This window comes from Parashewanella spongiae, from assembly GCF_004358345.1.
In the GTDB taxonomy this organism is placed as follows: Bacteria; Pseudomonadota; Gammaproteobacteria; order Enterobacterales; family Shewanellaceae; genus Parashewanella; species Parashewanella spongiae.
Genome location: NZ_CP037952.1, coordinates 5305781 through 5363451 on the forward strand (window position 1 = coordinate 5305781; position 57671 = coordinate 5363451).

Below are 57671 nucleotides of genomic sequence, written 5' to 3' on the forward strand. Positions count from 1 at the left end.
GCGTAGCATGTGCTCAGAGTTACCAACTTCACCTAGGGTTGCGCGGCAATCTACAGGAACTTTACGCATTTCGCCTGAGCGAAGACGTAGAGTCGCATAAGAACCATCACGTGCAACGACTTGAACATAAGCACCAGCAGAACGCGCGATTTGAGCACCTTTACCAGGTTTCATCTCAACTGCATGCACAACAGAACCCACTGGGATGTTGCGAAGCGGCATTGCGTTGCCAGATTTTATTTCAGCATCAACGCCTGACATGATCTTGTCACCAGCTTGCATGCCTTTAGCTGCAAGAATGTAGCGACGTTCACCATCTGCGTACAACACCAAAGCGATGTTTGCAGAACGGTTAGGATCGTATTCAAGACGTTCAATTTTTGCAGGAATACTGTCTTTATTACGTTTAAAGTCAACAATACGGTAATGCTGCTTATGACCACCGCCCACATGGCGAACAGTGATACGACCGGTGTTATTACGACCACCAGACTTTGATTTTTTCGCCAACAGGCCAGCAAAGGGTTTTCCCTTATGCAGATCGCTGCTCACCACTTTAACAACGTGGCGACGACCTGGAGAGGTTGGCTTACACTTAATAACTGCCATTATTCAATCTCCTTTGCTTATTCAGCGCCGCCGACGAAGTCAAGATCTGCACCTTCAGCAAGCGTTACATAAGCTTTTTTCCAATCGCTACGACGACCCATGCGGGCACCGTGACGCTTAGTTTTGCCTTTGCTTACCAAAGTACGAACAGTTTCGACTTCAACTTCGAACAATTGAGCTACAGCCGCTTTAATTTCAGCTTTAGTGGCGTCAATTGCTACGCGGAAAACTACAGTGTTAGTTTTCTCGGCATTTACAGTGCTCTTCTCAGAGATGTGTGGTGCTAGAATAACTTTTAGCAAACGTTCTTCGCGGATCATGCTAGCATCTCCTCGATTTGCTTAACTGCATCAGCAGTTACCAGCACAGTGTTGAACGCGATTAGACTTACTGGATCAATACCAGCAACGTCACGAACGTCAACTTTGTACAGGTTACGAGCTGCCAAGAATAAATTCTCATCAACTTCTGGAGTAACAATCAACACGTCAGTTAGGTTCATTGCAGTCAATTTGTTTTTCAGCTCTTTCGTTTTAGGAGCTTCAATACCAAATGATTCAACAACCATTAGACGGTCTTGACGTACCAATTCAGACAGGATGCTCTTAAGCGCTCCGCGGTACATCTTCTTGTTAACTTTTTGGCTGTGATCTTGCTGCTTAGCAGCAAAAGTTACACCACCACTACGCCAGATTGGGCTTTTTACAGTACCAGCACGAGCTCGACCTGTACCTTTCTGACGCCAAGGTTTCTTTCCAGAACCTTTGACTTCTGCGCGTGTTTTTTGCGCGCGAGTGCCTTGACGGGCGTTTGCCGCGTAAGCCACTACTACCTGATGAACCAGTGCTTCGTTAAAGTCCTGGCCAAAGGTAGTTTCGGAAACTTCAAGAGCGCTTTGCGCGTCTTTCAATACCAATTCCATTACTATCTCCTTAGACCTAAGCTTTAACTGCTGGCTTAATGATCAGGTTACCGTTAGTAGCGCCAGGAACAGCACCTTTAACCAACAGTAGGTTACGCTCTGCGTCTACACGAACTACTTCTAGATTCTGTGTAGTAACACGCTCAGCGCCCATATGGCCTGACATTTTCTTACCTTTGAATACACGACCCGGCGTTTGGTTCTGACCGATAGAACCATTCGAGCGGTGCGACAAAGAGTTACCGTGTGTCATATCTTGAGTACGGAAATTCCAACGCTTAACACCGCCTTGGAAGCCTTTACCCTTAGATTGACCGGTAACGTCAACTTTTGCTACATCAGCAAAGATATCAACATTTAGCTCAGCACCAACTTCAATGCCTACGCCTTCACCATCTGCTAAACGCATTTCCCACAAACCACGACCAGCTTCTACGCCAGCCTTAGCAAAGTGACCTGCATTTGGCTTGGTGATGCGGTTGGCTTTTTTGGTACCAGTAGTAAGTTGAAGTGCACTGTAACCGTCATTTTCAAGTGTTTTCACTTGAGCTACGCGGTTAGCTAGTATTTCAATTACTGATACGGGTATGGATACGCCATCTTCAGTGAAGATGCGAGTCATACCAACTTTACGACCAATAAGACCGATAGCCATCTCTCAAACCTCTTCTAAGGATCTCAATTAACCCAAGCTAATCTGAACGTCGACACCAGCTGCAAGATCTAAACGCATCAACGCGTCAACAGTCTTTTCAGTTGGCTCTACGATGTCAACCAAACGCTTGTGTGTACGAATTTCATACTGGTCACGCGCGTCTTTATTAACGTGTGGAGAGATCAAAACGGTATAACGCTCTTTACGCGTAGGTAGTGGAATTGGACCACGAACCTGAGCGCCTGTGCGCTTAGCAGTTTCAACGATTTCCGCAGTAGACTGATCAATCAGACGATGATCAAATCCTTTTAAGCGGATACGGATTCTTTGGTTCTGCATTGACCAGAGCTCCTAAAAATGAACACAAAAAACCACCCTCATGCAACTTTCATTCTTGAAAGGCAGAGCGAGATGATTTAACCGTTCGATTCCCTATCGGAATCGCTATGTATGTTAAGCGTTAACTCAAGTGGTTAATGCCTAGTTCGCTGAGACAACTCAGCGAAGTGGGGCGATTATACTCGGCTTACACCAAAAATCAACCCGATTGAGCAAATTCTCTGCATTTTTTCGCAATAGATCCACTCAATAAAAAAGAGCGCCTATTATACAGAAATAATGTATCAATACTACCTCTTAGAAGTTGTTTTTCTCGTCAATTCAATTTTAACTTCAACATTAATTAGTTATACCAATTACAGCCATTAACTTCCCACTCAGCAAGAGCTAAAGGGTTTCAGTACAAGGCGCAAGTTTGAGGTACTATTGGGATAATTCAAAAACTTGCAACGCAGTAATGGAATCCTTTAGCCTTGCCCTTCGGGAGCTTGTATGTGTCCAAATTACTACGCAAAATTGTCTCAACGTAGCAATGTAATAACGACAGTTTTGTATGTCGGTAATAACTATGTCTTCATCAATTTCACTTGTACTTTGAAAACATACATAGCTCTGAGTTGGGTATTTAATTACTGTAATTGGTATTATGTTCCAATCTCACGTTGTTATTTATCAAATTGAGCGACTAGATCTTGTTGACGCCGATTCTGCCGCGTAATGGCTTGCGACAGTGCCGCCGATGTGTTGGTATTTCCAACGATAGTTTCTGTGTTTGTTTCAATCTGACTAATATGCCGCCGCACTTCATTCATAACCTGAGCGTGTTCCTCAACGGCTACCGCAGTTTGATGCCCCATATGCTGAACTTGCTCGAGTGAGCCACTCATTTTCATCAAGGTTTGTTTGAGGGTGTTTTCAGATTTAACGCTTTCTTCCGTTAAGCTATGACTATATTGCATTTGTTCGACAGCTTCGGCTGTAGTGTCTTTTAATCCATTGATGATGCATTGAATTTCTTTTGCCGAGGTTTGTGACCGATTCGCTAACACCCTAACTTCATCAGCGACAACGGCAAATCCTCTGCCCGCTTCACCAGCCCGTGCAGCTTCGATGGCCGCGTTTAATGCAAGTAAGTTAGTTTGCTCGGCTAAGTTGTCGATAACATTCAGCACTTCTCCAATCTGTCCACATAATACATCTAAGTGGGCAATTGATGACTGTGAATGCTCTAGCAGTTCAGAAATTTTATTACTTGACTGTTGCGACTGCGCTAATGCTTGTTGCGTCTGACTTACTTGAGTTAATGATTTTTCAATGCTCTCTGATGTTTCTACAGTATTTTCTGCAACTTCATTTACCGCCTCACTCATTTGATAGATTGAGGTGGCCACAGCAGCAAGGTTGTCCCTTTGCTCAGTCAAGTTCTCAAGGTTTTGCTGGTTTTGATCTTGCTGCTCCATGATAGAGTGTTGAAGTTTACCACCACTTTCTTTTATCCGCCCTACTACAGCAAGTGTCTCAGCTTTTCTCATTCTAAGACTTAATTCAATATGAGACAGCTCATCAATGAAACCCGTATAAATAAATTGATTAACAGGATTGTTATGTACTTCTTCACTCAGCCCTAGTGTTTTCTCCCAACGCTGATGCAACTGCACGATTGGCCAAATACCGATAACCAATGCGAAAATAGCGAGTACTAGCTGGTGAAGTATTGAAGTTACTATGCCCACAGCAGCAATAAGACCTATCGATATAAACCAGCTTATAGTGAGTTTTTGAATAATCGATAAAGACAGCTTTGGCAGTAACATCTTGCCTTCATTCATTTTTTTATAACACTTTTCACTTCGTTCAACTAACGCTGGATCTGGTTTGGTGCGCACGGACTGATATTCATCGACATGCCCATTATGAGCAATTGGGCTAATATAAGCATTAACCCAATAATAATCGCCATTTTTACAACGATTTTTAACCAGTCCCATCCAATTTTTCCCTTGTTGAATGGTTTGCCATAAATTTTCGAATGCCGCTTTGGGCATGTCTGGGTGACGGATCTTGTTGTGAGGTTGTCCAATAAGCTCACTTTCATCATAGCCACATACGTCTAAAAAATCATGATTTAAATAGGTGATTTTGCTGTTTAGATCTGTGGTGGAGAGGATTTTATATTCTTCAGGATAGAGAATTTCTTTAGGAATATTTTTACCTGATTCAGTCATGATATAACCTTTGAATAACACTGAGTGATCAAAAGTTATAATGCCAGTATTCAGAACAAAACACGGTCATTTATTATATAAATTAGGCAATAACGACCGCATCTTTGACTAAGGTCAAACATCACAGCCATGTCATTAATATGTGGCACTTGAACCAAGCGCAACCCTTTATTATACCAATTACAGTAATTAATCTCTCACTCAGCAAAAGCTAAAGGGTTTCAGTGCAAGGCACATGCTCGAAGTACTGGGATAATTCAAGTGCTTGTAACACAGTAATGGAACCCTTTAGCCTTGCCCTTCGGGAGCTTTTATGTGCTCATATTACTTCTCAAAATTGTCTTGACGTAGCAATGTAATAACGACAGCTTTGTATGTCGGTAACAACTATGCCTTCATTAGTTTCGATTGCACTTTGAGCACATACATAGCTCTGAGTTGAGCACTTAATTATTGTAATTGGTATTAAATTACATTTGCACAAGTGAAATGCTGGTTAACAGCCTTTATCAATTACTACATGAGTTGCGGTGGCTGGTTTTGCTTCTGTACCTGCTTCGGTATACACCAAATAGCAATTTTCAGGTGCGCCGGGCGCAAACACTTTCACTTGTCCCGGTTGCGTTTCTGTCGCTGAGATAATGTCCATATCCCAATCTGCGACTGCAGAGTGAATGGTATCTTTGGCGTCAAAAGTGACATCAAGACCATTTTCTAGCGCTGAGCGTGTTGCCCTCATAGAACCATTTAACATATTTATTGAAATATCGTTCACTGAAATATCTGCAACACCTACTGCTGCACCATTTTTAAGTGCTTGTTCATGCACAAGCTTATTGGCCTGTTCAATCGCCACTGATAAAGATTGAATCGATGACTTATGATTATTGTTGATTAGTGTTTTTGTCTCAGGCACTCGGCTTACAATAAAAATAAGCAGAATAACTGCAATAATTACGATGATATAAGTAAGTAACTTAGACTGCGCCATACCTTGTTGATTATTCATAACATTCTCTCATTATTGATTAATGTACAACAGACATCTTGTTTTGCTGTTTTCAGGCTAACGATACGATCCTGATATTTGCCATCAAAGTTATGCCCTACTCGTAACACCCAGTAATGACTCCTTTACCTCAATCGCCTTCTGTGGCTGATAATAATTTAGCGAGCTGAGTGTACCACTGCTGTTTAAAAAAAACACAAACCGTTTTTTATTCAACAGCCATGATCAATCACGAGATACTTTACTCCTTGTTTTTTATCTGCAACCCCCGCTTCGCTGTAAATTAAGTGGCAATTATCTGGTGCTTGAAATTGTTGAATTTTAACTTTAACGGGGTGAGAGATATGATGGGGCACATCCAAAACCTGCCAATTTTGAAAGGTTGAATGATGTGTTCTAGAGACAATATAAGCTAAATCCAATCCATTACTCAACGCGGTTCGATTGGCTCTAAGTTGACCATTCATCATGGTAATTGGGATCCCTTCGATACTACGCTCTTGGATACCGCTGGCCAATGCATTTTGCTGGGGAAGTACTCGGTCGTTCACATGCTTTATCGCAACCAACACCCCTTGTAGGGCATCCTTCCTTTCTTGGGATTGTAAATTTTGGATACTGTTTTTTTTAATAGTAACGAGCAGCATCACCACAACAATGGTTGCAATAAAGATACTCAAAACCATGTTTGAGGTCGTCATTCCTTGGTGCTTGTGCATGAATTATCTCAATTAAAAGCGAAATAGATACAACAAGTGTAGGAAAATTTTAATTTTTTGCTGAAAGGACTCTGATGTCATCGCACTAAAAGCCCGCAACACAATACACGGGCCACTTTTAATGCTTATACCAATTTGCTGGCATACAGGGCTTTTCGTTCTGAATCAGATAAAAATGCCATTTCAACACCATTACGCTGTAACTGCGCACATTCAGAAGTTGATAAACCAATTTCAGAGCGGGAGACTTGATATTCATGAGCAATGGTAATGTTACTCACACCTGGATCATCCGTATTCAATCCAATTAATACACCAGCATCGAGAAACAGTTTAATTGGATGTGCTTGATAAGACTCAACGGTAGAAGTATGAAGATTGCTGGTCGGGCAAGATTCTATACCAATTTTATGCTTCGCAAGGTATTCCATCAATTGTGGATCATGAATCGCTTTAACACCATGACCAATTCGGGTCGCCCCTAACTCATTGATGGCTTGCCACATACTCTTGGCATTATCAGCTTCACCGGCATGAACCGTAACATTGAGTCCCGCATCACGAGCTTGTGTAAAATGATCATTAAACAAAGCACCAGGAAAACCCAGTTCATCGCCTGCCAAGTCTAAGCCAACCAACTTATCTTTATGGGTTAACAAGCCATCTAATTCTTGCTGACAAGCAGTTTGACCGAATGACCGTGACAAAATACCAATGAGATTAACCTTAACTTGGTAATCTTTAAGACCAGCGTTAACGCCATCAATCACAGCTTCAACTACGCCAGCAATTGGCAAGTTATGTGTCATTGCCATGTAATATGGGCTAAAGCGCAGCTCCGCATAATCTAGCCCTGAAAGCGCAGCATCGGCCACATTTTCATAAGCGACGCGCTTAACTGCGTCTAAATCAGCAAGTACCTTTACCATCCAATCGAGCTTAGTTAAAAAGCCCACTAAGTCACTTTCTTTTCCTTGGATTTGAACAAAAGGTGCTAATGCTTCCACTGAGTCTGCAGGTAATGCAATACCATGTTGATGCCCCAGCTCCCAAATACTGTTCACTCGAACATTACCATCAAGGTGTCTGTGCAAATCAACCAGCGGAATATTTTTATCAATCATTAACGTTTTACCCCCAAAAAACCTTTGAGTATCAATTACGACAAAACTCGATTAATGCCCAAAGGGTAGCCAAGAATTCTAGCATGGCTGTTTTTTTTGTTACCCTTTTTTAGGAGATTTATGTGAGATGGTTAGAACTAACTGGCATAATTGATAAAATATTTAATACAAAAGCACAGGGATTTCATGAAAAAAGTCATTACACTGACACTGTTAACCGCCGCCATCAGCGGTTGCAGTGTGAACATTCATGCGCCACACCGTGTTTCAACGGAAGATGAACAAACTCCAATAACAAAAGCTCATTCAACTTCGCCACTACAAACCTATATTGATCAAGACTGGGCAATTAAACTGGCAGCCAGTGTTCAATTAGCATCCAGCATGGGCGATAACACTCAAGCTGGCAAACTTGACGATTTGTCACCTGAACATCTCGCCAGCATCCATCAACAACAACTTAATTTATTAAACAAGCTCAAATCAATGAGCACGTCCTCGCTCTCTGAGGACGACAAGATCAATAAACAGATTTTGCAGTATCAATTGCAGAATAGTATCGACATGTATCGTTTTCATGATCATTATTTACCGATCACAGCCGAAAGTGGTTTCCATGCTTACATAGCTTCAATCAGTAAAGGACAATTTAAGACAGAGTCAGATTATCGCCAGTATTTAAATCAACTCGCCCAATTGCCGCGTTATTTTGAGCAACAAATCCATTGGCTAACAAAAGGTTTAGAAGCTGGTAATACGCCGCCGAAAGTAACTTTAACAGGCTTTGAAGACAGCATTAGTGCTTTTATTGTGCCAGTAGAAGACAACGGATATTTTTCACCTTTTACTCGTATGCCAGCACACTTTTCTGCCAGCCTTAAAAGCGAATTAACCGCACAAGGGCAGCAAGTGATTAAAAATGCCGTGTTGCCGAGTTACCAGAAGTTTTATGACTTCATGACCGAGCAATATATCCCCAACGCGAGAGTTAATATTGCCGCTTCAAGTCTACCAAACGGCCATTCTTTTTATGAAAACCGAGTGCGTTATTATACGACATTGCCAATGTCGTCAGATGAGGTACACCAACTTGGATTAAAAGAAGTGGCTCGCATTCGCAATGAAATGCAGCAAGTTATCAAAGACGTTGGCTTTAAAGGCAGTTTTGCCGAGTTTTTGCACTTTTTAAGAACCGATCCGCGCTTTTACCCTAAAACCGCTGAAGAATTATTAAAAGAAGCCAGTTTTATTGCTAAAAAAGCAGATGCGATGCTGCCTAAATACTTTAGGAAACTGCCCCGCACTCCTTATGGTATCGAGCCCGTACCGGTAGAAATCGCACCTAAATACACCACAGGTCGCTACTCGGGCTCTAACCGTGACGATCAAGCAGGCTTTTATTGGGTAAACACTTATGCATTAGATAAACGTCCATTATACGAATTGCCAGCCTTAACACTTCATGAAGCGGTGCCCGGTCACCATTTGCAGATATCATTGAATAAAGAGTTAACCACGCTACCGAACTTTCGTCGTTACAGTTATATCTCTGCCTTCGGCGAAGGTTGGGGGCTGTATTCAGAGTACCTAGGTTTAGAAGCGGGTTTGTATCAAGATCCCTATGACAATTTTGGACGTCTGACTTATGAAATGTGGCGCGCCGCCCGTTTAGTGGTGGATACAGGTATGCACGCAAAAGGTTGGACACGGCAGCAAGCCATCGATTTCATGGCCAGTAATACTGCATTATCATTACACAATGTCACGACAGAAATTGATCGTTATATTTCTTGGCCGGGGCAAGCCTTATCATATAAAATTGGTGAGCTAACCATTAAACGTTTACGTAAAAAAGCGGAAAACGAGCTAGCTGAAAAGTTTGATATTCGTGCGTTTCATGATGCGGTGTTGGCAAATGGTTCGGTACCTATGTCAGTATTAGAACAAGAAATAAACCACTTTATTCAACAACAAAAATAAACAAAGCCGCCGTGAGTGATCAGTCATTCGCGGCATTGTAAAATAGATGCCATTAAAATGACTACCTGTAACGTATGGAACAACAAGATCGAGTTATGTATTCTTCTGAGCATGCACTAAACACCATTGAGCAACTGACGTTTTGGCGTAGCGTTGAACACAGTCAATTACAAGTTTCTAGTGATGTGACTTTAGCTTATTGCCGTGTCTTGCACCCTTATAGTGACAAAGCGATAGTGATCAGTAATGGCCGCATTGAAAGCTACGAAAAATATCAAGAGCTGATTTTTGACTTGTATCAGCAAGGCTATTCGGTATACGCACTCGATCATCGTGGTCAAGGCAAATCAACCCGTTTAGTTGACAACCCTCAATTGGGGCATGTGGACAAGTTTCAAGATTACGTCACAGATTTCAGTTCATTTATCAGCCAAGTTGTTCAAGCGGATAACCATCAGCAATTATTTTTACTCGGCCACTCTATGGGCTGTACAGTAGCTACTTTGTATCTTGAGCACTATCCAAACGTATTCGATGCCGCTATTTTCTCAGCTCCTATGTATGGGATTTGCCTGCCTTTACCTCGATTTTTTATTTTATGGCTTGCTAAACGACTCGACTTTACCAACCAAGGTAAACCCTTTTACGTGATTGGAGGCCGTAACTATTACCCCAAGCCATTTGAAAATAACTCGCTTACCCAAAGCCAACCCCGTTATCAATGGTTTAGAAACCTGTATCAACAATTTCCACAGTTGCAACTTGGCTCCCCCACTCATCGATGGCTTGTTGAAGCGTTAATCGCCGCTAAACAGTGCCAGTCAATACTGGCAAGTACAACTACCCCAGTGTTAATATTACAAGCAAAAGCCGATACCATAGTCGATAATCGCGCTCAAGATAAATGCTTTGCCGCCATGCAGCAAAATAGCAACCAACACCAAAAAGTTGTATTTTCTGACGCTCGCCATGAGTTGTTTGTCGAAAACGATACCATTCGCAATCAAGTGCTCGACAGCACCTTCGATTTTATCAATCGTCACAGCCATCAGGATTAAGTAGTATGTTTCACATTGCGCTTTATGAACCAGAAATCGCTCCAAATACCGGAAATATTATTCGACTTTGTGCTAATAACGGTTGCCATTTACATTTAATTGAACCACTAGGTTTTGATTTCGAAGAAAAAAAACTTCGCCGTGCTGGGCTTGATTATAAAGATCTGACCAACGTCACTCGCCACACTGATTTTGATACATTTATGAAGGCCGTTGAGGGTAAACGCATTATGGCGTGTACCACCAAAGGCAGTCGACCTCATTCTGACTTAACCTTTGCCAAAGATGACGTTTTATTATTTGGGCCTGAAACTCGCGGCTTACCCATTAAAATTATTGAGTCGCTGCCACTAGAGCAGCGCTTACGCATACCTATGGTGCCAAATAGTCGCAGCCTCAACTTGTCAAACTCTGTGGCGGTAATTGCCTATGAAGCATGGCGTCAACTCAGTTATGAAGGGGCGATTTAATGACTGAATACGTTTGCATAACCTAAATGCTCATTTAGCCTACTGATTAAATCTTGTAGGCTTAATCAAAAAATAAGCAATCATAAATTATGTGCCGTATTCTACTGTTTTTATTCGTCAGTTTTAGTTTCACACTCAACGCCCAGTCTATCGAACGTATTGAACCCAGTAATTGGTGGGTTAATATGGTAAACTCGCAGCTACAGCTCATGGTTCACGGAGAAGACATCAGTCAACTCACGCCAACAATCATTGATCCTAGAGTTCAACTTACTGAAATTCACCGCACTGATAATCCCAATTATTTATTCATCGATTTAACCTTATCACCAGAACTTACAGCAGGCTCTATTGAGATTGCATTTAAACGTGATCATAAAACGGTGTTGACTCATCAATACCCTATACTTTCTCGACAAGCCCATTCAAAACAGCGTCAAGGATTCAGCAGTAAAGATGTCATTTACTTAATTACCCCTGATCGGTTCGCAAATGGTGATGCCCGTAACGACAACGTGGCTGAAATGGCTGAAGGGCTAAACCGATCCAATAAAGGCGGGCGTCACGGTGGCGATATCCAAGGCATTATCGATCACCTTGACTACATTAAAGAGATGGGATTCACCCAGATCTGGCTAAATCCTGTGCTCGAAAACAACATGACCGAGTATTCCTATCACGGTTATTCCACCACCGATTACTATGCTGTAGATCCACGCTTGGGCAGCAATGCCTTATATCAAACGCTCAGTACTAAAGCCAAATCCCAAGGACTTGGCATTATTATGGACGTCATACTCAATCACATTGGCAGCGAACATTGGTGGATGACCGACATGCCAAGCAAAGATTGGCTAAATCAACACCCACAATATACTGGCACCAATCACTTTCGTGAATCACTGCACGATCCTTACGCCGCAAAAGCCGATAAAGATTTATTCCATAAAGGTTGGTTTGTCACAACTATGCCAGATTTAAACCAACAAAACCCCTTGGTCACCCAATACCTTATTCAAAATGTGATTTGGTGGATTGAAACCGCAGATTTATCTGGTGTTCGTGTCGACACCTATTCTTATTCTGATAAAGCCTTTTTAGCCGCTTGGACAGCCGCAATCATGCAGGAATATCCAAACTTTAATATCGTCGGTGAGGAGTGGAGTATTAACCCAGCCATTGTCGCCTATTGGCAAAAAGATTCACCACGCCATGACAATTACCCCACTCAGTTACCAAGTTTAATGGACTTCCCATTGCAAGAAGCATTAATCCATGGACTAAAAGAAAAAGAAAGTTGGAGTTCAGGCTTAATTCGAATCAACCAAACATTGGCGAATGATTTTTTATACGGTGATCCATACAATCTGGTTACCTTCCCTGACAATCACGACATGTCGCGAATATATACCCGTCTAGATCAAGACGTTGATTTGGTTAAAATGGCCCTTGCTTTTTTTGCCACAACACGAGGGATCCCACAGATTTTTTATGGCACCGAAATATTGATGCCCGGCAGTGACGACCATGGTGAACTCAGAGCCGATTTCCCCGGTGGTTGGTCTGGCGATAAAACAAATGCCCTAACAGGTAAAGGCTTAACGGATAAACAGATCGAGGTTCAGCAGTACACCAAAACATTACTCAACTGGCGTAAACAGTCTGATATTGTTCAGCAGGGTAAGTTAACACACTATAACCGTGATGACGGTATGTACGTTTATTTCCGACATTTACCGAATACAGCGAAAAAAGTCATGGTCGTTATGAACAAAAACGCTGAAGTTAAATCGCTAAATATGGCTCGCTTCTCTGAGGTGTTAGGAAATGCACAACGATTTAACGCACGCAATGTCATGACAGATGAATCTATTGTGATTAATGGTGAGCTAACAGTGCCAAAGAAACAAACATTGATTTTGGAAATTGAATAACCAATGTTTGATTACTCTTCAGCATTCGTGAATGTGAAAAGTCTACGGCCTTGAAAAACTCGTGGACTTACTGTCCAAATCCAACTTATTAATGAAAAGTAAGCGATAATTTTTCTTTTGACGCGAGTTTTAAGCTTGTACTTCTTTCGTAACAAATCAAATAAAAATTAAAAATCAACGTGTATTTGGACAGAAGCATTTCAAAAGATGCTGACACTTAAATAGACATAACTTGCAGGGGATGTGTTGAATCTTTAGTCAGAGATTCTGCAAATGTATAGCTTTAAGGTTTTTGGAAAACATTTAAAATCCCTTTGACGGTTATCTAGTCCACTTCTTATCAGTGCGTTAGCCATATCTAAAAGTATTTGACCTTGATTCTGAAGTTCTTCAGACATTTCTGAGTTGGTTGACGTTTCACGCAAAAATGATTTTAAACCATCGCGGAAACTTAATGCGTCAACACATTGTTTGTTACTAGGTATTTTTAATAATTCCTTACACCATACTTTAAGGATTCTCCTTAGTACTTTGGTACGAACAGAGTCATCCATCGCAAACCTTAGATATTTAGGTGAACTTACTGCTTGAGCGTTTTTCAACCTCTTAAGGTGATTAACAGAATGAGAAAATTTACGACTCCTTGAGACTTTCCTTAACATTTCATCAGGGCAAGCTAACTTTCTCCAGTTAAAAGAGTCTTCTGGTATATCCACTGAATGTTTTGCACAGTAATAAGATCTACTCCAATCAAGACTGACACCTCGATACTGCATTGCTGAGTCTGCGTTATCTCGTAATTCTTGCTGTGATACTTTATATAGCCATAGGTACAATTCTGGATCATGAAGGTATAGTTTTCTACATGTAGTTGAGTGCTTTTGTTTGTCAATTGATTTAATGTTTTTACCAATAAAGTCATCAAACTTACATAGCTGCGTCCAATCATTTTCGTCAGGTAGTATTAACTTTATATCTCGGCCATATGTATTCACATTTAAAAATTGCTCCATTTCAAATTGTTTACTACGAGCAATCACTGCATCATATGATGGTGATGTTGTTGGTATTTCATAAACTAGCTGTCGTCGGACAGGCAGACAAAAATCATTACAAATTTCTTCTTGTGGATAATCACTAATGCTTAATAAATTGTTTACCTGATGAGGAAAAACTGACATAGACACTCAATTAATAATCAAAAACAAAAAGTTAATAGGTTTAGTGTGGCTAGCTTACTGTTCAATAAAATATAAATAAATAAACCTTTGCTGAACGAATAGTAAAAAAATTTCTATTCGTTTAAATATAGCGAATATTGATACTCGCTTTCGTGAGTATGACAACGAAACGCCAAACCTCTTTTGATTAGATGTGAGCGGAAAAGCATGACTTTCGAAACTTCGAAGAAATTAATCCAACATGACCAAATTATAAACTAATTGTATATCTATGTTGAATTCATGACTCTGTAATACCTATGAAGTTACCGATTAATATCAATCAAATGAAAAGACGCAGATATATCGAGCTGATGAGTAGATATTGATAATAAACACTCGCGCTAGTTCACTTAACCTCACTACATTCGATTAAACATCTTTCATTAAAGATTGTCTAAAAAAAAGTAAAAAACTAACCTCTCTAAATAAGGAAAGTTGCGGAAAAAAGTATACCGATTATTTCTCGTCACTCCAGCGCTGGAAACGAAGTAACGACAGTTTTGTATGTCGGTAGTCTAGTGCCTTTGCTTTTTTCTATAAAAGTCACTGGATACCAGCCTTCGCTGGTATGACAAAGATTTGTATTTTCTAAATCGCTCGAACCCTAACAAAAGAGAACTCAGATTTTCATTCAGTTCTATCAACTTTCGATTCTATCAACAAGGTGTGATTTCATGGCTGGAAATATTGTCTGTTACTCAGTCCCTAGTAATTCTGACTGGTCCCCAAGTCTTGACGACATGCACATGATGTCTCAACTTGTCACGCATGAGAAGAAAAGTAAGCCAATAATTCTCTCTTTTTCAGACTCAGATCCCAGTCTTAATACTCCTAGCATTCAATATTCTTTACGGGTGGCTAAAACGAAAAAAGAATTCGAAATTTTTCAAAGTGAACAGCAAGGAGCAGTTAAGAAACCCAAAACCACACGGGTAGTCAGTTATTCAAACCTGCCTCCAAACTTACAGCAAGTGCAATCTGCTTTCACCTTCTTACTCAGCAGTAAACCTACAAAAAAACAGGTCGCAGAATCTTGGCTAACAGCACTAAACCAACGTCCAATACCGGATGTATTCACTCATATTGTTTCAGCAAGTGAGTCCGAGACACCAACACAGTCTGAAGCAAAACCCTTATTAATAGCGACGTTACTTGGTAATCATACTATCGTTACTGAGCTGCTCAGCTCAGAAGCATTTAATCTATCTACGGATGATAAACAATTAGCTCTTTATTTAGCCATTAAAAATCAACAACTAAACATTATAAAAACACTGGTAAACCATCAAATAGATATAAACTTAAAAGATATTCACGGATTAACACCACTCATGCACGCCGCCAAACTTGGCTTTAGTGAAATAGTGGATTACCTGCTGAAGCAAGAGATCAATGTTAATGATTTATCCTCTGATCAATACGAACACAGCGCGCTTTCATTAGCCCTTAAGCATCAACAATTTTCCATCGCAGCTACGCTCATTCCTCACTCAGCCGAATCACTCAATCAAGCATCAAGCCAAGAAAATGGTTGGACGCCACTATGCTTCGCCGCATTCCATAATAAGCTGGATCTCGTTAAGTTGCTCGTTGAGCATGGAGCTGATGTGAGTTATGTTACCCAGAATAACTTTAACTTGCTCACAATCGCCTGCCTGAATGGTGAAAATGACGTTGCGTATTACCTGCTGGAGATGACGAACAGTGGCATCGACTTATGTTTATTTAGTACTGCACAAAACAATTACAGTCCACTTAAATTAGCCATCAAATTTAATCATGTTGCGCTCGCTGAAAAGATCATTGATGTGTCACTTTCCTTAGAAAGTAAATCAAAAGAGGCCGTGATACTTCACGCTAAAGACGCTAATGGCAACACGCCAATCTTGTATGCGACTCGTCTATTTCAGCTAGATTTGATCAAATTACTCATCCAAAAGGGTGCCAACCCTAATGATCTTGACAAGCTTTTTCGTAGCCCATTGATGCTGGCGATTCAAAATGACAACTTACCTATTGCAAAGCTCTTACTTGAAAAGTCAGCCGAACCTAGCTCTCATAAAAACTGTAAAGAAACAATTCTCAACATAATAATTACTCATGACAATCTAGACATGCTCAAATTACTCCATAAGTACCATCCTTTATACATTACTCAAGATCATTTAGCTGTTGATAATGCCGCACTTCATGGCAGCATAAATGTGTTAACACAGTTCCACCAATGGGAGATGGATCTTTGCCTTACTGAAGCTAAATCAATTACTCCTATAGACTACGCCTTCAGAAAAAAACACATTGATATTATTCAATTTTTATTGCAACATTCTGGCCCTCAATATATCGATTTTCTCAAAACTCGAAAAGACACACTTTTACTGATGGCTTGTTATACTGGATTATCTGAGTTGGTACCTCAGTTATTGTCGAGCAATGCAGAAGATATCGATGTTTGCAATGACATCGGCAGCTCTCCACTTATAATGGCCGCAGGAGAAGGTCATGTTGATATTGTACAAAAACTTATTGAAGCAAAAGCTAAGATTAATACTCGCAATAAAGATGGTGATACTGCATTAATGCATGCCGTTGCGAATTATCATCTGCAATGCGTCGAAATTTTATGCCAACACGATGCAGATCTTGGTTTGGCTGATAACGACGGTTGCACACCTATGTTCATAGCCCTTATGAATTATGGCAAAAAGGATAACTCAACACCTACAACCAAAAAAATCATCGATTTATTACTCGAATATGAAACAAAAAAATCATTGAGTGTTTCACATTTTGAGACAGGGCAAACACCTGGCGTTTTATTGGCTATACAGAACAATGTCTCCGCCATGAGAATACTAAAAAACAAAGGCGTTGATCTCACTACATTAGATGGGAATGGGTGGAGCTATGTGCACGTTGCCGCATTCTTTGGCTCCGTTGAGGTACTCAATTATTTACTCGAGCAAGAACCGTCATTATTAAATACACAAACCACAGATGGCTTTAAAACTACCCCGATTATGTCAGCTGTCAGTCAATGTCAATTAAAAGTCGTAGAATGTTTATTGGATAAAAATCCCGATTTAGAAGCGACCAACCCCAATGGAAAAACAGCATTACAAATTGCAGAATTGAAACAAGCTCAAGTCGCGTCAGATCAGTCTCTATCAAAGCATGCTGAAGCGACTGAGCAAATCATTTTAAAAATCCAAGAAAAACTCTCTTCAACATCAATAGTAGAATCAGACGAAGAAGAATCAGCCGCAGAAGAATCACCCGAAGTAGAATCACCCGAAATAGAAATCAGCAGACACTCTCCATTTATATTCATATAAACTGTATAACGAACATTCGATTTTAGCTCCCTATTTTTGTTAAACCACGCTCACTAGAGGGCGTACCTTAATTATACTTGTATGCACACCATATTCATCTCATGACGAATAACGCTCTATGATAGATAACGCTGCATTATGAAAAAATAGCTAATAAACAACCCCGCCGCAAGCAGCGGGGAATTCACCCTAAGCGATTAAAAAACACTATGTTTATACGATTAACTTATAGTAAATACAGGTCCTTTTGCTTTGTTTTGATCAAATATCCAGCGCGCAATTGAACGCCATTCTGTTTGAGAATACACTCCGAAAATCCACAAATCATACACAAAGCCAATAATTAGATAGCAGCATATTAATGATTAATAGCCTGTTTTAAACAATGCATAACTATGTGGAATTTTGCATTGTTGATCTATGTCGCTCGGTGTTGTAACCACATCGAAAAAAGGATTGGTATACCGACATGTTCAAATTTACTTCTGTAAGGGATGTCGCAGTTCAAATAATACCACTTTAAATTTCAACGCTTAATTTGTCATACCTGCGAACGCAGGTATCCAGCGACTTGTGCCCAAATTAACCAAAGACTCTGGACTCCTGCGTTCGCAGGAGTGACGATAAAATTGGTATACATTCTTCCGCCACGTCCCTAAGCCACCAACTTGTTACTATTTTTATCGCCATTGGTATCGTTTCTGCCGTCTGTGTTGGAATATTCGTCAGCACTGGCCTCAACGAGAAAAAACACCTCGATGCACAAGCTAAAGCGTCTGAGTTGATCTCGAGAACCACACAAATGTTCTTGGTATCGAGTGTCAAATTTAATGATGAATTTACGGCCGAGACAGATCAAGCCAAAAAAGCCATTATTCACGCCGATTGGACTCGTACTATCCGTGCGATTGATACTGCAGTAACTAACGATTTCGGCAATAAACAAAGTCGAGTGAGACTGTTTGCGGATCCAAAGTTTGTACAAAAAGCCAGTCTTGGTGGCGCGGTGACATAAGCCAATACTAATTTTGAGTTTGATGCCGTGTCAGCATTTGTCCGCGGAGACAACCAAGTCGAAGAAACAACGGAAGACTATTACCGCATTGGCATTCCTTTGTTCAGTGATATGCACCCTGGCTGTGCGAACTGCCATAGTATCACCCCCAGTGATCATCAACTATTAGGCGGTCTAAGTGTCAACATACCCTTAGCACAAATGACGGCGGCAACGGATGCTGAAGCCAGTCGATTCATCATCGCCATTATTACTGTCATTTTATTATTGATGTTGATCATTTATTTCTATTTGAAGCGACAAATTGTGCAACCATTAAAAGCTCTTAATGGCGAAACTAAGCAGGCCGCAGACTCTATTCAAACTGGTAATGTAGATTACACCATGAGCAACATAGGCAAACATGAAATCAGCTATATCACTCAAAGTTTTGATAATACCTTATCGGTCGTAAAGTCATTATTAAGCGGTATGATCAACAATTCTCGCTTAGTTCAAACCGCTGCGGCCAACACCAATGAAATGGCCGTAAGGCAAGAAAGTGCAGCCATACGTCAGCAACAAAAAATCTCACTCATTTTAGAATCACTGCAAGAGCTACATCAAGCCGGTAGCATGGTTTCTGGACGTACCTTATTAACATCTGATGCCAGTGGGGAAGCCAAGCAACGTTTGACCGAAGGCAAAAATACTATGGATCAGGCTGTTGTTTCGCTGTGCGCACTGGCTGAAAAGATTAATAGTACCAGTGCTGTAGTGTCGTCATTAGATAAACGCAGTGAGGACATTGGCTCTATAATCAGTACCATTGACGGTATTGCTGAGCAAACCAATTTACTGGCGTTAAATGCCGCGATTGAAGCCGCACGAGCTGGCGAGCAAGGTCGTGGGTTTGCCGTTGTTGCTGACGAAGTTCGCTCTCTCGCACAACGCACTCAAGACGCGACCCGTGAAATCAATCAATTAATTGCTGATCTACAGTCAGATGCAAAACGCGCAAATACTATGATGAACAGTAGTGCTAACGCTGCGCAATGCACAGTTGATTTTGCAGGAGATGCCCAGAGCAAACTAGAAGATGTAGACCAACATGTGCTGAATATTAATGATTTAAACCAAGAAATTGCGTCGGCAACGGAAGAACAAACGGTGACAATAGCGAACATCAATGAAAGCTTAGAGGATTTCTCTCAAGAAACGGCTTTGAGCGTAACAACTTCAAAAGAAATGGCACACGAAAGTGAGTCGTTGAATCAGTTATCAGAAAAAATGACTATATCATAAATCACAGGTTGCCACTTAAATTATGCTGTAGGTGATGATAAGTTGCACCTGTAAAAAACCTAGTGCTGAACACAAGCTGCACTAGGCTATTTTTCTCCGCTCTTTTGATTATTTTATTCGGCTTCAAGTATCGCGTTTGGGCTACCAGGTAGAGGCTTTATTCCTGGGATCTTATCGCTATTGGCTCCCTCACTTACCAACCTTTCGAGAGCTCGTTTTCTAATACGATCATTCGAACTTCCCATTAATTTCACCCCGCTATGACGATAAGCCGCAGCACTTTCTTTCTCTCGCCTTTGACTATCTTTTAAGCACTGCTCTCTTTTTATACTATCTTGCAAAGCTTGTTCAGCCTGTTGTTTTTTGGTTTCAATTCTCATCTTTTGCGTATCAAGTACTTTATTAATCTGTAACGCACTCTTGCTTTGATAACGCCCAAAAGTAATAGCCGTTAAAAATAGTGATACTATATTTCGACTTCGAACGTGAATTTTACCGTCATGTTTTATTTTGACTGTGTATTTTCTAATTTCATTGGTTGTCTCGCAGTGTAGTTCCACGGCGTGATCACCGACTTTTTCAGGGATATTCAATGATGAGAAATCTTTAAACTCCAACTGCTTTGCGCGGCGATTGATGACTCGTAGGCTTCCTATACTCATCGTTCTCCTCCTTTATTACTGTTAAGGGAGAGTAAAATTTGCTTCTTGGTACTATTATAGACCAGCAAAATCACGATAAGTCACGAACATTAATAGATGCTAATCATTTGGAAACTATATAAAAATGGCATTTCTGCCCTTCTACCTTTCATGTGTAAGTGAACTAAATGAATATTGGCAAAGTGTTAATTAATACCAATCCGCATTCAATAGTGATCGCTCAGCAAGAACGAAAGGCTTTCAGTACAAGATGTATGTTCGAAGTACTATATTCCCTACAGCCACCATACAAAGCTAGCGTTCAACACACTTCGTGCTTTTGTCGGGATAATTCAAGAACGTGCAACGCAGTAATGGAAACCTTTAGCCTTGTCCTTCGGTAGCTTGTATGCGCACACTTTGGTTTATAAAGAATACTTCACAAAATTATCTCAACGTAGCAAGGTAATAACGACAGTTTTGTATGTCGCTAATAACTATGTTTTCACCAATTTCGTTTGTACTTTGTGCGCATACATATTTCTGAGCTGAGCATTCAATTACTGTAATTGGTATTAACACAACCTATTTCGGGAAGTGTCACGGTAAAGAGCGTCGATTTATCCAGTCCGATATGATACCCCAAGAGTCGAACGCCACCATCTATGCCGTAAAGCCTGATCCCTTGGTAAAGAAACAACCACTCATCATTACGCCAGCCCTTAGTTTGCGCTATTTCGCAGTCTTGATTGAACAAGGTTAATGCCGATTTAAACGAACCTTCGCTGCTGATGGCTGAGTCGCGTATCCATACACTACTGTCATTAGGAACTCGCCCTAAATTTTTTTCACCTTGTACTTTTGTGTCATAAGTTAATTGTGGAAAACTGGTTAACGATGGGAGTTCAGGTGTCATTCCCATACTATTTTCATCTTCATTTCCCGGTAACCGATTGTGACTTAATAGAATCGACTCGCTTTGATCATTAATGTGCCGAGTTGACGTCATTACCAGCCCTTTTTCAGCATCTTGGCTTATTTGCACCGCGTACACACCAGTTTCATCAAGACTATATGTTTCTTTAGTCGTTTTTTGCACCTCAATCATACTGTTAGTTTGCGCGTCATAGCGCATGAGATAAAATCTGGGTAAATAATCAGTGTCTTCATTCTTTGGTTTTTGATTTACATAATCGGGCATATTCCATTCTTTAAGTAACAATTCTCTTCCCGTTATAGAAACCGACGTCAACTCAAAAAAACTGTTGGGATAATCTTTTTCGGGTTGCGGCATAAAGTGAAATACAAAGTTGTCGTTGATTGAACCACGAGTCCAAGCCACTTGGTAAGACGGGTAACTGGAGGTTTCTCCTGATATATCACTGCCATAAATAGTTCCAAATACCGTCAAGCCATCACTTGTTACAAACTGGGGGGTAGGCGCATCGTTTGGATTAACATCTTCTGGCAAAGGCAATAAAATAGAAATGTATTGCTCATCGATAATCTGGGAGGCACTTGTTCGTTGCCAAAGCACTGCCGCGCTTTGTAGCCTATCACCTTGAGTATATACCGCACTTCCGACAGCATATTTTAACCTTGGCGAAGCCGAATAAACCACACTAGATGTCCTATGGCCTGTAACCGCTGGTGAGTGCAACTTTGCCACAATTGTGCCAGATAGCTCATCAAATACGAGTGCCATATTTGCATCGGGACTGCCAGAATCTTTATGGCAGCTGCTGATATCTCTTGGGGTTGTTGTGACGTTTAACAACACTTCATCTATGTTAGTTTGGTTTTGTCGCACAATCACTTGCAGTCGTTGCGTGTTTGGATTTTCACATTCAGGCTGTATGGTGAAGTAACCTTCTGGTAGCTGGATCTCTGAGTATACGGCCTCTCCTGCCGACACAAATTGCGCACCGCTGATCGTGGCGCTAATTATCAGAAAACCTTTAGCCCAAGCGCTTATTGAATGACATCTATTTTGTTTATGCATGATACATCTCCTCTATCAATATCAAACGAAAATTGCAGAGAGTAAGCTCATGACTCAGCTTTAGCTGTTGAGTTGTAAAAGCTTACGAAGAATGAGAGTGCATCATAGTTAGACTAAGATTTACGACGCTGATCACAAAATAGACAGATTTAACCTTTCCATTTTCCAATCAGTGGATACATCGAGTAGGGTGAGGCGTTAGTGCCTCATCCCTCTCACAGAACCGTACGTACGGGTCTCGTATACGGCTCCTACTTAATTTTATTCAATTACTTTGTACTGAGCACATAGCCCGTTCGCACTTCTTCAAGATTGTATAGCCCCATCTCTGCAAACCATTTATTCGGCATTGCATAATGAAAGAGTGGACTACTTGCGTTCTTCTACTTCATCATTTGAATGAACTTAAATGGTGGCTTATAACCCAATGGCACTAACTTAAGAATTACTTCTGATATACCTTAAGCCTACGTGCTTGTTTTCTTGAATGTTGTAACCTTGGTGTCGGTTTCGGTCGCCTTTTCTTTGCTCTCGGTTCTTTTCTCCCCGGGCGATTGCCAACGATATGCTCGCCGATAATATCTGCTATCACATCCAATAAAGTGTCAATGATCCCTTCGGTGGCTTGCAAAAGTAATATCTGAAAATCTTGTAATGCGTCATGTGCGGCTTTAAAACTTGCCTCTCTAGGCGATATTCCTTTTTTTTTCTGCCGCTCGGCACATAAGTGCCCTTATCATGTTGTAAACTAACAAATGAACATCAATTTCCTTACGCACCATATCTGGACTACCACACCTTAAAATATCCATTTTCATCATGGTCTTGATTGACCTAAAATCCAACTCGATATGCCATCGTGAAACGTATAAATCAATAATATCTTGCTTCGGATAGACTTCTTTATCCGTGAGCGTGGTAACAATGATACGTTTCTTTGTTCCTACCATTCTGACGATAAGCTTTTCTGGCACTTGAGCGTAATCCTCTGGGGTCATCCATTCTGGACAGGATGGACGAATTAGCTTAAATAAACCATCTCGCTTACCCAGCTTTTCTTCACAGGTTCTGAAATCGACATTTCTGGCTCCGTTTTTTTCGAAAACAGCATCAACGCCTAACCCCATTAGTCCTACAAGAACAAAGTAGTTTTCGAAATTAGCATCTCCCAGCACAATGTCACCTTGTTTCAAGTCTGACTGCATACTTCTTAATAGTGCCTGCTCGCCAGTACCTTTCCCTTTACAAGGTGAAACAGCCGAGTCAATGACTGCACCGCTACCCAAAGAAATTAACACTAAAATCCGCAGCTGAGGAAAGCCCAATCCTTCTTTTTGTGACTTAGGTTGAGGGAATTGGGCTTGGTTCTCGTGCGTATCAGGCATAGATAGTGTTGAGCCGTCAGTTAATAGCACTCTACGGCCATGCCATAAGTATTTCCCTTGAATCGCTTCATCTAAGTTTTTTCCTGATTTCTTCAATAGCGATTTAATTGACTCTGGAGATAACCGTTTTCTTGCTTTGCAGTAGGGACCTGTAATTGTGCTGTTTTTCTCTCGACCTATAGCAATTTGATCTCTAGCGTCACTGATTAGTGTGCAACGACAAGACTTGTTTTCACTGGCAACTTGCTTCATGAAAAGCGAAAGTGTGTGGCAAGCGGGATACTTGCGTACTCTTTGAGTATTATCTTTTTGAAAATCTTCTAAATCTTGCAGAGTGAGAATTGAAGAAAGTTCATCTTCTTCCGTTTGAGCAAAGCGACGTAACAATTCTGGGGCATCATTGAAGAATTGGCGAGTTGTAGTATTCATGGCGTGACACTAGAAAAACCTTAATCTGTATGATTTACTCTCTATTGTTCAATTAGTAAACCTTCAGCTAAATCTTAAGTTAGTGCCATTGGCTTATAACCAAGTTGCTTAAGTCTGCGGTGTAGCCTACCTGGCTTTTTCCACAGTCTTAATTGTATGCTTCTCAGTCGTCGCCTTAACCATGTGGCTAGCTTCTTGAACTCGTTGCTCGCATTCGCTATTCGAAAATATTGGCTAAAACCTCTTAGTTTCGGGTTTAACTCTTTTATCACCCGTTGTAATGGCTTACCACCGTTGCGTTTGGTGAGCGCTTTAAGCTGCACTTTGAAGCTTTTCAGTTTCTTAGCTTGGATTGTCGTATAGTTACTGCCAATCTCTACTCCGAGAAACTTTACCCCATCATCACTATGAGTTATGTGAGTTTTACTCCGATTTACTGTCAGCTTTAAGTCTTTTTCAAGTAGCTTTGTCGCTTGCTTCAGTGCATTATCTGCACCTTTGCGACTGTGACATAATATCAGGATATCATCTGCGTATCTGACCAATCGATGATTTCTACGTTTCATCTCTTGGTCAAAGGCATCAAGGTAGATATTCGCTATCAGTGGACTGATAACGCCACCTTGTGGACTTCCTGTTACTGTTGCTTGCCAGTTGCCTCCTACGATAACACCGCTTTCAAGGAACTGTTTTATCAACCTTAAGATACTGCCATCTTTTACCCTTCTGCTTATGCTCGTTAAGATTAGCTCTTGGTCGAGTAAGTCAAAGCATTTGGATAAATCCATATCCACCACATGTTTTAAGTCATATTGACGGATAAACATCGTGGCTTTGTTTATGGCATCATGGCCGCTTCTGTGTGGTCGATATCCATAGCTTGATGGATGGAACTGCTCTTCAAATATCGGACTTAGTATATCGTTTAGGCATTGTTGTACGATTCGGTCTCGAACTGTTGGTGTCCCAAGCTTTCTCACTCCACCATCATCTTTCGGGATTTCTACCCGTTTGACGGCTGAAGGTCGGTATTGCTTGGTCTTGAGTTCGATAAGAAGTTTATCAAGTTCGTTACTCAGATTTGAGGCGAATTGCTCTAAGCTCTGCTCATCAATTCCAGCAGTGCCTTTGGCTCTCCACACTTTCTTAAATCCGTTGTACAGTGATTCTTTGTTAAGTAAGCGACCATACAAGCTGTAATAAACTCTCATTGACCTCTCTGTGTGCGTTATTTGGGTTCAGTGTCTTGTTTTCATCAGTCGGTGTATTTCACTCAGCCTCAAAGCCTTCTAGCCCTTGGCAATTTACTTTGATATGACTGAATTACTCCCGTATACGGCTTCGGTCTCCAGAGTCATTATTCCTAATGCCTCCAGTCGGAAATGCCTCACTCATCTTTTTGTGATTTTCTGTATCTTTGAAAAAAAATCCTGTCCATCACAAACTTAAATTAAGCTTCACCCCTTCGCCAACATCAAGGCTTTTGGCTTTTGGCTTTTGGCTGTTGATGTCGCCAATAAACTACGTCATTGGTCAATCCAGTTTTGCCCTCCACACCATTACTGGCTTTCATCGGCTGGATTTTACTCACTACTACGGGCTCATCGGCCACCTCGCACCAACTTCTACCTTGAGTTTCCTCTTGTATAAAAGCTTCTTGCCACTCGGATTATCTTCCCCCTCAGTCTGGGTAATACAGGCTTCTTTCTGCCTTCGGGTTTGCCAGTTTCGCTGGGCAAACAAAAAAGCCTCGTCATTTCTGACGAGGCTTCGTTGTGTTGGCGGAACGGACGAGACTCGAACTCGCGACCCCCGGCGTGACAGGCCGGTATTCTAACCAACTGAACTACCGCTCCAACTCTTTCACTTTATTTGCTTTGCAAATAAAATTATTCTTTTACTTCACTCTGTCACCAGTGAAATTTATTTTATTAAAAGTGATTTGGCGCCTGGAAATGACCTACTCTCACATGGGGAAGCCCCACACTACCATCGGCGATACTGCGTTTCACTTCTGAGTTCGGAATGGGATCAGGTGGTGCCACAGCTCTATTGTCTCCAGACAAATTCTGTTTGCTTATTCTTTTCTTTATTTACCGCTCTTTTAGCCGTAAATTAATAATTTGGTTGGCTGATACTTGTTTTTACAAGAAATTATCTCAAAGTTCTTACTTTATTAAGCGCTTATATATTCACTAAGGTTGTAAAACCCATCTGGGTTGTATGGTTAAGCCTCACGGGTCATTAGTACAAGTTAGCTCAACGCCTCACAACGCTTACACACCTTGCCTATCAACGTCCTAGTCTCGGACGGCCCTTTAGAGAGCTTAAAGCTCTAGAGATGACTCATCTCGAGGCTCGCTTCCCGCTTAGATGCTTTCAGCGGTTATCGATTCCGAACGTAGCTACCGGGCAATGCTATTGGCATAACAACCCGAACACCAGCGGTTCGTCCACTCCGGTCCTCTCGTACTAGGAGCAGCTCCTCTCAATCATCTAACGCCCACGGCAGATAGGGACCGAACTGTCTCACGACGTTCTGAACCCAGCTCGCGTACCACTTTAAATGGCGAACAGCCATACCCTTGGGACCGACTTCAGCCCCAGGATGTGATGAGCCGACATCGAGGTGCCAAACACCGCCGTCGATATGAACTCTTGGGCGGTATCAGCCTGTTATCCCCGGAGTACCTTTTATCCGTTGAGCGATGGCCCTTCCATTCAGAACCACCGGATCACTATGACCTACTTTCGTACCTGCTCGACGTGTCTGTCTCGCAGTTAAGCTGGCTTATGCCATTGCACTAACCGTACGATGTCCGACCGTACTTAGCCAACCTTCGTGCTCCTCCGTTACTCTTTGGGAGGAGACCGCCCCAGTCAAACTACCCACCAGGCACTGTCCTTACTCTCGATGAGAGAGCCAAGTTAGAACATCAACACTACAAGGGTGGTATTTCAAGGTTGACTCCACATCATCTAGCGACAACGCTTCAAAGTCTCCCACCTATCCTACACATGTAGGGTCAATGTTCAGTGCCAAGCTATAGTAAAGGTTCACGGGGTCTTTCCGTCTAGCCGCGGGTATACGGCATCTTCACCGCAATTTCAACTTCACTGAGTCTCGGCTGGAGACAGCGTGGCCATCATTACGCCATTCGTGCAGGTCGGAACTTACCCGACAAGGAATTTCGCTACCTTAGGACCGTTATAGTTACGGCCGCCGTTTACCGGGGCTTCGATCATGAGCTTCGACCTAAGTCTAACCCAATCAATTAACCTTCCGGCACCGGGCAGGCGTCACACCGTATACGTCATCTTGCGATTTTGCACAGTGCTGTGTTTTTGATAAACAGTTGCAGCCACCTGGTATCTGCGACTCCCAACAGCTTAGAGAGCAAGTCTCATCACCGTCAAGAGCGTACCTTCTCCCGAAGTTACGGTACCATTTTGCCTAGTTCCTTCAGCCGAGTTCTCTCAAGCGCCTTGGTATTCTCTACCCAACCACCTGTGTCGGTTTGGGGTACGATTCCTACTTACCTGAAGCTTAGAAGATTTTCCTGGAAGCAGGGCATCAACGACTTCATCACCTTAGTGACTCGTCATCAGCTCTCAGCCTAATGTAAACCCGGATTTGCCTAAGTCTACAGCCTACAGCCTTAAACGCGGACTACCAACGCCGCGCTCGCCTAGCCTTCTCCGTCTCTCCATCGCAGTAAGCAGAAGTACCGGAATATTAACCGGTTTCCCATCGACTACGCCTTTCGGCCTCGCCTTAGGGGTCGACTCACCCTGCCCTGATTAACATTGGACAGGAACCCTTGGTCTTTCGGCGAGGGAGTTTTTCACTCCCTTTATCGTTACTCATGTCAGCATTCGCACTTCTGATACGTCCAGCGTGGGTTACCCCTTCGCCTTCTACCGCTTACAGAACGCTCCTCTACCGCGTTTGTGCATCCCACATACGACTTATTCTCCACAACCGCCTCAACGTATTGCGTGCTTAAACTGACATTTAAAAAACAAATGTCAGTTAGCTGAAATCGCATCTGGTGATGCACAAACACCCATAGCTTCGGTGTATTGCTTAGCCCCGTTAAATCTTCCGCGCAGGCCGACTCGACTAGTGAGCTATTACGCTTTCTTTAAAAGATGGCTGCTTCTAAGCCAACTTCCTAGCTGTCTAAGCCTTCCCACATCGTTTCCCACTTAGCAATAACTTTGGGACCTTAGCTGATGGTCTGGGTTGTTTCCCTTTCCACGACGGACGTTAGCACCCGCCGTGTGTCTCCCGAGTAGTACTCATTGGTATTCGGAGTTTGCAAAGGGTTGGTAAGTCGGGATGACCCCCTAGCCTTAACAGTGCTCTACCCCCAATGGTATTCGCTCGAGGCGCTACCTAAATAGCTTTCGAGGAGAACCAGATATCTCCCGGTTTGATTGGCCTTTCACCCCCAGCCACAAGTCATCCGCTCATTTTTCAACATAAGTCGGTTCGGTCCTCCAGTTGATGTTACTCAACCTTCAACCTGCCCATGGCTAGATCACCGGGTTTCGGGTCTACACCTTGCAACTCAACGCCCAGTTAAGACTCGGTTTCCCTACGGCTCCGCTATTCGCTTAACCTCGCTACAAAATGTAAGTCGCTGACCCATTATACAAAAGGTACGCAGTCACGGCTTCTTACCCATAAAGAGTTGGGCCGCTCCCACTGCTTGTACGTATACGGTTTCAGGTTCTATTTCACTCCCCTCACAGGGGTTCTTTTCGCCTTTCCCTCACGGTACTGGTTCACTATCGGTCAGTCAGGAGTATTTAGCCTTGGAGGATGGTCCCCCCATGTTCAGACAACATGTCACGTGTGCCGTCCTACTCGTTTTCATCTTCGGTTAGTTTTCGTGTACGGGGCTATCACCCTGTGCCGCTACGCTTTCCAACGTATTCCACTAACACCCCAAAGACTTAAGGGCTAATCCCCGTTCGCTCGCCGCTACTAGGGGAATCTCGGTTGATTTCTTTTCCTATGGGTACTTAGATGTTTCAGTTCCCCACGTTCGCCTCACACAGCTATGTATTCACTGTATGATAATCACTTATGTGATTGGGTTGCCCCATTCGGAAATCTCAGTCTGTAACGCCTTTTATCGACTTAACTGAGCTTATCGCAGATTAACACGTCCTTCATCGCCTCTGACTGCCAAGGCATCCACCGTATACGCTTAGTCGCTTAACCATACAACCCAGATGAGTTTCACTTCTTGCTAAAAAACAAGTCGTTAACATCATTGAGCTGCATTGCAACTAGCTGGTTTTTACTGATAATCATTGCATCAACGGGTAAGTTGATGCTGATATCGCCTTAGTTTTGAATATTCAAGACACTTAATAAAGTGTTTGAGAACTCTTGATGCTTTACCATTTAATGTAATGCATCGTTTTTGAGATTTTTCGTATGATTTACTATTCAAATGAACAATAAATCCTACTATCAGCTTTCCAAATTGTTAAAGAACATCGTTGTCGCTAGGACAAACGAGTATGCCGTTTCATCTTTCGATAAAACGTCAAGCATATCTGTGTGAACACTCTACAAAAACAACAAAATCGTGTCGATAAGGAGGTGATCCAGCCCCAGGTTCCCCTAGGGCTACCTTGTTACGACTTCACCCCAGTCATGAACCACAAAGTGGTGAGCGTTCTCCCGAAGGTTAAACTACCCACTTCTTTTGCAGCCCACTCCCATGGTGTGACGGGCGGTGTGTACAAGGCCCGGGAACGTATTCACCGTAGCATTCTGATCTACGATTACTAGCGATTCCGACTTCATGGAGTCGAGTTGCAGACTCCAATCCGGACTACGAACAACTTTATGAGATTAGCTCCACCTCGCGGCTTCGCAACCCTTTGTATTGCCCATTGTAGCACGTGTGTAGCCCTACTCGTAAGGGCCATGATGACTTGACGTCGTCCCCACCTTCCTCCGGTTTATCACCGGCAGTCTCCCTAAAGTTCCCACCCGAAGTGCTGGCAAATAAGGATAAGGGTTGCGCTCGTTGCGGGACTTAACCCAACATTTCACAACACGAGCTGACGACAGCCATGCAGCACCTGTCTCAGAGTTCCCGAAGGCACCAATCCATCTCTGGAAAGTTCTCTGGATGTCAAGAGTAGGTAAGGTTCTTCGCGTTGCATCGAATTAAACCACATGCTCCACCGCTTGTGCGGGCCCCCGTCAATTCATTTGAGTTTTAACCTTGCGGCCGTACTCCCCAGGCGGTCTACTTAATGCGTTAGCTTGAGAACCCAGTCTTCAAGAGACCAAATTCCGAGTAGACATCGTTTACGGCGTGGACTACCAGGGTATCTAATCCTGTTTGCTCCCCACGCTTTCGTGCATGAGCGTCAGTCTTTGTCCAGGGGGCCGCCTTCGCCACCGGTATTCCTTCAGATCTCTACGCATTTCACCGCTACACCTGAAATTCTACCCCCCTCTACAAGACTCTAGTCTGCCAGTTTCAAATGCTATTCCCAGGTTGAGCCCGGGGCTTTCACATCTGACTTAACAGACCGCCTGCGCACGCTTTACGCCCAGTAATTCCGATTAACGCTCGGACCCTCCGTATTACCGCGGCTGCTGGCACGGAGTTAGCCGGTCCTTCTTCTGTGGGTAACGTCACGGCTGCTGGTTATTAACCAACAACTTTTCCTCCCCACTGAAAGTGCTTTACAACCCGAAGGCCTTCTTCACACACGCGGCATGGCTGCATCAGGCTTTCGCCCATTGTGCAATATTCCCCACTGCTGCCTCCCGTAGGAGTCTGGGCCGTGTCTCAGTCCCAGTGTGGCTGATCATCCTCTCAGAACAGCTAGGGATCGTCGCCTAGGTGAGCTCTTACCTCACCTACTAGCTAATCCCACCTGGGCTTATCCAATTGCGCAAGGCCCTAAGGTCCCCTGCTTTTCCCCGTAGGGTTTATGCGGTATTAGCAGTCGTTTCCAACTGTTATCCCCCACAACTGGGCAAATTCCCAGGCATTACTCACCCGTCCGCCGCTCGTCAGCAGAGTAGCAAGCTACTCTCTGTTACCGCTCGACTTGCATGTGTTAGGCCTGCCGCCAGCGTTCAATCTGAGCCATGATCAAACTCTTCAATTAAAGTTTTTGCTCGAAGCTAATGAAAGCTTCTGCTCAATGAATTCTGTCGATTTGACTTACTTCTCTTTATGAAAAAGGAAAGTAAACCAAATTTGCATGTTCAAAATGCTTATTTACTTAACGTAAGTAATCACTTTGAAAGTTTGCGTGAACACAATTAATTGAGAAAATTTTTGACTGCTTAATCTATTCACCGAAGTGATAAACCAATACAGTTTCGATTTTGTCAATCTCTGTGAGTGCTCACACAGATTTGCTTGATATATTGTTAAAGAGCGTTTTGACCGACTTCGTTATTCTCAGCGGGTCAGGGCTGCGTATTCTACGCACTTCCCTGTGGTCGTCAACATTTTTTTCAAAGTTTTTTCGACCGATTTGAATTTGATTAAATCTCCTTCAAACCTTGACTCGTCTTGCTTGCTGCTACATCTCTGCAGTGCCTGCTGTGCCGTGTCAGTGGATGCGCATTATAGGGAGATTCTGATTTAGCACAAGGGCTTTTTTAAAGAAAGTTTATTTTTTTAAATCAACTGAACAGATATTGAGCTAACAGATTAAAAAAGAAGCCAAATGCCTCTTTTTTAATGATTCATTCGTTTTTATTATTGTCTTTCAGCAATTCATCCAGCATTTTTTGATCGGATTCACTGATCTGTGGCTCTGTACCTTTATTTATCCGCTGTTGCCTAATGAATATCACACCAACGAGACCTCCAATTAATAACAAACCCAGCGGTCCCCACCAAAGAATATAAGTCTTATTTTCGAGTTTAGGCTTATACAAAACAAATTCACCGTAACGCTGAGTCATATATTGTATGATTTCGTCATCAGCTTTTCCTGCATCAACCATCTTATACACTTGTAAACGCAGATCCTGTGCCACTGGAGAGTTTGAATCTACTAAGTCTTGGTTTTGACATTGAGGGCAACGCAAAGAACGGGCTAAGCTTATCGCTCGCTCTTGATTCTCAACGGTCTTAAATGGGTAAGTGTCTACAGGTGTTGCTGCTACGTGTGCAATAAACCATGTTCCAAAAACTAATAAACCTTTCAGTAATCGATTCATTACTGTGCCCCATCAGCTTGAGCCGCTAATTGTAGTTTCTGAATTATAGGATAGAGCTCTTGTTCCCAAACTGCTGCATCTATCGGCCCGGCGTATCGATGTTGGATAATACCTTTATGATCGATGATGTAACTTTCTGGCGCGCCATACACTCCGAGATCAACCCCTAATCGACCGTTTGGATCAAATATATTCAATTCATAAGGATCGCCCACGGCTTTTAGTTCAGCTAAAGCGGCTTCACGTTGATCGCGATAGTTAATGCCATGTATAGGCAGTAATTTCTGCTTAGCAAGGTGCATTAAGTAAGGATGTTCAAGCTTGCAAGAGGGGCACCACGTTCCCCACACATTAAGCAATGCAACTGTTCCGATTAAATCTTTATTACTGATAATGCGATTTTCATCGTCCAGTTGCTGCAGTTCAAAAAATGGAACTGGCTTACCCTCTAGAGCGGAATCAAGCTGCTGAGGATTTAAATACAAGCCTTGATACAAAAATATCCCCAACACCATAAAACCTAAAAGTGGTATAAAAAGTACAAGCTTTTTCATCTTATGCTTAATTCCTTATTCAGTAATTAATTTATCTGTTGCCCTAATTCCAGAAGTTGAAGGCACTTTATTTTTAGCTTTGTTCCGATAACGTTTATCTGAAGCCGCTAGCAGTCCACCAATCATCATAAAGATGGCACCTAACCACAACCAACGTACAAAAGGTTTGTAATTCAAGCGTACGGCAAAGTCAGTATCACTGATTGGATCGCCCATTGTAATGTATAAATCACGGAACAAACCCCAATCAATTCCAGCTTCTGTCATATCCATTGTCTGAACATTATATTGGCGTCTATCAGGTGTAAGTGTGGTAAGCAAGTTATTTTCATCCCAAATCTCAATGTGACTTTGCAATGCCGTATAGTTTGGCCCTTGCACTGTTTTAACATCTTTAAATTTAAAGGTGTAGCCCGCTAATTCATGGCTGATACCAGGCCCCATACGCACACTGCGTTCAATGGAATAGTTTGACACCATAGTTGCACCCACAACGGTTACGGCAATACCTGTATGCGCTACTATCATTCCCCATTGACTTCGACCTATGCGTGACCACTCTTTGTCACCTTGTGGATTAGTTGCCATTAATATCGCGGCTTTTAAAGTCGTGATGACAATCCAAACTGCGGCAGCAATACCAAGCGCCACCCAAGGTTTGAAAGTATCACCAGCAATAAATGGGGCTGTAAAACCTATTGCAATAGCAATTATCGCTGGGATCATTAAGTTTTTCTTTAATTCACCTTGTTTTGTTTTCTTCCAGCGGATCAGCGGGCCAATCCCCATAAAAATAAAGGTGACAAGGGAAATGGGAACAAATACTGCGTTAAAGTATGGAGGCCCTACTGAGATTTTGCCCATGCCTAATGCATCGATCAATAAAGGATAGAGTGTACCTAATAAAACGGTAGCTGCGGCAACGGTAAACATTAGGTTGCAAATGAGTAACATGGTTTCTTTAGATAACCAATTAAAACGCGCCGGACTACTCATCTGGCTCGCTCTGAAACCAAACAAGGTCAACGAGCCACCTATTGTGATTGCCAGTAAAAGTAAAATAAACGCTCCACGTCCTGGATCTGCCGCAAAAGAATGTACTGAAGTCAATACTCCTGAACGAACAATAAAGGTGCCAAGCAAGCTTAAACTAAACGCAAAAATAGCAAGCAATACCGTCCAGTTTCTGAAGGTACCTCTTTTTTCTGTTACGATTAATGAATGAACCAGTGCGGTACCAATCAGCCAAGGCATAAAGGAAGCATTCTCAACGGGATCCCAAAACCACCAACCGCCCCAGCCCAATTCGTAATAAGCCCACCACGAACCTAGTGCAATACCTGCGGTTAAAAATGCCCAAGCAGCAATTGTCCAAGGACGACTCCAACGCGCCCATGCTGAATCTAATCGTCCACTTAGAAGCGCTGAAATAGCAAACGCAAAGCTTACGGAGAATCCGACATAACCTATGTACAGCATTGGCGGATGAAATATCAATCCGACATCTTGCAACATCGGATTCAAATCACGTCCCTCAAGCGGCATTGGAAATAAACGATTAAACGGGTTGGATGTCAGTAAAGTAAATAGCGTAAAACCACAAACTATGATGCCAAGAATCGCTAATACTCTGGCAATAAAACGATGATCTAGCCCTTTACTGAATTTGGCAACAGCCGCAGTCCAAACCGCGAGAGAGAAAACCCAAAACAATAATGAGCCTTCATGCCCCCCCAGACAGCTGCAATCTTAAAAAACTCTGGTAATTGTGAATTTGAATGCTGTGCAACATAAGTGACCGAGAAATCATCTATTGCAAAACTGTAGCCTAAAATGAAAATTGCAATAGTAATAAAGATAAACATGCCATAAGAGAATGGCCATGCATATCGAATAAGAAATTGATCGTTGCGTGCTACACCAACTAATGGAATGGTTGCCAATAAAAAAGCGAAGGCTAACCCTAGCACTAATGCAAAATGTCCGAGTTCTGGGATCATGAGAAAATACCTGCATCTGTAGATTTAAAGACCTTTTTATTTGCCCTTATAAATCTAGCATTGTATAAAACTTGACATATTTTAGAGCTTAAGTGAGGTAATGTCTGCTTATTTAATAAAAATCCTATTTTATATTACCCAGTAACGTGAGCACGAACGTATAGTCCAATGGCTTATATTGGCGTATAATCCGTCAAATTGGGCGCCAAAGCCGCTATTTTATTACTTAAAGATGAACTTCTTCTTATGATGACTACTTTTTGGATTGTTATTGCTATTTTTATTCTTGTGAGTTTTACCCTGATTTGGTTTCCCTTTATAAAAAAGTCCTCTCAGCTCCAACCTCTAGAAAATATTCGCCATCAAGCTAATTTAACCCTTTTTAATGAAAAGCTATCAGTGCTCGAAAAAGAGCATCGAGATAATCAAATTGACGAACAGGAATTTTTAGCATTAAAAAAAGAGCTTGAAATCACGCTATTGCAAGATGTACAACAAGCTCCAGAGCACGCACAGGCTAGCACTTCTAGCAAATCTCCAATTTGGCCTTTATTGATGAGTTTTACTGTTTTAGCTGTCGCAGGGGTTATGTACAACAAATTAGGTTCTTATGAAATATTAAATCAAACGCCACAGTTAGCTCAAAGTCATGAAAGCATGTCTCAAGAACAAATTTTTGAGCAACAACTGAGTATGATGCAACAACAAGTCAACGCAGATCCCAAAGACAGTGAAACTTGGTTTAGCTTAGGCCATGCTTATATATCATTGGGTCGTTATACTGAAGCCGTGAAAGCATTTGATCAGGCTATCGCTGTCGACGGCGAAACAGCTGAACTATTGGGTCCTAAAGCGACGGCATTATTTTACCAAGCCGGTCAACAAATGACCCCTGAAATACAGGCCATTATCGATAAATCGCTTGCTTTGGATTCAAGCGATCCAGCCACCTTACTTCTTGTTGGCATGAGCGCCTTCTTTAACTCAGAATATCAACAAGCCATTAATGCATGGCAGAAAATTTTAAACTCCGAGCGACAAGATATTGATCGTAGCGCCGTAACTAACGCTATTTCTGAAGCGAAAAAGCGCTTAAAGGGTAATACAGATGAAGTCGCACTCTCTCACGCGTCGATCACAGTCGAAGTGAGCATCGCTCCTGAGCTAGCTAGTCAAGCTGAGATAACTGATACTTTGTATTTATTTGTGAGAACGTCCGGCGACAAAATTGTCCCTATTGCTGCAACGAAATTAGTTTCAGCTCAACTTCCACTTACGGTTGAATTAAATCAAAGTAATGAGCTAGGTACTGGCGTGAGCTTAAATGATGTATCTCAAGTCGATGTGGTCGCTTTATTATCAAAAGATGGCAAGTTGAAACCTAAAGCTGGTGATTTACAAGGACGACTCACAAAAGTTGAAGTTGGTAGTCAAGTTCGCTTGGTTTTAGACACGCGAGTGAGCAAATAAATGTTATTTGTTTAACTTGCTTCAGACTTCAGACATAAAAAAACCGATAATTAACTTATCGGTTTTTTTATGTCTGACAAAAGCTTATTTCGCTTTTGACATATATTCAATTGCCGCTTTGTAGTCATCAACTGAACAGTCAGTACACATGCCACCTGGAGGCATAGCACCCTTACCTTTTTTTACGGTCGCAACAAGTGCATCCATTCCTTGAGCTAAACGTGGTGCCCATTCCGCTTTATTTTGAAGCTTGGGAGCGCCAGCAACACCCATTGAGTGACAAATATGACACGCTTTGTCATAAACCGCTTTACCATCTTGCGCCATGACATTAGCTGATAAAGTTAATGCAGCTACAGCTGTCATTGCCAACAATTTTTTCATATTAAATGTTCCTAATACTGATACATACAAAGCTCGTCGCTGCCCTAGTACAATTAACCATTATCTCGTTAACAGGCAAACTTGTTCTTAGGACACTAATGGTACACCAAAGTGTGATAAATCTCACCTTTTCAGCATGAACAATTGCTGTATGAGTGGCTTTTAACATAAAAATACAGCGAAAATGTAAAGTTTTATCCAAGGCTTTTGTTGTAAATCAAAATCTTTTTACTAAGTGATAACCTGCAGTAAACCTTCTCAACGCTTTATGCTACTATGCTGCTAATTTGATTCATATGTCGCCATATTGAAAAGACTTTGCGTTTTTGAAATAAGGCTTGAACTACGACTTTTACACTGAGAATGCGGTGGCTCAAAAAACATCTGTAACCCCATTATTATCAGCGGATAAACTCACTTGCATCCGCGAAGAACGGATCTTGTTTGATGAGCTCTGTTTCAATATTTACTCCGGTGATATTGTTCAAATAGAAGGACCTAATGGTGCCGGAAAAACCAGTTTATTACGCATTTTAACTGGTTTATCACGTCCTTATGAAGGGCAAGTACGCTTTAAAAACAAGCCTATCGGTCATTGCAATGAAGCATTTCACCAAGACTTACTCTATTTAGGCCATAAAGCGAGTGTTAAGCCTGAACTCACGGCTGAAGAGAATCTTCATGTAAACCTCACCCTCAGTGGATACACCCACTTTGATGCTCAAAGCATTTTATCTAATGTCAATTTGACAGGGTTTGAAGATGCCTTAGCCGGGCATCTATCAGCAGGACAACATCGACGAACTTCACTGGCCAGACTATGGCATACCCAAGCAAAAATTTGGATCCTAGACGAACCATTTACTGCTATTGATAAGAAAGGCGTTGAGCAACTTGAGCACCTTTTTTTAAAGCATATTGCGTGTGGTGGATGTGTCATTTTTACCAGCCATCAAGATCTCAGTGTAATCTCATCACAGCAATTGCGGCGAATTTTATTGAGTGGCACAGATGAATAGACACCCAAACATCAATATCAGTTACACCCGCGCATTCTTGACCATACTCAAACGAGATATTTCGATTGCGATCCGTCATCGTGGTGACATTTTCAATCCTTTGTTATTTTTTGTTATGGTGATCACCTTGTTTCCCTTGGGCGTAGGGCCTGAACCCAATGTGTTAGCTCGTATAGCTCCAGGGATCATCTGGGTAGCCGCATTACTCTCCGCCATGTTGTCTTTAGAACGATTATTTAAAGCCGATTATAACGATGGAACACTTGAGCAAATGCTTCTTAGCCCACAACCTTTAACAGTATTAGTACTTGCAAAAATACTGGCACATTGGTTATTAACGGGTATTCCATTGGTGTTAATTTCACCTTTGCTAGCTTTACTGCTTAATTTCGAGTCAAGCGCTTATATCGCGTTAATCATTACGCTTGCGCTTGGAACCCCTGTATTAAGTTTGTTGGGAGCTATCGGCGTTGCATTAACGGTAGGGTTAAATAAAGGTGGCGTTTTACTGAGTTTATTAATTCTTCCCCTTTATATTCCAGTATTAATTTTTGCGACAGGTGCAATAGATGCTGCCGGAATGAATTTACCCTATGGCGGTCAATTGGCTATAATATCAGCCATGTTAATCGGTTCGTTAATCATGGCGCCATTCGCTGTTGGCGCTGCTTTAAAAGTGAGTACAAATTAAATGTGGAAATGGTTACATCCCTATGCCGCACCAGAGAAAGCTTATCAACTTTCAGCTAAGTTTCTTCCTTGGTTTGCCGGACTTGGTTTTTCGTTAACATTGATCGGCACGATTTGGGGATTAATATTTGCGCCGGCCGATTACCAACAAGGTGACAGCTACCGCATCATCTTTATTCATGTACCGGCTGCGTCGCTATCTATGTCTCTTTATGTATCGATGGCTGTTGCCTCTTTTACCGGATTAGTCTGGCAATTGAAAATGGCCGACTGGGCAGCGGCATCTATCGCTCCTGTTGGCGCTATGATGACGTTTATTGCATTAATCACAGGATCTTTTTGGGGTAAACCCATGTGGGGGACTTGGTGGGTATGGGATGCACGATTGACTTCTGAACTAATGCAACTCTTTTTATATTTGGGAGTGATCGCGCTTTATGCGTCTTTCGAAGATAAGGTCGTAGCCGCTAGAGCGGCGGGCATATTAGCTATCGTCGGTGTGATTAATATTCCTATTATTAAGTATTCAGTTGAATGGTGGAGCTCCTTGCATCAAGGTTCGACCATTAAAATTACCGAAGAATCAGCTATGACTACTGATATGCTTTACCCCTTGTTGCTTAACATTCTTGGCTTTGGATTAATCGCTGGCGCCATTATTACATTACGCTTTAAAGCTGAAGTTATCGAACGATGCAGCATGCGACCTTGGGTAAAACAGTTAGCAAGCCAGAAAAATGGAGCCAAAGATGCAATTTGATTCGTTTCAAGACTTTTTAAACATGGGCGGATACGCGATCTATGTGTGGGTATCTTACGGTATCACTTTTGGTAGTTTGGCTATTTTGATTTATGCAAGCGCGACCAAAGAGAATAAAGTGCTTAAAAATATCACATTGAAACATAATCGTGAACAACGAATTAAAGCATCACGGAGAGCAAAAAATGAACCTGAGACGTAAGAAAAGACTGATTTTAGCCTCGACATTAATACTCGGCGTAGCGGCAATCACCTCTTTATTGCTCTATGCCCTGAATACTAACTTAAACTTGTTTTACACCCCTTCAGAAGTTGTTCAAGGTAAAAAAAACACTGGTATCAAGCCACAAATTGGCCAACGCATTCGCATTGGTGGCATGGTTTCTGAAGGTTCACTGCAACGAGATCCTGAAAGCTTACACATCCAATTTGCTGTACATGATGCGACTGGGCTAGAAATCATTGTCACTTATGACAATTTATTGCCCGATTTATTCCGTGAGGGTCAAGGTATTGTGGCACAAGGGATCCTAATTGGCCCTAATCAACTTGAAGCAACAGAAGTCCTCGCCAAACATGATGAAAACTACATGCCACCAGAAGTAGCTGAAGCAATGGGCAAGAACCACCAAAAACCACAGCAATAATTGAAACTTTAACCCTAAATAAATCGGTTGGGAGCGTTCATGTAGAGTAGGCTACTGGCTTCGCTATCGCTTATCCAGCAGCCTCTCTTCGATTCCGCGCATGAAGCTTTCCCTCACACGGCTCTGTTGTTACACTTCTCTCAGCTCCTTCACTTTGCTTATCATCTTGTCGTGGGTAAATATTCAAGACCTGCTTGGCGTAATTTTTCGTAAGCACCTCGTGATAGATACTTGCTCCGACGTTGACTTAAGCGGCGATGCCATCGATAGAATCGGTTTACTACAAATCCATTTATTCTTAAAAATATCGCTCAGGGATAACCTATCCCACCCAAATAGTGTTTCCACCCTCTCAGAACTTGATTTACTTTACTTATCAGAACACTAAGCGTATTTGAGGTTCGGTGTTTCACTATGGCTCTGAGTTTATTTTTCAGCTTTGTTTGGCTCTTCTTAGACGCTTGTATCTTAATGTAACTGATGCCTTTGATGAGGCCTGTGATCCGTTGAAGTAGAGTAGGCTACTGGCTTCGCTATCGCTTATCCAGCAGCCCCTCTTCGATTCCGTGCATGAGGTTTTCCCTCACACGGCTCTGTTGTTACACTTCTCTCAGCCCCTTCACTTTGCTTATCATCTTGTCGTGGGTAAATACTCAAGACCAGCTTGGCGTAATTTTTCGTAAGCACCTCGTGATAGATACTTGCTTCGACGTTGACTTAAGCGACGATGCCAGCGATAGAACCGGTTTACTACAAATCCATTTATTCTGAAAAATACACCTCTGGGATAACCTATCCCACCAAAATAGTGTTTCCATCCCCTCAGAACTTGATTAACCTTATTTATCAGTACGCCAAGTGTATTTGAGGTTCGATGCTTCACTATGTCTCTGATTTTATTTTTCAGCTTTGTTTGGCTCTTCTTAGACGCCTGTATCTTAATGTAACTGGTGCCTTTGATGAGGCCTGTGATCCGTTGAAAATTAAAACCGAGGAAATCAAACTCATTCATCAGCTTTCCCATATCCACACAGTGGGTTTTACTTTGATTTAGCTTCAGACCTTCATCACTTAATTGCTGTGTTATCCAGTCCAGTTGCTCTTGTGTGTAGGTTTGCTTATGAAGTACAACAAAATCATCTGCATAGGTAACGATTTTACACGGTGTTTTTTCGTGTATTTTCAAACAGAAATCGTTGAGATAGATGTTAGCCAGTAGTGGAGAGATAACTCCGCCTTGCGGAGTGCCACATCGGCTTGCTTCTATTCGCCATTTTCTGTTGACCGTCTCTACGCTGATGGGCGCTTCGACATGGTCGGTAGCCATAACTGTGTTCATGTAAATGAGGTTCGTAGACGGGTTGCATCACTATTGTCATCGCCATTTGCACAATTCTGTCACTGATTATCGGGATCCCAAGTTTCCGCGTTTTGCCGTTGTCTTTGAGTATTTCTACTCGTTTGACTGGGCTAGGTCGATAGTTTTTCTGTTGTAATTGAGTTTGAATTTCTTTTAACAGCGCAACGACTTTCTTTTGCTGCTCTAGATAACTGAATGTGATGCCATCAATTCCTGCTCCGCCTTTATTGGCTTTGCATCGTCGATAGGCTTCTTCGAGTATATCTAGGCGACTGAGTTTATCGTACAAGCTGTAAAATCGTAGCTCCGAGTTAAGCTTTGAGCGTAAGTAAAGTTTTCGCTGTAATATTCTGATATTTACTGGAGTGTTAGCCATATGGCAATTTCACCTCAAAAGTTACGTTAAAAAACGGGTGTAACACTGAGCCCCTTCCCTGATGTAAAGTTATGTTGTCTTCACGGTTAACCCTAAAAACATCAATTGAACGCTGAGTATACGAGTAACTATTTGAGCAATACGATGATTTTATTACCATGTTTTTCACCCAGTGAGTGAAGAGCTCTACGCTCACAAGCTTGCTAAAATGACTGCTATCTGCGTTGTAACTTTTGCAAGTAGAATAACTACTTGCTGCAAGCTACGTCTTACTATCAACCATTTTCTCTACGCTTGAGAACGCAGTCAACTGATGTTTCTAGGTTAACGGTACTATGGGCTCATCCGACTGCCTGAGCGCCCTATCTGAAATTTCGGTTTACCTTATATTCGGATAGTGGAAGTCACTACCTTCCAACACTCAGGCTCTCCCACGTTCACTTTATTTCCTTCAATACATGCCACTTCATATTACGCCGGAAGATCAAACAGATGCATTTACCAGTTGCTTCTCTGTTTGTGTCAGGGTTCGTCAACTAGGAAAGACTCCCCATCTTCATTTTTTGATTTACGACGCTTAACTGAATTCGCTTGATGCTGCGGCCTACATTGCATCTCAACCTTTATTCAAGGCCTTTGTCACAGGGCTTCATGTCATAGCGGTTACCCATTATGCATGCCCGTCAGATTTCGGGATGAACTGGTAATTATCCCGTCAGGTACGTTTCAACCTGATGGACTTATTATAAATAATAACGTTGCTGTCTCTGGTTTATGGCCATGTAATCGCTTGGCTGCGTATACGTTGAGACAAATCCCGCAACAGAATAAAGCGCTTCGTGGCGCTCCCTAGAAACATCAGTTGACTGCGTTCTCAAGCGTAGAAAAAGTGGCTGATAGTAAGGCGTAGCTTGCAGCAAATAGTTAATGAATCACCCCGCCCCAAGGGGCGAGGTATCAATTAGTTAGATAAAGTCGTTAGTCCGCCGCAAGCGGCGAGGAATTTACCCTGCTGAGATTAAAGTAAACGCTCATGACATCTATGCCTATCATGAACGTTTAGGTTAAAGCAGACAAAATATTTTGCTACTTATATTGCTTTATTCGCTCGTTAGATTATTAGAATTTAATTGCAACCAGCTTCAAGCAATCATCAAAAAACAGTTAAAAATACCACTTAAGCCATTAAATTAACAAAGATTAACTTAATTGCTAATAAAGTATAACTTAAACTGTGATTATCACTCTTTCAGGTTATCAATTATATGGCGGTTAATAATCATTACCACTACCACATTCATACCAGTGGCTCAGCTCAATACGCAAACTCCTCCCAAAATACACAGCAAAATACACTGCACATTGAAACAAATCGTAGTGCACTTTCAATCGCAGAACAAAATTATCTAGCAAAGTCACTAACAGACGACAACTTGATGGAACTGACTGAATTATTTGATGATAAATTATCAGAATCTTATGGAACATTCTTCGGTAATCTTGGTGCAACTGCTAATAATATTAAAGTAGCTCAGATGGATAATCACCATAATTATCGCCAAATAACACATGAATTATTTAGTGAAGCTTTAAAGAAAAACTTTAATGGAAGGCCTATCAGCTATTTATCTGCATTAAAGGCGTTCACCTATAGTGAACCAGCGGTTTTCAAACAACTTTATTCGCAAGCAATCACACAAATTCGACGTGAACTTATAAATCAAGCTCGTGCCCACGAAGAGGCTCAAGCCGCTCGTCAACTATTACTGCAGTGTCGGCCTACTATGACTCCAGTGAAAGAGCCAGTTTTAGAGGCTGATGAAGTAATGCCGGACATTTACACACAAGCAATATCAATTAAAGATTACGAGCAAATATCTGAATTACTATCTCATGTAGGTTGCCAAGGTGGAAACTGGGAACGTCTAGCGGGAAAATTAAGAGTTACCTTTGAAACAACATCTATCTTACGTAAAAATTATCGAGGTGACTGCAGTGGTGCTCAAGCACAACTAATAAAAATATGGTTAAAAGGCGAGCCCAACACGTTATCAAATAAAGCCCCCAAAAATGCAACAATAAAAGACTTAGCAGAAGCAATAAAACCAATGGATTACAGCCAATTTGAAAAAATTAAAATGTACGTTATAGAGAATAAAATATCATTATCATCTACTTAGAGCATCCTAAATAGAGTAACCAATTTCACCAAATTGTCGTCAAAATCATTCTAAAGTGAGGTCAAATTTAACAACTTGCCAATTGAATATACGTTACCCTTTTTAAATCAGCATGTTAACAGTTGGCATAAGATCTGCAAATACTCGTAACAATAAGATAATACGAAGTTACCGGACATAACATTTAATAGGGACATCAACATGAAACTCAGTTCAATTGCCGCTATCGTCATCGCCACTGTTGGTTTATCAGGATGCATAATCAACGTTAATGGCGCGACACCGCCAACCCATACCAGCCATGAAACACTTCAACTCAATGCAGCGGATCTTTCAATATTAAATGCTGAAGTTGGGGCTGGCGCATTAACCATTAAAGGTGTCCGCGGACAAACTAATGTACGTGTCGAAGCGGACATTAATACTTACCGTGATATCGAGCCAACGTTAACCCTCGAAAAAGATGGCCATCATGCCAAGTTAGTCGCTGAGTTTGACTCAAGCATAAATTTTAATCGTTCCCCATATATTGATATAGTGGTGACTGTGCCAGCAGCAATGGCCATGGACATTCACGATGGCTCTGGCTCTATAATCATAAACGGCGTTCAAGCTGACATCGCAATAACCGACGGCTCTGGCAGTATCAATATTGATGGTGGTGAAAAATTGGATATTAAGGATGGTTCAGGCTCTATTTCCATCGACAACGTGATGCAAAATATCAAAATTGCCGATGGCTCTGGCAGTATTGACATCAATGGCGGAAAAATGATTGATATTGATGATGGTTCAGGCTCAATTGATGTCACTAATGCCAATGGCCGCGTCGACATTAACGACGGCTCGGGCAGCATTAACCTTGAAAATATTAAGGGAAATTCCACCATTAATGATGGGTCTGGTTCCATTTATATCCGCCACGTTGATGGAGAGGTGGTTATCGATGATGGCTCAGGCGGCATTAATGTTGAATACACCAAAGGGCTTAAGATTATTGATGCAGGCTCTGGCAGCTTACATTTCAAGCACATTGATGGCCCAGTGTCTGTCGATGACTAGGGTCTGTTGAACTTTCTTGATTATTTTTGCAGCGATAAATTGTTTATTTTATGCAAGGCAGAGTTTGTGAGGTTTGGTTATTCCAAATAAGAAAACGATAACGCAGCAGAAAATTACTGTAATTGGTATAACCTTCTATAACCTACTTCCCGACGCAGGGAGGGATGCTGATTTTACCAACCAAAATCGGCTCCAGCCCTGCCCCCAAAAACATCAGCCCAATGTACACAAGATCAGCTTGTTTTTTCTTTTCATTTTTTTAATGACGACTTCTCGTCTTAAGGCGTCGCCTTGTGAACCTACATATTCACGATAAACTAACTTCAGCGGCCCTTTTCCTCTTAAAAATTTAGCCGTTTTAGCGCCATTGGCTTGATGCTCATTAAACCGCCGTTCAACATCATTGGTGCAACCCGTGTATAAATGCCCATTGGCGCACTCAATCATATATACCCACCAGCATTTTGGTTGTTTGTCTGTCATATTGTTTGATTAAATTTTATCTTTTCAAGCTGATGATTAATCCGCATACTATACCTCGCATAGTAAAAATGCACATTCTCAGGGCGGGGTGCAATTCCCCACCGGCGGTAATTGTGTTGACTTGATTCAACACAAAAGCCCGCGAGCGCCTGATATCAACTTCCTTGATGTTAGGGTCAGCAGATTTGGTGACTTTTATCCCCTTGATAAAACATTCCAAAGCCGATGGTAATGTTATGACACGTTTCATCGTCATCCTAAGTCCGGATGGAAGAGAATATGAAACCGATGACAGCCTGTGCTCGGCTTCGCTATTTTGCTGTTTTAGGGACGCTTTTATCTAGGCGCCCCTCATACAGCTGCACTTTTTTCATCAGCTATACTGTATTTTGCTGGTGATCTCGGTGTATCTCCGCATGCCCTGATCCAAACCATCCTTAAAGCAAGATAGGACTTACAGGAAATGATTATGGATCAGTCTATTATTTTTAAACATCGTTCAGATAATACAAAAGCAGTATCTCGTGTTCATGAGGCCATATCGGCGCTATCACAAGGCCGAGGCGTTCTGCTCATGGACGACGAAAACCGTGAAAACGAAGCGGATGTGATTTTTGCCGCCGAAACCCTCACGGTGGCGCAAATGGCATTGCTCATTCGTGACTGTAGTGGCATTGTGTGCTTATGTTTAACCGCAGCTCAAGTTGATCAATTAGCCTTACCTCCCATGGTAGAACGCAACAACAGTCAATATGGCACCGCATTTACCGTCAGCATTGAAGCCACTAAAGGAGTCACTACTGGGGTATCTGCCGCAGATCGAGTAACAACGATCAAAGCGGCAGTGGCACAGCATGCTAAACCTCAAGATTTAGCGAGACCCGGACACGTGTACCCACTAAAAGCACATAAAAATGGAGTATTTGGGCGCACAGGCCACACCGAAGGCACCGTTGATTTAATGCAACTTGCCGAATTAAACCCTGCGGGTGTGTTGTGTGAATTAATGAACCCCGATGGCTCCATGGCGAAAGGCAAACAAGTTTTGGCCTACAGCGAGCAACAACAAATGCCGCTGCTCAGTATCGAAGATATTCGTCAATATCGGAAAGCACTCGTTGGAAAAGCAAGTTATATCAATTACAGTAATTAATCCTTTAAAAGCTGTTCGATAATATAAAAGCAGCCGAGGCTGCTTTTATATTAAAACTGTTAGAGAGCGCTAATTTGGCTTTTGTGTATCATAATCGACATCGATTATGTCTTTATCTTTAAGATGATTTTCGAGTCTTGTAAGTCGAACCAATGCCATCATCCCAAACAAAAACCCCACTAAACCAAAGGTAAATCCTATTATCGCAAAACTGTCCATGTTAATGCTCCAATTTCCTTACTCTCGTTATCTTGCTCTAGCGTATCTTATTCAACTGAGGTTTGACCATTCATGACACTGTCATGACCTTGGCCAACCATCGCTTCTAAATCTTTATCAATGAAAAACAATGCCTTGCCATCTTCACCGACGAGGCGAATTTTATCTACGATAGATTTAAAGAGTTTCTCTTCTTCATGCTGCTCGGCCACGTACCATTGCAAAAAATTAAACGTCGAATAATCATGATTAGTAAACGCCGCATGCGCCAATTCATTGATCTTATTTGTGATCATCTGTTCGTGTTCATAGGTGTATTCGAATAATGATAACAGAGACTTAAATTCAGACGGCGGGGCGTCAATTGCACCAATCAGCGGCACGCCACCCGTTTCACTCACGTAAGTGAATAATCGACGCATGTGACCCATTTCTTCAGCCGCATGATCACGCATAAATTTAGCGCCACCATCAAAGCCTTGGTCTTCACACCATGCACTCATCTGCAAATACAAATTTGAAGAGAAGAACTCCAAATTAATCTGTTCGTTCAACTTGCCAATCATTGCTTTAGATAACATAGCCTTACCTCAATTCTTTTTGTCTATCAGTATCTAACTTTAGCGATACTTCGATTCACTGCACGGTATTTTGCGCCACCTTTTTGATAAAAGCAACATAACCGCACAACTAAGCCTTTGTTAAATAGGAATAATTTTTATTTAGAAGTTCATCTTGTTTTCTATGATGATTTGGTTTTAGATCAAAGTTACATCGACTTTCATTTTCAACAGCCAATAAAGCCGTGGCATAATGCTTACAATTATACCGCTGACACGTTAAAGAGTTGTTCTATGCCTTCTGTTATTGATCCTTGCGCATTACCTGAATTAATTCACCCTGATGATGCACTTCCCATGCTGCTCAAGCAGGTCAATACCATTTCAGAAACGACAACACTAGATTTAGCCGATGCGCTCGATTTTGTGTTGGCAGGCGACATCCAGTCTTCAATTAATTTACCGCCTTTTGATAACTCTGCAATGGATGGTTATGCGTTTCGCTTTAGCGACTTAGATCATAGCCTATCGATTACCTCGCTGACATTAGTAGGCACCGCGTTAGCAGGCCATCCATTTTCAGGTGAATTGCATGATGGTTGCTGCATTCGCATCATGACTGGCGCGCCTGTTCCTAATGGCTTGGATACCGTTCAAATGCAGGAACTCACGCAAGCTAAAGATAATCGTATTTCTATCACCCACCCAAAAAAACAAGGTGCGAATATACGCACATTAGGTGAAGAAGTTAATGTCGGGCAAACCGTACTGAGCAAAGGCACGAGGATCCGCGCTGCTGAACTTGGTGTATTAGCCACCTTAGGCATGGATAAAGTCAGCGTCATTCGCAAACTCAAAGTAGCTTTTTTCTCTACCGGTGACGAGCTCAAGCCTGTCGGCACTGAACTTAAAAAAGGTCAAATCTACGACTCTAATCGTTATTCAATCAAGGGGTTACTCAGTAAAGCGCAAGTTGAATGGTTAGATCTTGGGATCATTGAAGATTGTCCACAAGCCATTGAACAAGCATTTAATCAGGCTGCTCAGCAAGCCGATCTCGTGCTCACATCTGGTGGCGTATCAGTCGGTGATGCCGATCATGTCAAACAAGTCTTAGATAAAGTTGGCGAAATCACTTTTTGGCGCTTAGCCATGAAACCCGGTAAACCCTTTGCCATGGGCAAGCTTAATAATGCCATTTTCTGTGGATTACCCGGTAATCCTGTTGCTTCAATGGTGACGTTTTATCAATTGGTGATGCCATTGATTGAGAAAATGCAAGGACAAGGGCAAAACCCGCGCTTAAAAGTACAAGCTATATTAACCAATGACATTCGCCGAAAACCCGGCCGCGTTGAATATCAGCGAGGGGTATTAACTTATGATAACCAAGGCCAACTCAGTGTAGCAACGACCGGTGCGCAAGGTTCAGGAATGTTAACCTCAATGAGTACAGCAAACTGTTTTATTCATATTCCTCGGGAACAAGGCCAACTATTGTCAGGGGAAACGGTAATCGTAGAGCCGTTTAATTTCGTATTATCGTAACCGTCATCCCCGAACACACCAACCATTTACTACACTTATGTTTATTCATCGCATTTTATTGCTTATGTAACTTACTGATGGTGTAGTAAATATGGATGGCTCTTCTCGCTCAAGTTCATTACAACAAACTCAGCAAAGTCCAAGCTATGAAGACTTTACTTGTGTTGATGCTCCTGAAGATAGCGTAACTGATGAGTTTGTCTTTGTTAATCAGTTTGATTCAAAGCAATGGGTGGGCAAATTATTACCTGATCGCCCTGCTCCACATTCAACGGCGGCCGTTGATCCAACGCTTGCCCCCAAAGCTAAAGAACAAGCAAGAGTAGAGCAACACTACAATACAGCATTAGCCATCAAAAAGTTATTTTCTGAAGAGGAAAAGATTCTTCAACACACCAAACCAAGCTTCAAAGAAAAAGGGTTCGAAATATTAGCAAAAATAGGACTTAAGGAACGTCCCACAAAACCCACAGCAACATTAACAGAACGCGCAGCGAAACAACTTGTCGATCGCGGTGTCATAACCCAAGAGCAAGCCGATGATTATATTCATCTGGATGAAAGCGCCTACAAAATTCAAGTTTTCCACCGCAATTTTGCCCATAGACGTCTCCAAAAAATAAAAGAGCAGCGTACTAATTTGCATAAAAAGCTTGGAACTGTGCAAATGTACTATCAGTCCAAAAAAAATCCCTCAGTGAAAGCGACATATACTTTTGACATAGAAGAAAAACTTCCTCCAGTAAGAACCATTAGTAGCGTACCTGAGTCGCGGCCTTCAGGTGGCTCCAAACGAGTGGATGGAATGGACAGTGAATACATACAATTGACCGACCTTAGTTATTTTCGAAATAAACTTAAGCACCAAACTGAATTAATAAATGTGTATCGGTCACATGCTGAAAACCCCATTATTTGTAAAGCTATGCCAATTGATGAACACAGTACAATTGGCGTTTATGGCGGCCGCGATCTGCACTCGCAACCGCAAATTTTACCTATTGTCTCTTTTTGGGGCATTTGCGAAACCGTTGAGCAGGCTCATTCTCATCAAGAATATTTTAACGATATTAAATCAGCCAATATGGTGCACCGTAGCCATTTGAAAGGGCTTCATAGTGATATTAAACTCGACATGCCACAAGTAAAACTGATTGATTTAGATGAGTACACCACATCAAAAATGGATTTACCTGCCAAAGCCAGTGGTTCTCCATTCTATATTACATCCTCATTATTAGATAAGAAGAAATCAGGGGATCTTGAGGCATGGCAATCTGCCGATAATTATGCACTGTTAATTTCACTAATGGAATCAACGTCAGCAGAAGCCGCTAGGGGCATCAATTTATTTAAAAAACAACATACTCAAAGAGTAAAACGATATAGGCAAGAAATGGTGCCACGAGCCGGCATACTGAGTGCTCAAGATCCAACACCTTTTGTGGCTTGGGCTAAACAATTTGTTCTTCCACAGTATCAAACTCAAGTTATTCAGTTTTTGGTAAACCCAAGCGAGCATCCTTTAGATGAGTCGGTGAAACAAATTATTAATTGGAATGCCGCCTCAACAAAGTAAACATTATTAGGGATGTAAACTTAATAAATGTTAATATCCATTCACTTTGTTACGCTGCCTTGATCCTTACTTTTTATGAATGCACCACTTGATATATTGACTGATATTGAATTAACTCGCTATAGCCGCCAAATATCTATCAAAGCCATTGATATCGAAGGCCAAGAAAAAATCAAACAGGCGCGTGTGCTTATCCTTGGTGTAGGTGGCTTAGGTTGTAGCGCCAGTCAATATCTCGCCGTTGCAGGTGTGGGTCACATCACTATCGTAGATTTTGACACGGTTGAATTATCCAATTTGCAGCGCCAAGTTCTGCATCATGATAAAGATATTGGTAAAGCAAAAGTCGAATCAGCCTTTGAAGCTCTTAAACAGTTAAACCCAAACATTAGTATTAAGTCTATTAATCAAAAATTAAGCAATGAACAGCTATCTGAGTTGGTATCAGACCACCAGCTTGTGATCGATTGCAGCGATAATATTGCAGTAAGACAACAGTTAAACTTAAGTTGTTACCAACATAAAGTGCCTTTGGTTTCTGCAGCCGCAATTCGAATGGAGGGCTTAGTCACGGTATTTGGTTATAGAAGTGGCTCACCATGCTATCAATGTTTCAGCCTGCTGTTTGGTGAGCAGCAACTAAGCTGTGTTGAATCAGGTATTCTTGCTCCAGTTATTGGCGTGATTGGCAGTTTGCAAGCCGTAGAAGCCATCAAAATGATCTGTGGCATTGGAACACCGTTAATTGGTAGAGTGCTCATGTTCGATGCAATGTCGATGGAAATGCGTGAAATGAAATTAAAGCCTCATAACATGTGCGCTATCGAGCATGGCTAATCAATGTGTTGCTAATCCAGTGCGCTGATTAATTAATAATACGAACTACCCATGTTTTGAAATTTATTACTGGTACTTTCTTTTCGAACAATCAACTCCAATATATTTGTTTCACCCACTCGAGTATTTTTAAGTAAGTCTCGAATATAAGGGTCATTGAGCTCTTGCTTTGTAAGCTTATTTACTGAAAGTAAAAGATTTGTCACAATACCAGCTTCTTTCTCAGCGACCGAGTCTGCATGCTGATAAAAGTACCGTCGAGAAATATACTCTGCTAACGAACTACAAGGATATTTTTGCAGATCGTTTTCTCCCAATCTAACGACAGAATCTTCTATTAGCCGCTCATCAACATCATTACTTTCACTCCTGATCCGAGTCACCGAATAACCATTAGCGCTGTATTCACTGTCCATTTTCAAAAAGTAATTCTTATCTGGGAAAACTAAGGCTGGAATTCCTTCGTAAATGACACGAAATTTCCCTTCATGAAGTTGATAGCCTATGATACCTTGATAACCGTAATTACCGGTGCGGTACTCTTCGACCAAAGCCTGTCGAGTCAACCCAGATTGCATGGCTATTTTACTTAACTCTTTTTCACAAAAAGAATTGTACGATTCGGTAGACATTGTACTTGTCCGACTTTTTCGTGTTGCCTGCCTCACTTCATCAACCAAGTTCACAGCCTTTATTCTGGCCAATTCAGGATCACTTTCATCCACGGTAGCATCCCATATAGGTAAACTTTTATCCTTATGATTCAGTACCCAACGATAATAATGCATGTCTTCATAATGCGTAAAAGTCTCACTAAACTTACCTGTATATCGGGAATTTTCAACACTCTTGATTAAGTGAAATCTTTTAATGACATCTGAATGAAATTCGGGCTCACCATGGCAACCCATTAATGCCTCTTCCACCATTAGTATCTACACAGCACGGTCAATATTTAACCACTTGAGCAATGATCATTATTTTTAAGGAACTGATCTAATGATCTGTGATCACAGAATCAAATTTTGCCAATAAAAACAAATTCTATGGACTTGTTCGCTGAAAATAATTTATCTTGCCTACTAGAATCTCGCCTTAAAGAAAGATACCAAATTTTGATTAAAGAGCATCTTAATGTCGCGCCTAAACTTGCTCAAGGCGTAAAAGCATTGTCTCATCATGAAAGTGCATGGTCTAACACTCAAGGCGCTTGGCGATTTTTCTCAAATGATAATGTCACTTTTCCAGCACTTAGTTTGCCTTTGCTTCAATCAGCAAGACAAGAATTAGCATCAAGTCATTCATCGTATGGATTAGTCGCTCATGATTGGTGCAGGAACAATTATCTAAAGCACGACAGCAAATTAGATAAAACCCAGATGTCTCACGAAAAAGATGTAGGATATGAATTATTTGCCTCACTATTGCTAGACTCAGATACTGGCCAACCGATTGCACCACTGGGTTTAGATTTAAAAACCGAAAAAGGCACTTACCGCTGCCGAGATTTTGAATATCAAAAAACTCAACCCCACCTTGAGCAACTTGTAGAACGTATTGAATGGCAAGATAATTTACCATTAGATAAAACACTTGTTCATATTGTTGATAGAGAAGCTGATTCAGCGCAACACCTACGACAGCTAATGGGCACTCAGTGGTTAACGAGAGGGAAGAAAAATTCGACTGTTAAATACGGTGAAGAATTCATTTCACTAGAAAAACTAGCCAACAGAATCGATAGCGATGTACATGGTATTGTCGATTTCAAAGGCAAAGATGCCTATTTATTTGTCGGTGAAGCAGAAGTTATTTTACAGAGAAAATCAGAGGGAGAAGTTAAAAATGCACCTACCGTTCGATTTGTAGTTAGTACCTTATGTAACGATAAAGGCGAACAACTCGCTCAATGGCTATTACTCTCGAATGTAAAAGAAGTCAGCGCGCTTACATTAGGAAATTGGTATTACTGGCGTTGGTCAATTGAGTCTTGGTTCAAGGTACTGAAAGGTCATGGATTTCAACTTGAACACTGGCAACAAGAAACAGCAGACAGAATTTTTAGAAGATTAATAGTCAGTTCAATGGCTTGCGTTTTAGTTTGGAAACTTTACAACGATGAGTCGTCTGGTGCTAAAGAACTAAAAACGTTTATGATAAAGCTCAGTGGTCGACTGACGAAACGAAGTAAGCCCGTTACCCATCCAGCATTATTAGCAGGCTTGTGGGTATTTTTACAGCTCATGGAAATGCTCAATAATTATTCAACAGAAGAAATTGAAATGTACAGAGAATTAGCCAGTTCGTTTTTTGGTCAGCCTGTGTAGATACGAATGCTCTTCCACTGCACGAAGCATGTGTTGCTTTTTAATTTGATAGCCAGAATCATGCTTCCAATCACCATTCCCCGGTTTAAGGCCTTCTTGAACATTTGAACATAATGTGATCATCCTTCCCGGTGATATTGCTGGTAATTTTAGAGACATAAACAACTTTAAAATTATTGTGCGCCTGATTGAATTTTAACTAACAATCAATAAATTATGATTAAATATTATTTATCTATTGGAACTGGAACGTAAAATAATTTTTCCATTTATGAAAGTGAGGAGGGTTGATGTCGGAGAGCAATAAAGATTGAAACTAACTTTTGGACATAAATGAGGTTGCCTAAAGACTCTATAGCCATAAGCTGTGTGTTCAAAAATCATTTAAAATTGCCTTATTTTCCTTTCCAATTCTCTTTTTGTTTCATATTCAGTCTGAAGATCAATGTTCTGATCACATAAATAAAAAATGTTCACCTACTTGACCTAGTTGAATATGCATTATGATTCGCTAACCAAATACTTTTAGCTCTTTCAGAAATTTCTTTTAGGTTAACGTGCCTGAAAGCAGTTTCAACGTCTGTATCTTTTGGGTGTAATTCTTCAAATGTCGAGAAATTTATAATTAATAAATTTAAGTTAAATTTGAGTTGTAGTGAACTTAATGAATCAAAAATTATAATGAGACGGCATTTTTGTTCTGTATTTAAATGTTGAGATATTTTGGGCGTTTCGACTAGGGCAGCACTTATTTTTACAAATATTGTTCTGGCTTCTTTTGATACAAAGCTTACATTTGCATCAGCCAATCTGCTTGTCAAGGTTATGGAAAAGCTAAGAATTTTGCATAACCTAGATATGAAAACATCTGTTATCATTTCGTTGAATTTTACAGAAAAAAGCTGTCTTATGATCTCATGCAGAAAGTCTAAAAGTGACGCCTGATCGTGCTGAGAATATATGAGAAAAGCATATTGTTCCAGCACTTTTATTTCGTTTTCAGTTACTTGATCAGAATTTTGAGCCATTAATTCTATAGTCTCGAACATCATTGGTTTTATTCTTTTAGCACCCTCTTCAACTCTAATATTTAATTCCCTTTTGGTTCGGCTATCTAACGCAGTGTTTGTTTTTGTTTTGCTGAGCGTCTGACTGATTTGTTTCAGTTCTTGCCTCAATGTTTTAGAAATAAAAGTAAATGGTCTAGAGGAGGGCTTTTCACTTAAATTCTGGGCTCTTCTTTTAGCGTGAAGTTTTTCCCTAAGATCGATAAAACCGCCTCTATCTAAGGCATTTTCATAAGGATTAGAATAATATTGAGCCTCTGTTGATGTTGAACTATCACAGCTAACATCCCAATCGCATCGCCTTTTTGGGGAGGGTGTCAACTCTCCATTTTCAATCGAACCTTGGCAATAGGAATGAGCTCTTTGTTTCAACCAATAAGACAAACTTTGATTTGTTTCGCTTTCGTTTATCTTATAGTCTTGCTCATATTCTAAATTTGAAGTAGTTTTTCTTCCTGTTGAAATTCCATTACTGGAATATGGGTTAGCGCTGATACCCGAATACTGAGCGCCTTTTAAAACTGACATCTTGAATGAGAGACTTAACAGATTAAATTGTTTGAGTATTCAATATGAAAGTAAGGATTGGTTCAAATTAATTAATGTTAATAGGTAAGGTTGATATAATTTCTTGACTATAAATTATCTTACAATTTTCTCACTCTAAAAATTCACTTAGTGCCATGGGTGAGTGCTTCTGACAAGGAACGGGGCGGGGCAAAAATGCCCCAGCCGACCAAGCTGCAAGGGTTTGGACACAAGCTTGCCAGCAGCAGTTTTCTGAAGCCTTATGTTTAATTATAACTCAAGTTTCGGAGTTCAAATTCAATAACGAAGCGAGCGTATCTTACTGATATATAAAGAAAAGGTGAAAGTTAATGTGTTATAATCTTGTTGCTTAGACAAAAACTAAAACACACCAACTCTCAGACAAATATTGACATGAAATCACTTTCTCTACCATCACTTACTTCTAATTTTTTACAGCGTTCAGGCATTCACGTTCAGCACATCATGGAAACAGCTTGGTTTTGTTTCAATGTTGACATCTTGTGGCTTCAGCAAACGTTCGGGTATTGAAGCAACCGAAGTCGTTTACTTACTAATGCTTTGGGTTTGGTTGAAGGTTGATACCATATCTATGTTTGCTAAAGAGTCACTACTCAGCTTTTCTTCTGCTAAGAAAGATGTGCTTTATGATTTACTCAGCCGAGAAGACTTGAATTGGAGAAAACTGCAACTTTACACCGCTAAAAAACTCATAAAACAGGAAGGCAAGAGTAAAGTCAGAGCTTTTGTTGTCGATGATTCAGTAAAGCAACGTCGTGGTAAGAAAATGCCCGGTGTATCCAGTCACTTCGACCATTTGACAGGGCGTTATGTTATGGGACAGCAAGTACTGAGTTTTGGCTACGCTTCTGATAGTCAATTTGTCCCACTGGATAATGAACTCTTCATCAGTCAAACCAAAGCACAATCTCTAACCCGTAAATTTAAAGATGAGCGCTCAATAGTCGCTAAACGTTACAAGCAATCTGTGGCTCAAACTAAGCCTGCTATAGTTGCAGGTATGGTTAAACGTGCGCTGGGAGTAGGTATTGAAGCTGATTATTTTCTTGCAGACTCTTGGTTTGCCACCAAGCCTATTATCAGCATGACGCTTGAGCATGATTTGACGGCTATTCTCCGAATGAAAAAAAAAAACAAAATGAAGTACCGCTTAGCGGATAAATCAGAGTGCAGTGCCGCCGAACTATTCAAAACCCAAGTAAAAGGCCGATGGCAAAAACTAGCAGGGTTGCCTTATCAAACAAAGTCCATTGTCGTTGAGTTGAATCTAGCAGAAACGGCAAAGCTTGAGCCGAATTGAATTAAGGTTAAACTCGTCTTTTGTCGAGGTGTTAATCCTGATAAGAAAAAAGCAGGTAAACACGATTGGGCATTATTTTTAAGTACGGACGCTTCGCTAAGCGATGAAAAAATTCTTGAGATTTACGCTTTGCGTTGGGGAATTGAAGTGTACTTCAAGGAAGCCAAACAACATCTTGGCTTTTTGAGTGAGCAAAGTCGTCATTACAGTGCTTATATTGCTTCAATTCATCTAACAGGGTTGAGGTTTTGCTTGCTTCTGCATGCGAAGCAAAATGATGAAAACAGCAAAGTTTGTGACTCAAGTGTAGTGAAGTAATAAAGATTCATACTGGGCAATAAAGTATCATACCAAGTAATAAAGTATCATACTGTATAAGCTGTAATATGATGTTTCCTAGCTCATTTTTGCCCCAAACCGTGTTTAAATGGCTGTTAGTTACCAAGTGTAGATTGCTGATTTTATCGACTATAACGATAGTTGATGAATTATCTCGAAAAGAGTTTTAGTCAAAATTACTAATTATTAACTTCTGAAAAATAGTCATTTTTAGCTAAAATATGAGAATACTCCATGCTGGTCGTTTGGTTTGAAGTGGTTTTAAGATCTTAGCTCTGAAAACCACTAAGTATTTATTAAAGAGGTTTTATTTAACTCTATACGCCACTGGGCCATCAGTTAACATATCAATCATGATTTTAGTCAAATAAATTTGACCTGCTACACCTACAGATACTGCATACTTCCCTAATTCGTATGCAGAAGTCATTTTTGGGTTTGAACCAAAACAACTCGACATTAAGTTGAAAACTCCCGCTCCAACTACTACACCCAAAGGACTTCCCCCAGTAACAGCGAACCCCAAGAGAGCAGCTGGTGCTGTTTTCTTTGCATTTTCCAACGAAAAGAATGAGTAGTTATTTTGAGTTGTTGTAATGGTTGGA

Annotated in this window: 51 protein-coding genes, 1 tRNA gene, 3 rRNA genes, 1 pseudogene and 1 riboswitch (2 of these 57 running past the window's edge); of the genes and pseudogenes, 22 read left to right on the top strand and 34 right to left on the bottom strand. The window is 41.3% G+C overall.

Annotated elements, in window-relative coordinates; genetic code table 11:
* The 9 genes from rplB to add all read right to left on the bottom strand — a co-directional run.
* Window positions 1-609, bottom strand: the 5' portion of a protein-coding gene (rplB, locus tag E2I05_RS21085) for a 50S ribosomal protein L2 (RefSeq protein ID WP_121853339.1). 216 nt of this gene lie to the left of the window's left edge; 609 of the gene's 825 nt are visible here — the first part of the coding sequence; its start codon is at window positions 607-609; the stop codon falls past the left edge of the window.
* Window positions 610-626: 17 nt separating this feature from the next.
* Window positions 627-929 (bottom strand): 50S ribosomal protein L23, encoded by a 303-nt coding sequence (gene rplW / locus E2I05_RS21090; protein ID WP_121853338.1) that lies wholly within the window; start codon window positions 927-929, stop codon window positions 627-629.
* Window positions 926-1531, bottom strand: a complete 606-nt coding sequence (gene rplD / locus E2I05_RS21095) for a 50S ribosomal protein L4 (protein WP_121853337.1) — start codon at window positions 1529-1531, stop codon at window positions 926-928. The genes rplW and rplD overlap by 4 nt, the downstream gene beginning before the upstream one ends.
* A 16-nt stretch (window positions 1532-1547) precedes the next feature.
* Window positions 1548-2186, bottom strand: coding sequence for a 50S ribosomal protein L3 (gene rplC, locus E2I05_RS21100; protein ID WP_121853336.1), 639 nt, complete (start codon window positions 2184-2186; stop codon window positions 1548-1550).
* Window positions 2187-2213: 27 nt separating this feature from the next.
* On the bottom strand, window positions 2214-2525 hold the full coding sequence (gene rpsJ / locus E2I05_RS21105) for a 30S ribosomal protein S10 (RefSeq protein WP_011635639.1): 312 nt from the start codon (window positions 2523-2525) through the stop codon (window positions 2214-2216).
* Window positions 2526-3190: 665 nt separating this feature from the next.
* Window positions 3191-4750, bottom strand: coding sequence for a methyl-accepting chemotaxis protein (locus E2I05_RS21110; protein WP_121853335.1), 1560 nt, complete (start codon window positions 4748-4750; stop codon window positions 3191-3193).
* 496 nt (window positions 4751-5246) lie between these two features.
* On the bottom strand, window positions 5247-5759 hold the full coding sequence (locus E2I05_RS21115; protein ID WP_121853334.1) for a hypothetical protein: 513 nt from the start codon (window positions 5757-5759) through the stop codon (window positions 5247-5249).
* A 212-nt stretch (window positions 5760-5971) separates the two neighbouring features.
* The gene (locus E2I05_RS21120; RefSeq protein WP_133309835.1) at window positions 5972-6460 is read right to left on the bottom strand and encodes a hypothetical protein; all 489 of its coding nucleotides are present in this window, start codon (window positions 6458-6460) and stop codon (window positions 5972-5974) included.
* Between the two features lie 143 nt (window positions 6461-6603).
* Complete coding sequence (add, locus tag E2I05_RS21125; protein ID WP_121853332.1) at window positions 6604-7602, bottom strand: adenosine deaminase; 999 nt, start codon at window positions 7600-7602, stop codon at window positions 6604-6606.
* A gap of 186 nt (window positions 7603-7788) precedes the next feature.
* On the opposite strand from add, the gene E2I05_RS21130 reads away from it, so the two are divergent.
* The 4 genes from E2I05_RS21130 (at window position 7789) to E2I05_RS21145 (ending at window position 13044) form a co-directional block, all read left to right on the top strand.
* Window positions 7789-9582 (top strand): DUF885 domain-containing protein, encoded by a 1794-nt coding sequence (locus tag E2I05_RS21130; RefSeq protein ID WP_121853331.1) that lies wholly within the window; start codon window positions 7789-7791, stop codon window positions 9580-9582.
* Between the two features lie 74 nt (window positions 9583-9656).
* Window positions 9657-10640, top strand: a complete 984-nt coding sequence (locus E2I05_RS21135) for an alpha/beta fold hydrolase (protein WP_121853330.1) — start codon at window positions 9657-9659, stop codon at window positions 10638-10640.
* Between the two features lie 5 nt (window positions 10641-10645).
* Window positions 10646-11110 carry a tRNA (uridine(34)/cytosine(34)/5-carboxymethylaminomethyluridine(34)-2'-O)-methyltransferase TrmL gene (trmL, locus tag E2I05_RS21140; RefSeq protein ID WP_121853329.1) on the top strand — a complete coding sequence of 155 codons (465 nt, stop codon included), beginning with the start codon at window positions 10646-10648 and terminating at the stop codon, window positions 11108-11110.
* 89 nt (window positions 11111-11199) lie between these two features.
* Window positions 11200-13044, top strand: a complete 1845-nt coding sequence (locus tag E2I05_RS21145; protein ID WP_121853328.1) for a glycoside hydrolase family 13 protein — start codon at window positions 11200-11202, stop codon at window positions 13042-13044.
* A 254-nt stretch (window positions 13045-13298) separates the two neighbouring features.
* Here the strand turns inward: E2I05_RS21145 and E2I05_RS21150 are convergent, their stop codons facing one another.
* Window positions 13299-14225 carry a hypothetical protein gene (locus E2I05_RS21150; RefSeq protein WP_121853327.1) on the bottom strand — a complete coding sequence of 309 codons (927 nt, stop codon included), beginning with the start codon at window positions 14223-14225 and terminating at the stop codon, window positions 13299-13301.
* Window positions 14226-14941: 716 nt separating this feature from the next.
* Here E2I05_RS21150 and E2I05_RS21155 point away from each other — a divergent pair.
* The 3 genes from E2I05_RS21155 (at window position 14942) to E2I05_RS21165 (ending at window position 19901) form a co-directional block, all read left to right on the top strand.
* Window positions 14942-17602, top strand: a complete 2661-nt coding sequence (locus E2I05_RS21155; protein ID WP_121853326.1) for an ankyrin repeat domain-containing protein — start codon at window positions 14942-14944, stop codon at window positions 17600-17602.
* 781 nt (window positions 17603-18383) lie between these two features.
* The gene (locus E2I05_RS21160) at window positions 18384-18617 is read left to right on the top strand and encodes a hypothetical protein (protein ID WP_145964481.1); all 234 of its coding nucleotides are present in this window, start codon (window positions 18384-18386) and stop codon (window positions 18615-18617) included.
* Between the two features lie 27 nt (window positions 18618-18644).
* Window positions 18645-19901 (top strand): methyl-accepting chemotaxis protein, encoded by a 1257-nt coding sequence (locus tag E2I05_RS21165; protein WP_121853324.1) that lies wholly within the window; start codon window positions 18645-18647, stop codon window positions 19899-19901.
* 113 nt (window positions 19902-20014) lie between these two features.
* On the opposite strand, the gene E2I05_RS21170 is transcribed toward E2I05_RS21165, so the two are convergent.
* The 13 genes and pseudogenes from E2I05_RS21170 to E2I05_RS21225 form a co-directional block, all read right to left on the bottom strand.
* Entirely contained in the window at window positions 20015-20563 is a 549-nt protein-coding gene (locus E2I05_RS21170) for a hypothetical protein (protein ID WP_121853323.1), read from the bottom strand.
* Between the two features lie 535 nt (window positions 20564-21098).
* Window positions 21099-22544, bottom strand: coding sequence for a hypothetical protein (locus E2I05_RS21175; RefSeq protein WP_121853322.1), 1446 nt, complete (start codon window positions 22542-22544; stop codon window positions 21099-21101).
* A 445-nt stretch (window positions 22545-22989) separates the two neighbouring features.
* Window positions 22990-23175: a hypothetical protein gene (locus tag E2I05_RS21180; protein ID WP_133309406.1), complete on the bottom strand. Its 186-nt coding sequence runs from the start codon at window positions 23173-23175 to the stop codon at window positions 22990-22992.
* Window positions 23176-23230: 55 nt separating this feature from the next.
* A complete protein-coding gene (locus tag E2I05_RS21185; protein WP_133309563.1) occupies window positions 23231-24358 on the bottom strand; it encodes an IS4 family transposase in 1128 nt (375 codons plus the stop codon).
* A gap of 74 nt (window positions 24359-24432) precedes the next feature.
* Window positions 24433-25569: a group II intron reverse transcriptase/maturase gene (ltrA, locus tag E2I05_RS21190; protein ID WP_133309836.1), complete on the bottom strand. Its 1137-nt coding sequence runs from the start codon at window positions 25567-25569 to the stop codon at window positions 24433-24435.
* Window positions 25570-25832: 263 nt separating this feature from the next.
* On the bottom strand, window positions 25833-25970 hold the full coding sequence (locus E2I05_RS22180; RefSeq protein WP_170179652.1) for a hypothetical protein: 138 nt from the start codon (window positions 25968-25970) through the stop codon (window positions 25833-25835).
* 167 nt (window positions 25971-26137) lie between these two features.
* A tRNA-Asp gene (locus tag E2I05_RS21195) sits at window positions 26138-26214 on the bottom strand.
* Between the two features lie 91 nt (window positions 26215-26305).
* Window positions 26306-26421, bottom strand: a 5S ribosomal RNA gene (gene rrf / locus E2I05_RS21200).
* Window positions 26422-26581: 160 nt separating this feature from the next.
* Window positions 26582-29591: ribosomal RNA gene (locus tag E2I05_RS21205) — 23S ribosomal RNA — on the bottom strand.
* 380 nt (window positions 29592-29971) lie between these two features.
* A 16S ribosomal RNA gene (locus E2I05_RS21210) occupies window positions 29972-31513 on the bottom strand.
* Together the 16S, 23S and 5S rRNA genes with 1 tRNA gene alongside form the textbook arrangement of a ribosomal RNA operon.
* Before the next feature lie 589 nt (window positions 31514-32102).
* The gene (locus E2I05_RS21215; protein ID WP_121854953.1) at window positions 32103-32582 is read right to left on the bottom strand and encodes a cytochrome c-type biogenesis protein; all 480 of its coding nucleotides are present in this window, start codon (window positions 32580-32582) and stop codon (window positions 32103-32105) included.
* On the bottom strand, window positions 32582-33136 hold the full coding sequence (locus tag E2I05_RS21220) for a DsbE family thiol:disulfide interchange protein (protein ID WP_121854954.1): 555 nt from the start codon (window positions 33134-33136) through the stop codon (window positions 32582-32584). The genes E2I05_RS21215 and E2I05_RS21220 overlap by 1 nt, the downstream gene beginning before the upstream one ends.
* A 15-nt stretch (window positions 33137-33151) precedes the next feature.
* Window positions 33152-35136: pseudogene (locus tag E2I05_RS21225) on the bottom strand (heme lyase CcmF/NrfE family subunit).
* A 246-nt stretch (window positions 35137-35382) separates the two neighbouring features.
* Here E2I05_RS21225 and ccmI point away from each other — a divergent pair.
* On the top strand, window positions 35383-36606 hold the full coding sequence (gene ccmI, locus E2I05_RS21230) for a c-type cytochrome biogenesis protein CcmI (protein WP_243641151.1): 1224 nt from the start codon (window positions 35383-35385) through the stop codon (window positions 36604-36606).
* A gap of 84 nt (window positions 36607-36690) precedes the next feature.
* Here ccmI and E2I05_RS21235 read toward each other — a convergent pair whose 3' ends face one another.
* On the bottom strand, window positions 36691-36990 hold the full coding sequence (locus tag E2I05_RS21235; protein ID WP_121854956.1) for a c-type cytochrome: 300 nt from the start codon (window positions 36988-36990) through the stop codon (window positions 36691-36693).
* Between the two features lie 368 nt (window positions 36991-37358).
* On the opposite strand from E2I05_RS21235, the gene ccmA reads away from it, so the two are divergent.
* The 5 genes from ccmA to ccmE are packed head-to-tail and all read left to right on the top strand — an operon-like array spanning window position 37359 to window position 40106.
* Window positions 37359-38009: a cytochrome c biogenesis heme-transporting ATPase CcmA gene (gene ccmA, locus E2I05_RS21240; RefSeq protein ID WP_121854957.1), complete on the top strand. Its 651-nt coding sequence runs from the start codon at window positions 37359-37361 to the stop codon at window positions 38007-38009.
* Window positions 38002-38700 carry a heme exporter protein CcmB gene (ccmB, locus tag E2I05_RS21245; RefSeq protein WP_121854958.1) on the top strand — a complete coding sequence of 233 codons (699 nt, stop codon included), beginning with the start codon at window positions 38002-38004 and terminating at the stop codon, window positions 38698-38700. The genes ccmA and ccmB overlap by 8 nt, the downstream gene beginning before the upstream one ends.
* The gene (locus E2I05_RS21250) at window positions 38701-39459 is read left to right on the top strand and encodes a heme ABC transporter permease (protein ID WP_121854959.1); all 759 of its coding nucleotides are present in this window, start codon (window positions 38701-38703) and stop codon (window positions 39457-39459) included.
* Window positions 39449-39661 (top strand): heme exporter protein CcmD, encoded by a 213-nt coding sequence (gene ccmD, locus E2I05_RS21255; RefSeq protein ID WP_121854960.1) that lies wholly within the window; start codon window positions 39449-39451, stop codon window positions 39659-39661. Before E2I05_RS21250 ends, ccmD begins: the two co-directional genes overlap by 11 nt.
* On the top strand, window positions 39645-40106 hold the full coding sequence (gene ccmE, locus E2I05_RS21260) for a cytochrome c maturation protein CcmE (protein WP_121854961.1): 462 nt from the start codon (window positions 39645-39647) through the stop codon (window positions 40104-40106). The genes ccmD and ccmE overlap by 17 nt, the downstream gene beginning before the upstream one ends.
* A gap of 311 nt (window positions 40107-40417) precedes the next feature.
* Here ccmE and E2I05_RS23100 read toward each other — a convergent pair whose 3' ends face one another.
* From E2I05_RS23100 to E2I05_RS22190, 3 genes are all read right to left on the bottom strand, one after another.
* The gene (locus tag E2I05_RS23100; RefSeq protein ID WP_121854962.1) at window positions 40418-40609 is read right to left on the bottom strand and encodes a group II intron maturase-specific domain-containing protein; all 192 of its coding nucleotides are present in this window, start codon (window positions 40607-40609) and stop codon (window positions 40418-40420) included.
* Window positions 40610-40737: 128 nt separating this feature from the next.
* Window positions 40738-41433 carry a reverse transcriptase domain-containing protein gene (locus E2I05_RS21270; protein ID WP_170179650.1) on the bottom strand — a complete coding sequence of 232 codons (696 nt, stop codon included), beginning with the start codon at window positions 41431-41433 and terminating at the stop codon, window positions 40738-40740.
* A complete protein-coding gene (locus E2I05_RS22190; protein ID WP_170179651.1) occupies window positions 41315-41842 on the bottom strand; it encodes a reverse transcriptase family protein in 528 nt (175 codons plus the stop codon). Before E2I05_RS22190 ends, E2I05_RS21270 begins: the two co-directional genes overlap by 119 nt.
* A gap of 1265 nt (window positions 41843-43107) precedes the next feature.
* Between E2I05_RS22190 and E2I05_RS21275 the strand changes: the two genes are divergently transcribed.
* Both E2I05_RS21275 and E2I05_RS21280 read left to right on the top strand, forming a co-directional pair.
* Window positions 43108-44022: a death domain-containing protein gene (locus E2I05_RS21275; protein ID WP_121854882.1), complete on the top strand. Its 915-nt coding sequence runs from the start codon at window positions 43108-43110 to the stop codon at window positions 44020-44022.
* A 201-nt stretch (window positions 44023-44223) separates the two neighbouring features.
* Window positions 44224-45084, top strand: coding sequence for a DUF4097 family beta strand repeat-containing protein (locus tag E2I05_RS21280; protein WP_121854883.1), 861 nt, complete (start codon window positions 44224-44226; stop codon window positions 45082-45084).
* A 213-nt stretch (window positions 45085-45297) separates the two neighbouring features.
* On the opposite strand, the gene E2I05_RS21285 is transcribed toward E2I05_RS21280, so the two are convergent.
* Window positions 45298-45567, bottom strand: coding sequence for a GIY-YIG nuclease family protein (locus tag E2I05_RS21285; protein ID WP_121854884.1), 270 nt, complete (start codon window positions 45565-45567; stop codon window positions 45298-45300).
* A gap of 70 nt (window positions 45568-45637) precedes the next feature.
* Window positions 45638-45850, top strand: a riboswitch (FMN riboswitch).
* A gap of 186 nt (window positions 45851-46036) precedes the next feature.
* Here E2I05_RS21285 and ribB point away from each other — a divergent pair.
* Window positions 46037-46720: a 3,4-dihydroxy-2-butanone-4-phosphate synthase gene (gene ribB, locus E2I05_RS21290; protein ID WP_121854885.1), complete on the top strand. Its 684-nt coding sequence runs from the start codon at window positions 46037-46039 to the stop codon at window positions 46718-46720.
* 69 nt (window positions 46721-46789) lie between these two features.
* Here the strand turns inward: ribB and E2I05_RS22195 are convergent, their stop codons facing one another.
* Window positions 46790-46939 carry a hypothetical protein gene (locus E2I05_RS22195; RefSeq protein ID WP_165905559.1) on the bottom strand — a complete coding sequence of 50 codons (150 nt, stop codon included), beginning with the start codon at window positions 46937-46939 and terminating at the stop codon, window positions 46790-46792.
* A 47-nt stretch (window positions 46940-46986) separates the two neighbouring features.
* Entirely contained in the window at window positions 46987-47520 is a 534-nt protein-coding gene (gene ftnA / locus E2I05_RS21295; RefSeq protein ID WP_121854886.1) for a non-heme ferritin, read from the bottom strand.
* A 273-nt stretch (window positions 47521-47793) separates the two neighbouring features.
* Between ftnA and moeA the strand changes: the two genes are divergently transcribed.
* From moeA to moeB, 3 genes are all read left to right on the top strand, one after another.
* Window positions 47794-49047: a molybdopterin molybdotransferase MoeA gene (moeA, locus tag E2I05_RS21300; RefSeq protein ID WP_121854887.1), complete on the top strand. Its 1254-nt coding sequence runs from the start codon at window positions 47794-47796 to the stop codon at window positions 49045-49047.
* A 91-nt stretch (window positions 49048-49138) separates the two neighbouring features.
* Complete coding sequence (locus tag E2I05_RS21305) at window positions 49139-50626, top strand: hypothetical protein (RefSeq protein WP_121854888.1); 1488 nt, start codon at window positions 49139-49141, stop codon at window positions 50624-50626.
* A gap of 75 nt (window positions 50627-50701) precedes the next feature.
* Entirely contained in the window at window positions 50702-51463 is a 762-nt protein-coding gene (gene moeB / locus E2I05_RS21310) for a molybdopterin-synthase adenylyltransferase MoeB (protein ID WP_121854889.1), read from the top strand.
* 32 nt (window positions 51464-51495) lie between these two features.
* Here moeB and E2I05_RS21315 read toward each other — a convergent pair whose 3' ends face one another.
* Window positions 51496-52392, bottom strand: coding sequence for a hypothetical protein (locus E2I05_RS21315; RefSeq protein ID WP_133309838.1), 897 nt, complete (start codon window positions 52390-52392; stop codon window positions 51496-51498).
* Window positions 52393-52509: 117 nt separating this feature from the next.
* On the opposite strand from E2I05_RS21315, the gene E2I05_RS21320 reads away from it, so the two are divergent.
* On the top strand, window positions 52510-53790 hold the full coding sequence (locus E2I05_RS21320; RefSeq protein ID WP_121855312.1) for a transposase: 1281 nt from the start codon (window positions 52510-52512) through the stop codon (window positions 53788-53790).
* On the opposite strand, the gene E2I05_RS21325 is transcribed toward E2I05_RS21320, so the two are convergent.
* Both E2I05_RS21325 and E2I05_RS21330 read right to left on the bottom strand, forming a co-directional pair.
* Window positions 53758-53949, bottom strand: coding sequence for a hypothetical protein (locus tag E2I05_RS21325; protein WP_133309839.1), 192 nt, complete (start codon window positions 53947-53949; stop codon window positions 53758-53760). The genes E2I05_RS21320 and E2I05_RS21325 overlap by 33 nt on opposite strands.
* A gap of 314 nt (window positions 53950-54263) precedes the next feature.
* The gene (locus E2I05_RS21330) at window positions 54264-55385 is read right to left on the bottom strand and encodes a hypothetical protein (protein ID WP_121855292.1); all 1122 of its coding nucleotides are present in this window, start codon (window positions 55383-55385) and stop codon (window positions 54264-54266) included.
* Between the two features lie 511 nt (window positions 55386-55896).
* Between E2I05_RS21330 and E2I05_RS22720 the strand changes: the two genes are divergently transcribed.
* Window positions 55897-56727 carry a transposase gene (locus E2I05_RS22720; RefSeq protein ID WP_133309840.1) on the top strand — a complete coding sequence of 277 codons (831 nt, stop codon included), beginning with the start codon at window positions 55897-55899 and terminating at the stop codon, window positions 56725-56727.
* Window positions 56728-57045: a transposase gene (locus tag E2I05_RS21340; protein WP_133309864.1), complete on the top strand. Its 318-nt coding sequence runs from the start codon at window positions 56728-56730 to the stop codon at window positions 57043-57045.
* A gap of 328 nt (window positions 57046-57373) precedes the next feature.
* Here the strand turns inward: E2I05_RS21340 and E2I05_RS21345 are convergent, their stop codons facing one another.
* A protein-coding gene (locus E2I05_RS21345; RefSeq protein ID WP_121855298.1) for a hypothetical protein crosses the window boundary here: on the bottom strand, window positions 57374-57671 show its 3' portion. Its footprint extends 20 nt past the window's final position; the window shows 298 of its 318 coding nt (coding positions 21-318); its start codon lies beyond the right edge, outside the window; the stop codon is at window positions 57374-57376.

Excerpts from the sequence above, each read along its gene's own strand:
- rplW (WP_121853338.1), bottom strand. The coding sequence starts at position 929 with ATGATCCGCGAAGAACGTTTGCTAAAAGTTATTCTAGCACCACACATC.
- rplD (WP_121853337.1), bottom strand. The coding sequence starts at position 1,531 with ATGGAATTGGTATTGAAAGACGCGCAAAGCGCTCTTGAAGTTTCCGAA.
- rplC (WP_121853336.1), bottom strand. The coding sequence starts at position 2,186 with ATGGCTATCGGTCTTATTGGTCGTAAAGTTGGTATGACTCGCATCTTC.
- rpsJ (WP_011635639.1), bottom strand. The coding sequence starts at position 2,525 with ATGCAGAACCAAAGAATCCGTATCCGCTTAAAAGGATTTGATCATCGT.
- E2I05_RS21110 (WP_121853335.1), bottom strand. The coding sequence starts at position 4,750 with ATGACTGAATCAGGTAAAAATATTCCTAAAGAAATTCTCTATCCTGAA.
- E2I05_RS21115 (WP_121853334.1), bottom strand. The coding sequence starts at position 5,759 with ATGAATAATCAACAAGGTATGGCGCAGTCTAAGTTACTTACTTATATC.
- E2I05_RS21120 (WP_133309835.1), bottom strand. The coding sequence starts at position 6,460 with ATGACGACCTCAAACATGGTTTTGAGTATCTTTATTGCAACCATTGTT.
- add (WP_121853332.1), bottom strand. The coding sequence starts at position 7,602 with ATGATTGATAAAAATATTCCGCTGGTTGATTTGCACAGACACCTTGAT.
- E2I05_RS21130 (WP_121853331.1), top strand. The coding sequence starts at position 7,789 with ATGAAAAAAGTCATTACACTGACACTGTTAACCGCCGCCATCAGCGGT.
- E2I05_RS21135 (WP_121853330.1), top strand. The coding sequence starts at position 9,657 with ATGGAACAACAAGATCGAGTTATGTATTCTTCTGAGCATGCACTAAAC.
- trmL (WP_121853329.1), top strand. The coding sequence starts at position 10,646 with ATGTTTCACATTGCGCTTTATGAACCAGAAATCGCTCCAAATACCGGA.
- E2I05_RS21145 (WP_121853328.1), top strand. The coding sequence starts at position 11,200 with ATGTGCCGTATTCTACTGTTTTTATTCGTCAGTTTTAGTTTCACACTC.
- E2I05_RS21150 (WP_121853327.1), bottom strand. The coding sequence starts at position 14,225 with ATGTCAGTTTTTCCTCATCAGGTAAACAATTTATTAAGCATTAGTGAT.
- E2I05_RS21155 (WP_121853326.1), top strand. The coding sequence starts at position 14,942 with ATGGCTGGAAATATTGTCTGTTACTCAGTCCCTAGTAATTCTGACTGG.
- E2I05_RS21170 (WP_121853323.1), bottom strand. The coding sequence starts at position 20,563 with ATGAGTATAGGAAGCCTACGAGTCATCAATCGCCGCGCAAAGCAGTTG.
- E2I05_RS21175 (WP_121853322.1), bottom strand. The coding sequence starts at position 22,544 with ATGCATAAACAAAATAGATGTCATTCAATAAGCGCTTGGGCTAAAGGT.
- E2I05_RS21185 (WP_133309563.1), bottom strand. The coding sequence starts at position 24,358 with ATGAATACTACAACTCGCCAATTCTTCAATGATGCCCCAGAATTGTTA.
- ltrA (WP_133309836.1), bottom strand. The coding sequence starts at position 25,569 with ATGAGAGTTTATTACAGCTTGTATGGTCGCTTACTTAACAAAGAATCA.
- E2I05_RS21215 (WP_121854953.1), bottom strand. The coding sequence starts at position 32,582 with ATGAATCGATTACTGAAAGGTTTATTAGTTTTTGGAACATGGTTTATT.
- E2I05_RS21220 (WP_121854954.1), bottom strand. The coding sequence starts at position 33,136 with ATGAAAAAGCTTGTACTTTTTATACCACTTTTAGGTTTTATGGTGTTG.
- ccmI (WP_243641151.1), top strand. The coding sequence starts at position 35,383 with ATGATGACTACTTTTTGGATTGTTATTGCTATTTTTATTCTTGTGAGT.
- E2I05_RS21235 (WP_121854956.1), bottom strand. The coding sequence starts at position 36,990 with ATGAAAAAATTGTTGGCAATGACAGCTGTAGCTGCATTAACTTTATCA.
- ccmB (WP_121854958.1), top strand. The coding sequence starts at position 38,002 with ATGAATAGACACCCAAACATCAATATCAGTTACACCCGCGCATTCTTG.
- E2I05_RS21250 (WP_121854959.1), top strand. The coding sequence starts at position 38,701 with ATGTGGAAATGGTTACATCCCTATGCCGCACCAGAGAAAGCTTATCAA.
- ccmD (WP_121854960.1), top strand. The coding sequence starts at position 39,449 with ATGCAATTTGATTCGTTTCAAGACTTTTTAAACATGGGCGGATACGCG.
- ccmE (WP_121854961.1), top strand. The coding sequence starts at position 39,645 with ATGAACCTGAGACGTAAGAAAAGACTGATTTTAGCCTCGACATTAATA.
- E2I05_RS21270 (WP_170179650.1), bottom strand. The coding sequence starts at position 41,433 with ATGGCTACCGACCATGTCGAAGCGCCCATCAGCGTAGAGACGGTCAAC.
- E2I05_RS22190 (WP_170179651.1), bottom strand. The coding sequence starts at position 41,842 with ATGGCTAACACTCCAGTAAATATCAGAATATTACAGCGAAAACTTTAC.
- E2I05_RS21275 (WP_121854882.1), top strand. The coding sequence starts at position 43,108 with ATGGCGGTTAATAATCATTACCACTACCACATTCATACCAGTGGCTCA.
- E2I05_RS21280 (WP_121854883.1), top strand. The coding sequence starts at position 44,224 with ATGAAACTCAGTTCAATTGCCGCTATCGTCATCGCCACTGTTGGTTTA.
- E2I05_RS21285 (WP_121854884.1), bottom strand. The coding sequence starts at position 45,567 with ATGACAGACAAACAACCAAAATGCTGGTGGGTATATATGATTGAGTGC.
- ribB (WP_121854885.1), top strand. The coding sequence starts at position 46,037 with ATGGATCAGTCTATTATTTTTAAACATCGTTCAGATAATACAAAAGCA.
- E2I05_RS22195 (WP_165905559.1), bottom strand. The coding sequence starts at position 46,939 with ATGGACAGTTTTGCGATAATAGGATTTACCTTTGGTTTAGTGGGGTTT.
- ftnA (WP_121854886.1), bottom strand. The coding sequence starts at position 47,520 with ATGTTATCTAAAGCAATGATTGGCAAGTTGAACGAACAGATTAATTTG.
- moeA (WP_121854887.1), top strand. The coding sequence starts at position 47,794 with ATGCCTTCTGTTATTGATCCTTGCGCATTACCTGAATTAATTCACCCT.
- E2I05_RS21305 (WP_121854888.1), top strand. The coding sequence starts at position 49,139 with ATGGATGGCTCTTCTCGCTCAAGTTCATTACAACAAACTCAGCAAAGT.
- moeB (WP_121854889.1), top strand. The coding sequence starts at position 50,702 with ATGAATGCACCACTTGATATATTGACTGATATTGAATTAACTCGCTAT.
- E2I05_RS21315 (WP_133309838.1), bottom strand. The coding sequence starts at position 52,392 with ATGGTGGAAGAGGCATTAATGGGTTGCCATGGTGAGCCCGAATTTCAT.
- E2I05_RS21320 (WP_121855312.1), top strand. The coding sequence starts at position 52,510 with ATGGACTTGTTCGCTGAAAATAATTTATCTTGCCTACTAGAATCTCGC.
- E2I05_RS21325 (WP_133309839.1), bottom strand. The coding sequence starts at position 53,949 with ATGTCTCTAAAATTACCAGCAATATCACCGGGAAGGATGATCACATTA.
- E2I05_RS21330 (WP_121855292.1), bottom strand. The coding sequence starts at position 55,385 with ATGTCAGTTTTAAAAGGCGCTCAGTATTCGGGTATCAGCGCTAACCCA.
- E2I05_RS22720 (WP_133309840.1), top strand. The coding sequence starts at position 55,897 with ATGTTGACATCTTGTGGCTTCAGCAAACGTTCGGGTATTGAAGCAACC.